The organism is Limnohabitans sp. 2KL-51 (assembly GCF_003063645.1).
Taxonomy (GTDB): Bacteria; Pseudomonadota; Gammaproteobacteria; order Burkholderiales; family Burkholderiaceae_C; genus Limnohabitans_A.
This window is the reverse complement of the sequence record NZ_NESJ01000008.1, coordinates 56427-112574: the sequence shown is the minus strand read 5'-3', so window position 1 is coordinate 112574 and position 56148 is coordinate 56427. Positions and strand designations below refer to the sequence as shown.

At 60.2% G+C, this 56148-nt stretch carries 50 protein-coding genes and 1 pseudogene (2 of these 51 running past the window's edge); 16 read left to right on the top strand and 35 right to left on the bottom strand.

Annotated elements, in window-relative coordinates:
- Positions 1-767 carry the 3' portion of an energy-dependent translational throttle protein EttA gene (ettA, locus tag B9Z49_RS10290; protein WP_108353344.1) on the top strand. Its footprint begins 895 nt before the window's first position, so 767 of the gene's 1662 nt are visible here — the last part of the coding sequence; its start codon lies off the left edge, out of view; it ends in the stop codon at positions 765-767.
- Between the two features lie 69 nt (positions 768-836).
- Here ettA and B9Z49_RS10285 read toward each other — a convergent pair whose 3' ends face one another.
- Together B9Z49_RS10285 and B9Z49_RS10280 are read right to left on the bottom strand one after the other, a co-directional pair.
- Complete coding sequence (locus B9Z49_RS10285; RefSeq protein ID WP_233254586.1) at positions 837-1202, bottom strand: Hpt domain-containing protein; 366 nt, start codon at positions 1200-1202, stop codon at positions 837-839.
- 63 nt (positions 1203-1265) lie between these two features.
- Positions 1266-2144, bottom strand: coding sequence for an NUDIX hydrolase (locus tag B9Z49_RS10280; protein ID WP_108353343.1), 879 nt, complete (start codon positions 2142-2144; stop codon positions 1266-1268).
- 135 nt (positions 2145-2279) lie between these two features.
- On the opposite strand from B9Z49_RS10280, the gene B9Z49_RS10275 reads away from it, so the two are divergent.
- Both B9Z49_RS10275 and B9Z49_RS10270 read left to right on the top strand, forming a co-directional pair.
- Positions 2280-3185 carry an SDR family NAD(P)-dependent oxidoreductase gene (locus tag B9Z49_RS10275; protein ID WP_108353342.1) on the top strand — a complete coding sequence of 302 codons (906 nt, stop codon included), beginning with the start codon at positions 2280-2282 and terminating at the stop codon, positions 3183-3185.
- Between the two features lie 60 nt (positions 3186-3245).
- Complete coding sequence (locus B9Z49_RS10270; RefSeq protein WP_108353341.1) at positions 3246-4622, top strand: hypothetical protein; 1377 nt, start codon at positions 3246-3248, stop codon at positions 4620-4622.
- A gap of 65 nt (positions 4623-4687) precedes the next feature.
- Here B9Z49_RS10270 and B9Z49_RS21800 read toward each other — a convergent pair.
- The 6 genes and pseudogenes from B9Z49_RS21800 to mltB form a co-directional block, all read right to left on the bottom strand.
- Positions 4688-4867 (bottom strand): annotated as a pseudogene (locus tag B9Z49_RS21800) (IS256 family transposase); the annotation flags it as partial.
- Between the two features lie 32 nt (positions 4868-4899).
- Positions 4900-5022, bottom strand: a complete 123-nt coding sequence (locus B9Z49_RS22380) for a hypothetical protein (RefSeq protein ID WP_255418890.1) — start codon at positions 5020-5022, stop codon at positions 4900-4902.
- 166 nt (positions 5023-5188) lie between these two features.
- Positions 5189-5758: a carbonic anhydrase gene (locus B9Z49_RS10265; protein ID WP_108353439.1), complete on the bottom strand. Its 570-nt coding sequence runs from the start codon at positions 5756-5758 to the stop codon at positions 5189-5191.
- Positions 5759-6111: 353 nt separating this feature from the next.
- Complete coding sequence (locus B9Z49_RS10260) at positions 6112-7470, bottom strand: M48 family metalloprotease (protein ID WP_108353340.1); 1359 nt, start codon at positions 7468-7470, stop codon at positions 6112-6114.
- Between the two features lie 243 nt (positions 7471-7713).
- Positions 7714-7878 (bottom strand): TIGR02450 family Trp-rich protein, encoded by a 165-nt coding sequence (locus B9Z49_RS22375; RefSeq protein WP_255418889.1) that lies wholly within the window; start codon positions 7876-7878, stop codon positions 7714-7716.
- A gap of 69 nt (positions 7879-7947) precedes the next feature.
- Complete coding sequence (gene mltB / locus B9Z49_RS10250) at positions 7948-9108, bottom strand: lytic murein transglycosylase B (RefSeq protein ID WP_369913520.1); 1161 nt, start codon at positions 9106-9108, stop codon at positions 7948-7950.
- A gap of 176 nt (positions 9109-9284) precedes the next feature.
- Here mltB and B9Z49_RS10245 point away from each other — a divergent pair, with 176 nt between their 5' ends.
- Genes B9Z49_RS10245 through B9Z49_RS10235 form a run of 3 tightly spaced genes read left to right on the top strand, consistent with a single transcriptional unit; the run spans position 9285 to position 12342 of the window.
- A complete protein-coding gene (locus B9Z49_RS10245) occupies positions 9285-10238 on the top strand; it encodes a histone deacetylase family protein (RefSeq protein WP_108353437.1) in 954 nt (317 codons plus the stop codon).
- A 26-nt stretch (positions 10239-10264) separates the two neighbouring features.
- The gene (locus tag B9Z49_RS10240) at positions 10265-11065 is read left to right on the top strand and encodes an enoyl-CoA hydratase (protein WP_108353436.1); all 801 of its coding nucleotides are present in this window, start codon (positions 10265-10267) and stop codon (positions 11063-11065) included.
- Positions 11053-12342, top strand: a complete 1290-nt coding sequence (locus B9Z49_RS10235) for a mechanosensitive ion channel family protein (protein ID WP_108353339.1) — start codon at positions 11053-11055, stop codon at positions 12340-12342. The genes B9Z49_RS10240 and B9Z49_RS10235 overlap by 13 nt, the downstream gene beginning before the upstream one ends.
- Positions 12343-12357: 15 nt before the next feature.
- Here B9Z49_RS10235 and B9Z49_RS10230 read toward each other — a convergent pair whose 3' ends face one another.
- The 5 genes from B9Z49_RS10230 to B9Z49_RS10210 are packed head-to-tail and all read right to left on the bottom strand — an operon-like array spanning position 12358 to position 16813.
- A complete protein-coding gene (locus tag B9Z49_RS10230; RefSeq protein WP_108353338.1) occupies positions 12358-13236 on the bottom strand; it encodes an NAD(P)-dependent oxidoreductase in 879 nt (292 codons plus the stop codon).
- A 30-nt stretch (positions 13237-13266) separates the two neighbouring features.
- Complete coding sequence (locus B9Z49_RS10225; RefSeq protein WP_108353337.1) at positions 13267-14562, bottom strand: TRAP transporter large permease; 1296 nt, start codon at positions 14560-14562, stop codon at positions 13267-13269.
- Positions 14559-15056, bottom strand: coding sequence for a TRAP transporter small permease (locus tag B9Z49_RS10220; RefSeq protein WP_108353336.1), 498 nt, complete (start codon positions 15054-15056; stop codon positions 14559-14561). The genes B9Z49_RS10225 and B9Z49_RS10220 overlap by 4 nt, the downstream gene beginning before the upstream one ends.
- Positions 15053-15769 (bottom strand): aldolase, encoded by a 717-nt coding sequence (locus tag B9Z49_RS10215; protein WP_108353335.1) that lies wholly within the window; start codon positions 15767-15769, stop codon positions 15053-15055. Before B9Z49_RS10215 ends, B9Z49_RS10220 begins: the two co-directional genes overlap by 4 nt.
- A 12-nt stretch (positions 15770-15781) precedes the next feature.
- The gene (locus B9Z49_RS10210) at positions 15782-16813 is read right to left on the bottom strand and encodes a TRAP transporter substrate-binding protein (RefSeq protein ID WP_108353334.1); all 1032 of its coding nucleotides are present in this window, start codon (positions 16811-16813) and stop codon (positions 15782-15784) included.
- Positions 16814-16959: 146 nt separating this feature from the next.
- On the opposite strand from B9Z49_RS10210, the gene B9Z49_RS10205 reads away from it, so the two are divergent.
- From B9Z49_RS10205 to B9Z49_RS10175, 7 genes are all read left to right on the top strand, one after another.
- The gene (locus B9Z49_RS10205) at positions 16960-17982 is read left to right on the top strand and encodes an NAD-dependent epimerase/dehydratase family protein (RefSeq protein ID WP_158273475.1); all 1023 of its coding nucleotides are present in this window, start codon (positions 16960-16962) and stop codon (positions 17980-17982) included.
- A 30-nt stretch (positions 17983-18012) separates the two neighbouring features.
- Positions 18013-19734, top strand: coding sequence for a dihydroxy-acid dehydratase (gene ilvD, locus B9Z49_RS10200; RefSeq protein WP_108353332.1), 1722 nt, complete (start codon positions 18013-18015; stop codon positions 19732-19734).
- Between the two features lie 168 nt (positions 19735-19902).
- Positions 19903-20658 carry an electron transfer flavoprotein subunit beta/FixA family protein gene (locus B9Z49_RS10195; RefSeq protein ID WP_108353435.1) on the top strand — a complete coding sequence of 252 codons (756 nt, stop codon included), beginning with the start codon at positions 19903-19905 and terminating at the stop codon, positions 20656-20658.
- A 130-nt stretch (positions 20659-20788) separates the two neighbouring features.
- Positions 20789-21721 carry an electron transfer flavoprotein subunit alpha/FixB family protein gene (locus B9Z49_RS10190; RefSeq protein WP_108353434.1) on the top strand — a complete coding sequence of 311 codons (933 nt, stop codon included), beginning with the start codon at positions 20789-20791 and terminating at the stop codon, positions 21719-21721.
- A gap of 75 nt (positions 21722-21796) precedes the next feature.
- Positions 21797-23587, top strand: a complete 1791-nt coding sequence (locus B9Z49_RS10185) for an acyl-CoA dehydrogenase (protein ID WP_108353331.1) — start codon at positions 21797-21799, stop codon at positions 23585-23587.
- A gap of 143 nt (positions 23588-23730) precedes the next feature.
- Positions 23731-24684, top strand: a complete 954-nt coding sequence (locus tag B9Z49_RS10180) for a nitronate monooxygenase family protein (RefSeq protein ID WP_108353330.1) — start codon at positions 23731-23733, stop codon at positions 24682-24684.
- 21 nt (positions 24685-24705) lie between these two features.
- Entirely contained in the window at positions 24706-25896 is a 1191-nt protein-coding gene (locus tag B9Z49_RS10175; RefSeq protein WP_158273474.1) for an acyltransferase, read from the top strand.
- A 232-nt stretch (positions 25897-26128) separates the two neighbouring features.
- Here B9Z49_RS10175 and cphA (B9Z49_RS10165) read toward each other — a convergent pair whose 3' ends face one another.
- On the bottom strand, positions 26129-28705 hold the full coding sequence (gene cphA / locus B9Z49_RS10165; RefSeq protein WP_108353327.1) for a cyanophycin synthetase: 2577 nt from the start codon (positions 28703-28705) through the stop codon (positions 26129-26131).
- 46 nt (positions 28706-28751) lie between these two features.
- Positions 28752-30938 carry a cyanophycin synthetase gene (gene cphA / locus B9Z49_RS10160; protein ID WP_108353326.1) on the bottom strand — a complete coding sequence of 729 codons (2187 nt, stop codon included), beginning with the start codon at positions 30936-30938 and terminating at the stop codon, positions 28752-28754.
- Positions 30939-31113: 175 nt separating this feature from the next.
- Between cphA (B9Z49_RS10160) and B9Z49_RS10155 the strand changes: the two genes are divergently transcribed.
- Both B9Z49_RS10155 and B9Z49_RS10150 read left to right on the top strand, forming a co-directional pair.
- Positions 31114-33435 (top strand): ABC transporter ATP-binding protein, encoded by a 2322-nt coding sequence (locus B9Z49_RS10155; RefSeq protein WP_108353325.1) that lies wholly within the window; start codon positions 31114-31116, stop codon positions 33433-33435.
- Positions 33432-33896 (top strand): DUF1854 domain-containing protein, encoded by a 465-nt coding sequence (locus B9Z49_RS10150; RefSeq protein ID WP_108353324.1) that lies wholly within the window; start codon positions 33432-33434, stop codon positions 33894-33896. Before B9Z49_RS10155 ends, B9Z49_RS10150 begins: the two co-directional genes overlap by 4 nt.
- 6 nt (positions 33897-33902) lie before the next feature.
- Here the strand turns inward: B9Z49_RS10150 and B9Z49_RS10145 are convergent, their stop codons facing one another.
- The 6 genes from B9Z49_RS10145 to B9Z49_RS10120 all read right to left on the bottom strand — a co-directional run bounded on the left by B9Z49_RS10145 (position 33903) and on the right by B9Z49_RS10120 (position 41041).
- Positions 33903-35267 carry an MBL fold metallo-hydrolase RNA specificity domain-containing protein gene (locus B9Z49_RS10145; RefSeq protein WP_108353433.1) on the bottom strand — a complete coding sequence of 455 codons (1365 nt, stop codon included), beginning with the start codon at positions 35265-35267 and terminating at the stop codon, positions 33903-33905.
- A 175-nt stretch (positions 35268-35442) separates the two neighbouring features.
- Positions 35443-36585, bottom strand: a complete 1143-nt coding sequence (dnaJ, locus tag B9Z49_RS10140) for a molecular chaperone DnaJ (RefSeq protein ID WP_108353323.1) — start codon at positions 36583-36585, stop codon at positions 35443-35445.
- A 102-nt stretch (positions 36586-36687) separates the two neighbouring features.
- Positions 36688-38616, bottom strand: a complete 1929-nt coding sequence (dnaK, locus tag B9Z49_RS10135; protein WP_108353322.1) for a molecular chaperone DnaK — start codon at positions 38614-38616, stop codon at positions 36688-36690.
- 87 nt (positions 38617-38703) lie between these two features.
- Complete coding sequence (gene grpE, locus B9Z49_RS10130) at positions 38704-39252, bottom strand: nucleotide exchange factor GrpE (RefSeq protein WP_108353321.1); 549 nt, start codon at positions 39250-39252, stop codon at positions 38704-38706.
- A 178-nt stretch (positions 39253-39430) separates the two neighbouring features.
- Positions 39431-39781: an FKBP-type peptidyl-prolyl cis-trans isomerase gene (locus tag B9Z49_RS10125; RefSeq protein WP_108353320.1), complete on the bottom strand. Its 351-nt coding sequence runs from the start codon at positions 39779-39781 to the stop codon at positions 39431-39433.
- A gap of 66 nt (positions 39782-39847) precedes the next feature.
- A complete protein-coding gene (locus B9Z49_RS10120; RefSeq protein WP_108353319.1) occupies positions 39848-41041 on the bottom strand; it encodes a fumarylacetoacetate hydrolase family protein in 1194 nt (397 codons plus the stop codon).
- Positions 41042-41479: 438 nt separating this feature from the next.
- On the opposite strand from B9Z49_RS10120, the gene B9Z49_RS10115 reads away from it, so the two are divergent.
- Positions 41480-42136 carry an OmpA family protein gene (locus tag B9Z49_RS10115; RefSeq protein ID WP_199225033.1) on the top strand — a complete coding sequence of 219 codons (657 nt, stop codon included), beginning with the start codon at positions 41480-41482 and terminating at the stop codon, positions 42134-42136.
- Here the strand turns inward: B9Z49_RS10115 and B9Z49_RS10110 are convergent.
- The 14 genes from B9Z49_RS10110 to B9Z49_RS10045 all read right to left on the bottom strand — a co-directional run.
- Entirely contained in the window at positions 42127-42627 is a 501-nt protein-coding gene (locus tag B9Z49_RS10110) for a MarR family winged helix-turn-helix transcriptional regulator (RefSeq protein ID WP_369913518.1), read from the bottom strand. The two genes, B9Z49_RS10115 and B9Z49_RS10110, sit on opposite strands and share 10 nt — an antisense overlap.
- Positions 42624-44342, bottom strand: coding sequence for an acyl-CoA dehydrogenase family protein (locus B9Z49_RS10105; protein WP_108353318.1), 1719 nt, complete (start codon positions 44340-44342; stop codon positions 42624-42626). The genes B9Z49_RS10110 and B9Z49_RS10105 overlap by 4 nt, the downstream gene beginning before the upstream one ends.
- A 41-nt stretch (positions 44343-44383) precedes the next feature.
- Positions 44384-46108 carry a tannase/feruloyl esterase family alpha/beta hydrolase gene (locus tag B9Z49_RS10100; protein ID WP_108353317.1) on the bottom strand — a complete coding sequence of 575 codons (1725 nt, stop codon included), beginning with the start codon at positions 46106-46108 and terminating at the stop codon, positions 44384-44386.
- 102 nt (positions 46109-46210) lie between these two features.
- A complete protein-coding gene (locus B9Z49_RS10095; protein ID WP_108353316.1) occupies positions 46211-47212 on the bottom strand; it encodes a tripartite tricarboxylate transporter substrate-binding protein in 1002 nt (333 codons plus the stop codon).
- Between the two features lie 64 nt (positions 47213-47276).
- A complete protein-coding gene (locus B9Z49_RS10090) occupies positions 47277-47696 on the bottom strand; it encodes a thioesterase family protein (protein WP_108353315.1) in 420 nt (139 codons plus the stop codon).
- Positions 47697-47705: 9 nt separating this feature from the next.
- The gene (locus B9Z49_RS10085) at positions 47706-48470 is read right to left on the bottom strand and encodes an SDR family NAD(P)-dependent oxidoreductase (protein ID WP_108353314.1); all 765 of its coding nucleotides are present in this window, start codon (positions 48468-48470) and stop codon (positions 47706-47708) included.
- 106 nt (positions 48471-48576) lie between these two features.
- Positions 48577-49824 carry a thiolase family protein gene (locus tag B9Z49_RS10080; RefSeq protein WP_108353313.1) on the bottom strand — a complete coding sequence of 416 codons (1248 nt, stop codon included), beginning with the start codon at positions 49822-49824 and terminating at the stop codon, positions 48577-48579.
- Positions 49825-49923: 99 nt separating this feature from the next.
- Entirely contained in the window at positions 49924-51774 is a 1851-nt protein-coding gene (locus B9Z49_RS10075; protein WP_108353312.1) for a feruloyl-CoA synthase, read from the bottom strand.
- A gap of 13 nt (positions 51775-51787) precedes the next feature.
- Complete coding sequence (locus tag B9Z49_RS10070; protein WP_369913525.1) at positions 51788-52534, bottom strand: crotonase/enoyl-CoA hydratase family protein; 747 nt, start codon at positions 52532-52534, stop codon at positions 51788-51790.
- A gap of 212 nt (positions 52535-52746) precedes the next feature.
- Positions 52747-53025: an EscU/YscU/HrcU family type III secretion system export apparatus switch protein gene (locus B9Z49_RS10065; protein ID WP_108353310.1), complete on the bottom strand. Its 279-nt coding sequence runs from the start codon at positions 53023-53025 to the stop codon at positions 52747-52749.
- A complete protein-coding gene (locus B9Z49_RS10060; protein ID WP_108353309.1) occupies positions 53022-54140 on the bottom strand; it encodes a hypothetical protein in 1119 nt (372 codons plus the stop codon). Before B9Z49_RS10060 ends, B9Z49_RS10065 begins: the two co-directional genes overlap by 4 nt.
- Before the next feature lie 19 nt (positions 54141-54159).
- Positions 54160-54720, bottom strand: coding sequence for a hypothetical protein (locus B9Z49_RS10055; protein WP_108353308.1), 561 nt, complete (start codon positions 54718-54720; stop codon positions 54160-54162).
- A 29-nt stretch (positions 54721-54749) separates the two neighbouring features.
- Positions 54750-55997 (bottom strand): hypothetical protein, encoded by a 1248-nt coding sequence (locus tag B9Z49_RS10050; RefSeq protein ID WP_108353307.1) that lies wholly within the window; start codon positions 55995-55997, stop codon positions 54750-54752.
- 25 nt (positions 55998-56022) lie between these two features.
- Positions 56023-56148, bottom strand: the final stretch of a protein-coding gene (locus B9Z49_RS10045) for an LPP20 family lipoprotein (protein ID WP_108353306.1). The gene runs 369 nt beyond the window's last position; the window shows 126 of its 495 coding nt (coding positions 370-495); the start codon falls outside the window, past its right edge — the gene reads right to left on this strand; it ends in the stop codon at positions 56023-56025.

Below are 56148 nucleotides of genomic sequence, written 5' to 3'. Positions count from 1 at the left end.
ACGACTACCAAAAACGCAACGAGACCCAGGAGATCTTTATCCCTGTGGCTGAGCGTTTGGGCAACGAGGTGTTCGAGTTCAAGAACGTCAGCAAGTCTTTTGGCGACCGTTTACTGATCGACAACCTGAGCTTCCAGGTGCCTGCGGGCGCCATCGTGGGCATCATCGGCCCCAACGGTGCCGGTAAATCGACCCTGTTCAAGCTGATCGCCGGCAAAGAGCAGCCCGACAGCGGCGAGGTGAAGATTGGCCAGACCGTGCGCATGGCCTTTGTGGACCAGAACCGTGATGACCTGGACAACAGCAAGACCGTTTGGGAAGACGTCTCGGGCGGACTGGACATCATCAACGTGGGCAAGTTCCAGATGGCCAGCCGCGCGTATTGCGGGCGCTTCAACTTCAACGGTGGCGACCAGCAAAAGAAGGTCGGCATGCTGTCGGGCGGTGAACGCGGCCGCTTGCACTTGGCCAAAACCCTGATCGAAGGCGGCAACGTGTTGCTGCTGGATGAACCCTCCAACGACTTGGACGTGGAAACCTTGCGTGCGCTGGAAGATGCGCTGCTGGAATTCGCAGGCTCGATCATGGTCATCAGCCACGACCGCTGGTTCCTGGACCGCATTGCGACGCACATTCTGGCCGCCGAAGGCGACAGCCAGTGGGTGTTCTTTGACGGCAACTACCAAGAGTACGAAGCCGACAAAAAGCGCCGTCTGGGCGAAGAGGGCGCCAAGCCCAAGCGCGTGCGCTTCAAGGCTTTGAAGTAATTGGTGAAATGAAACAAAAAAACGGGTCCTTAGGGCCCGTTTTTTATGCGCGAAGGATGCTGCTTCAGTTCAGCTTGGGCTGTGGCTGTCCAGATGCGCGATCACTTCCAGGCGCAACGCTTCGAGTTGCGGGGCCAGTTGGCCATAAGCGGTGCGCACCTCGCTGGTTTCACCGTGCTTGCTCAGGCCTTCGACCATGACCACCTGTTCGACCAGACTGTCAACGCAAAAAACGGGCGTGAAGCCCTTGAGTTGATGCAGGATGCGGTTGGCTGCGTACACATCGCCTTTGTCCAGCAACTCTTGCAGTTGGGGCAAATCATCGCTCAGGGTTTGCTGCAGCGTCTTGAGCAGGGACAATACGCCATTGGCATCACCAATGAATTCCATGGCCCGCTCAATGGACAAATAAATCGGCTGAGGTGTTTGGCTCATGAGACGAAGTTACAAGTGAATACAGAAATCACGTAAGCAAATGAAACGTGTTAACGCCACATTCTAGTCAAGCAAAGCGGTTAAGCCCGCCTCGGGCTCAAACCGTTTGTTTTTGAACATCAAACGGCTGGGGCCGGGGAAGGCAGCTTGCCGGACCGAGTGACGCGGATCCCCCGGGTAGCAAATGGTGCGGACGCCGTCTTGGTCAAACGGCTCAGGCTCGACCACCGGAGGGCGGCGGCTTTGCGCCTCGGCCAGCACGCTTTGGGCATGCGGGTGGCGGCTCAGGTGCACGAGGCTCATGATTTGGGGTGGAGCCAGCTCGATCTCGCGGTCCCAATAGCGCTGTAGCGCCTGGCGCGGTTGTATCCAGAGCACCTCTGTGGCCTCAAAGTTGTCGTGTTCAGCCAACTGGTTGTCGGGCACTTGGGTGACAAAAAACCGGGTGTCAAAGCGCTTGTTGGTGACCGAGGCCTGACGCGGTGTGATCCAGCGACACCAAGGCAAAAGATGTTCGGTGTGCAAAGTCAGCGCTTGCGAGTGGAAGGCCTCGTGCCAGTTCTGCCCGCTCAAAAGGGCTTGCACTAAGGACTGAGACAGTGGCTCGGCATGCTGGGCACAGCCCAAAAGGACGCGACATTCTTCGTAGGCCTCGCGCATGGCCGCCACAAAGAGGCCAGAGGCGCGTGCGGCAGGTATATCGGGTTCGCCTAGCCTTTCTTGTAAGGTGGCGCTGTTTTGGCTCAGGCGTTGCAACCAGGCAGGGTGCTGGTCTGCCGGGTCGAGTTTGCCGCCTGGAAACACATAGACCCCGCCCAGCACGTTCGAGGCCTGATGCCTGCGCATCAACAGCACCTGCAAGCCGCCCGGACCATCGCGCAGCATGACCACAGTGGCGGCGTCCAAGGGGGCGGTGGTGAGGATTTCGGTATTCAATTCCATAAGGTTATCAATCGGGTAACAGGCAGTGCCAGGGGGCTGGTTTAAAGTCCATGCGCAGCGGGCAGCAGGGTGATTGGAGCCAGATTAGCAGATGAATCAGGTCAGCCCCGTTTTTCAATGTCACAAGGAAAACACATGAGCATCGATTTCAAAGGCCGCGTGGCCATCGTCACGGGCGCCGGCGGCGGTTTGGGCAAGCAGCACGCGCTGGCGCTGGCCGCACGCGGGGCCAAGGTGCTCGTCAACGACCTGGGCGGCGATGTGCATGGTGTGGGCGGCTCGGTCTCTGCCGCGCAGGCGGTGGTCAATGAAATCCGCGCAGCGGGCGGCGAAGCCTTGGCCAATGGCGCATCGGTGACGGACTTTGAAGCCGTGAAGGCCATGGTTAACCAAGCGGTGGACGCCTGGGGCAGGGTGGACATTTTGGTCAACAACGCGGGTATCTTGCGCGACAAGAGCTTTGCGAAGATGGAATTGGCCGACTTCAAGCTGGTGATGGATGTGCACGTCATGGGGGCGGTGCACTGCAGCAAAGCCGTCTGGCCCCTCATGCAGGCACAAAACCATGGGCGCATCGTCATGACCACCTCGTCCAGCGGGCTCTATGGCAACTTTGGTCAAGCCAATTACGGCGCGGCCAAGATGGCGCTGGCGGGCCTGATGCAAACCCTGTCGATTGAGGGTGAAAAACACAACATCCGCGTCAACTGCCTGGCCCCCACTGCAGCCACTCGCATGACCGAAGGCCTGATGCCCGAAGCGGTGCTGCAAGCCCTGGACCCCAGCGCCGTGGTGCCCGCCATGCTGGTCATGGTCAGCGACGATGCCCCCAACCGCACCATCATTTGCGCAGGCGCAGGCAGCTTTGAGGTGGCGCACATCACGCTCACGCAAGGCGTGTACTTGGGCACCGGCCCCGACACCGCCGATCGCCTGGCCGAGGCCATGGCGCAGGTGACCGACCGCCAAGGCGAAATGGTGCCCCGTGCCGGTTCAGAGCAAGGGACGCTGGAAGTGGGCAAGGCCATGAAAGCGCATTGAATCTCAATGCCCCCCAACCCCGCGAGTCCAATATTCACCCACCCATATCCCTGCACAACAATGATCAAAACGCTCTTCGCCTGGGTACTTTATTTGGCGTCTGGCCTCTCACACGCCACCAACAACTACCAAGACTGGTGGTGGAATCCCACCCAAAGCGGCATGGGCCTGAACGTCGGCCAGCAAAACGACACCATCTTTGTGGCGTGGTTCAACTATGGTGACGACACCAAAGCCAGCTTTCTTACCATGGGGGGTGTCTTGAGTGGCAACACCCTGACGGGCACTTTGTTCCGCGGCACGGGCCCTGTGCCTGGACCCAACTACAACCCCGCGCTGGTCAAACAAACCGCTGTGGGCACGGCAACGCTCACTTTCAACTCCAACACCGATGCCACGCTCACCTACAGCTACGACAACAAAAGCGGGAGCATGGCGTTGCAACGGTTCAGCTTTGCCAGTCCCAATCTGAATCAGACCTGGAAGGCTATAGACAGCTTGGCCTTATCGGGCTGTGCCAATCCCAGTGTGAATGGTGAGCTGACGATAACCGCCATTCACAAAGGACAACAAGGAACAGGCTCCAACTTCACGATAACGACCTCACAACTGGACGGCAGCAATATGTGCGTGAGTTCTATGACGGGTCAGCCTGCTGGCTCCAGATTCAGCGCAACGGGGAAAATTGTTTGCGAGGATGGATTCAGTGCCAACGTCAATATTGATGACATGAACATCCAGTCGGATTATTTGAATTTGTCGTATACCTTCAGTGAGATGCAGGGCAACAGCAATTTGCGCTCTTGTGTACGCAAAGGCAACATGGCGGGCGTTGTCCAGAAAGTGGCCACACCAAGCTACGACTTTAAAACAGCCTTCCAAAATCGAATACTGACAGGCGGCAGCAAAACGTTCAATGCCACGGGCGATTGCAAAGGGACGTTTTCCATCTCGGACTCACCCGCGTTCAAAACCACCTGGAATGGACAGGCCGCCTACGCTGTCGGGACGACTGAAATTGTCAACATATCCAACTGCAGCTTGGGTTTTTCGGGCACTCAAACCAACATCACCTATTACGACATGAACTTTGTAGAGTTGGCAAAATCCCACTCTGATGGGTCCTACAGCGAATACGTCAAATCATCCCAGCCCACGTCACTCAAAGTGGGTGACACAGGAACCTTAGGCACATGGACGCACTGGAACAACACCAGCAAATCCGTCAAGTATGAGATTGATGTCCACAGCTATGTTGTTGAGTCCGACACAACAAATTCTGTGATTTTTAATCTGATCGACCGCACGTACGACAACAACAACCAATTGGAAATCACCAGCCAGCTTCGCTTCCGATTGAGTTCAACGGGCGTTTTGGAGTGGCACTCAGTAACCGTTGACTTCGTCAATAACCAGGGCCGCTTGGTTCTGCAGTGACCCCTCATTTTGGAGACAAGCCATGAAGCGAGGGTGTACAGAGTTTTGTGTAAACGGGGCTGCGATCAGTCCTTGGGTATCCTGCCTTTGTTCTGAATGGTCAGGGTTACTGCGGCTTTCCAAGCTCTGAGCGGCAGCATCCACTTCTTGTTGATGTTGTTCAGCGCCAAATAGAACAATTTCAGCAAGGCCTCATCGCTTTGGAATGAACACCGGCTCTTGGTCACCTTGCGCAGGCTCATGTTCTGTGCCCAGGCCTTGGAGCAATGGACCTAAATTACAAACATGTCAAGACTGTGAGCGAGCGTTTGTTGGCCAGCGCCATGGCGACCATGGACGAAGGGTCAAAAACGGCTATTTCGGTGATGCTGGTGGCCCACTCGGTGAAGACCTTCACCATGTGCTTTCTTCCCGTGCAATGATGGGCTGGTTTGATGCCCACTTGACGCCCCAAAATAGCGACATGTTTAAGAGCATTCAATCTTTGGACAGAACTGCCCACCCTCCTGTGGGAAGTGCAAATTTGAAGCATCAATGATGCTTCAAGCGGCAAATTTAAATTCTATTTAAGAAAAAGTCTCGACGGTTCCGTCGAGTGCCATTAATCCTAAATGTGTACCCATGGCGGGGAATTTTTCTTGCAACTGACGCTTGAACTCCAGTAGCGCCTCTTTATGTGTTGCTGCTTCAATAGCTGGTGTAGCCACTTTCGCATCACCATACGCAATTTTCGCAGCGCCGCAATCACGGTGATTGACGACAATCACTTTCTTAATATTGTGAAGTTGTATCGAAGCCCCCAAGTTTTCCCAGAAGGTTTTGCTCCATTCTTTGAAAGCCGGAGCGACTACACCAATCGATGCACCAGCAACAGTGAAAGCGCTGTATTTCCCGCTCAAACCATCGCTTGATTGTTTTTTATTGACAAGATCCTGAAACCTTGGATCGATACAAGACAAAACCATTGCCTCATAGTTGCCAGACGCAGCTTGTGCCCCGGTTGACATTAGACCCATCGAACTGAAGAGAACAGCACCGCCGGCTATGCGCATAAATTCGCGTCGCGAGTTCACATGAGGCATCATGTCGCTGCAGCACAGAGGTTTGTAGACGGAATAACTATTTTTTGATTTCATCATCAGCCTCAACGATTTTTAAATAGAGTTTCTGTTTCAATAAAAGTTAAGTTTAGCGTCAATTTAGTGGTGAAGCTGAGTGAAGCCATAAATCCAATGAAAAAAGTAGGGCAGCCTTGATTCGATCTTCTTATGAATTATGGAGCGGCCCAGCTCGACGTGCCGGTTCAGCACCAGCAAAATCGACCGGGCTGCACAGTGTGAGCTTGAGCACGCAGGCTGGCACCATCCTTTGGGTGGCCAACGCCTGCTGAATGTGCACCGCAGCCCGCGCGAGCGCTACATTGCGCGGCAGCTTGGTCTGGGCTTGGACCTGTGGCGAGACCAGGGCGCTGGGCGAGTGTTGGCGGCAATCATGGCTTCATTCCCCACTCTGCTAGGCGCTTCTTGGCGTATTTTGCAGCTGAATCATCAGCCTGGGATTTCAAATACTGTGCAAAGTATTTTCCCGCCGCTTGGCGTTGCCCAAGGCCTTCGTTGGCAATGCCTTTCAAAAAGGCTGTTCCAGCGTCACCAGGCAACAACCGATCAAACTGCTGAAGATCTGCCAACGCACCGGCGGGATCTTTCTGGGCCAAGCGCACGCTGGCTGTGAGCTTGACCGCCTGCGCTTCTTGCGGATAGATCTCGCGGGCCGTCTGTGCATACCGACGGGCTTGAGAAAGCTTTCCCATGGCGTGTTGGCATTGGGCCATGCGCAAATTGGCAGCGTAGTCGGTGGGTGCATGTCGCAGTGCGGCGGCGAACTGTCGCTCAGCCTCTGGTAGCTGCTTGCGAGACAGTGCGGTTTCGCCGTTCTGACAGGCCAGCACAGTAGGCTGAAGACGGCGCAAGCCGGCGGTGCTGTCCATGAAGCGCTCACGACCATGAGGCCGACTTAGGCTCGCGGCATACACGGTTTGCGCCAAGCGTGCAGCGGTGTCCCTGCGCTCTTGACTTAGCGGGTGCGAGGCGAACATGGTCTCCAAGATATTGGGCTTGCCTTTTTCAGTGGCCAGCAGCAATTCGTGGAGCTGCGTCATGCCTTGGGCGGGGTAACCAGCTGCCACCATGTAGTTCTGTCCCAGCGCATCGGCTTCGCGTTCATGACTACGGGAATATCGGGCCAGCAGAGCGCTGGCGCCGATCTGACCACCCAGGTCGATCAGGGGGCTCCATTTGGAGTCATTGAAGGCCACCGACAATCCAATCAATGCCGCAGAGGTGACCAATTCCTGGCCTTGGCTTTGTGCCGAGTGACGGGCATTGACGTGGCCCATTTCATGACCCAGCAAAGCGGCCAGCTGTGCCTCGTCCTGCATTTCAAGCATGATGCCTCGCGTCACGCCCATGGTGCCGGCGGGGAAGGTATAGGCATTCACGTAGTTGGCATTGAGAACGCGTGCCGAAAAGCTGACATCCTGTCGTTGGGCCTGCGGGCGCAGCCGCTGCAGTACATCGGCCACGTAGTTGTTCACTGCGGCGTCTTGAACAACGCCCAGATCGGCGGAAAACTGGTGCGGAGCGTGCTCTTTATCGACTGCACGTTCGTCGGCACGAGACATGCCGACAAGGATCTTTTTCCCGGTCACGGGCGAGGTGCTGCAGCCGCTGCTCAACCCGCCGAGTGTTGAGGTGGCAGCAAACAGCCACAGCGTATCGCGTCGGCTGAGTCGATTGCGCGCCAGCCGTCGGTCCAGTTGGTGCGGCGCAGCAGTGTCATCATGACTCATGGTTTTGCTCCAGCAAAATGTGTTGGCATCAGTCTCAACCAGCTTAGCAACAAATGGAAAGGGCTGTTTGTACCAAAAATGACAGACGATACAGAATGACTTTTGTTATCAGAAAAATTGGGGTCAAAAAATTGGGGTTAATTACGGATTTTTTCACAGTTGCACTTGAAGCGTGTTTGAGTCGCTTCTCAAAATGGAGTCCGCCATGGGCAGCTTGCTCTTGAGAACGCCAAAAGCCCTTTTTCAAACCCAGCCCTGCCGCCACACACTGTCATCTTGCAAGTCCCGCCAAGAAATGATTTGCGTGACTTTGGAAAACACAGCCTCAATCTCCACAAAAATCACGGAGTCGGTCGCCAGATCAGGTTGGATCGCTCGGCTGACCAAGAAATGCTTTTGTTTGACCACAGGCTAAACAGCAGTTCATTTGGTCAGTAGCAGTTTTTTAGGATTCAGGGGATTCATAGGTCAAAAACTTCAGCGTCTGTTCTGCATTTCGCGCGCCACTGCTTCGGCCAACTCAATCACCGCCATGGCGTAGTAGCTGCTCCAGTTGTAACGGGTGATGGCGTAGAAGTTTTCTGTGCCGGCCACGTAGCTGGGGGCATCGGGTCCATTGAGCAGTTCGATCAAGGCCAGTGGGCCGTTGTGTTGGAGCGCGGCCCCACTGAGTGCTGCGCCTTTGCCCACAAAGTTGGCCACGCTGAACGTTGGCAAGATGTCGGGGGCCAGCAGGCTGTCCATGTCGGTTTGACCGGGTGTCAGGCCGACCGGGTAGTGCGTGGGCATGCCGGGGCGCCAGTCAAAGGCTTTGAAGTAATTGGCCACTGAGCCAATGGCGTCCGTGGGGCTGCCAAACAGGTCGATGCGCCCGTCGCCATCAAAGTCCACGGCAAATTTGGCCCAGCTGGATGGCATGAATTGCGGCAGGCCCATGGCCCCGGCATAGCTGCCCCGGATGGCCAGAGGGTCGGCTCCGCTGCGCGAGGTGAGTAGCAAAAATTGCTCCAGCTCGCTTTGAAAAAAAGCCTGGCGTGAAACCGCCCGTGGGTGGGCACTGGGGAAGTGAAAAGTCAGCGTGGCCAGTGCGTCGAGGATGCGGAAGTTGCCGGTGTTTTGGCCGTAAAGTGTTTCCACCCCAATGATGCCGACGATCACCGATGCGGGCACGCCGTATTCACGCTCGGCCCGCTCCAAAGCGCTGCGGTGGTTTTGCCAAAAGCGTGCGCCGGCCTGGATGCGTGTGGGTTCGATGAAGCGGGCGCGGTATGCGGCCCAGTTTTTGGCGGTGGGGCTGCTGGGGGGCAAGACGAAACGTTCAACCGAAGGCAGACGTTTGGCTTGGCCCAGGGTGTTTTTGAGCCAGATGGGGTCTAGCTGCAAGCGTTGGGCCGCATCCTCAGCCCATGCTTGGGTTTGGACAGAGCTTTCGAGGGGAATGCCCGCGACGGCTGCTTTTTTGGCAGAGGGTGCGGATTTGGTTTTGGCCGTTTTGCTTGGACGGCGCTGCTGAGGCTGGGCTTTGGCGGGCGGGGGGCTGATGGCTTTTTGCCGCTTGGGGGCGTCTTGGGCAGGTTGTGCGCTGACGGGTGCAAGGGCCGTCAACGCGACGATCAGCAGGGCCAGACCCATGGGCATCCACCTGGGCCCAGGTTTGTGCGGGATCGGTTGGAGGCAGGTTTTGAACGCTTGCATTGCCGTGAGTTTAAACGCCGCTCGCGTGGGTCCGTGCTAAGCTGGAACTTGTAAAAAAACAGATCAATTCTTCAAAAACAACAGCCTTGTTGGCTGTGATGCATCGGGAAGACACATTCATGGGCGCGACAGGTTATTTCACCCACCCAGCTTGTTGGCATCATGAAATGGGTGCGGGTCACCCTGAGTGCCCGGAGCGCTTGGGGGCCATCGAAGACCGCTTGCTCATCAGTGGCGTGGACATGGCGCTGCAAAGGCGCGAGGCCACGCCTGCCTCTTTGGCCGACATTGAGCTGGCCCACGGCCGCATGCATGTGGCGGCTTTGCGTGGTTTGGGTGATGCCCTGCGCGAAGACATCGCCGCAGGCGGCCCCACGCACTCCAGCCTGGACCCCGACACGATGATCAATGTCCACACCTGGGATGCGGCTTTGGCCGCGGCGGGTGCCGCCCTGGATGCTACAGACGCCGTGCTGGCCGGAGAGCTTGAGAACGCCTTTTGTGCCGTGCGCCCACCGGGTCACCACGCTTGCCGAGACAAGGCCATGGGATTTTGCTTTTTTAACAACGTGGCCATCGCCGCCAAATATGCTCTGGAGCGCCATGGCCTCAAAAGGGTGGCGATTGTGGACTTTGACGTGCACCACGGCAACGGCACCGAGGACATCGTGGCGGGCGACGAGCGCATCTTGATGGTGAGTTTTTTTCAGCATCCGTTTTATCCGGAAGGTGGCTCGACATCTCAAGCCGCCAACTTGGTCAACTTACCTGTGCCCGCCTACACCCGGGGCATGGACATCCGCGAGTTGGTGGACATGCTGTGGATGCCGCGCCTGGAGGCGCACAAACCAGAGCTGATTTTCATCAGCGCGGGTTTTGATGCCCACCGCGAAGACGACTTGGGCCAGATGGGGTTGGTGGAGCAGGATTACGCGTGGCTCACCCAGCGCATTAAGGACGTGGCGCTGCGCCATGCCCAAGGGCGCATCGTCAGTTGCCTGGAAGGCGGTTACAACCTCAGTGCCTTGGGCCGCAGCGTGGAAGCGCATTTACGAGTGCTGGCCGACGTTTGAGCAACGGCTTTGGGCACAATGTTGGCATGACCGATTCAACTGCCTCCTCCTCGACCGACCTGCTGCTGCACGAGCGCGATGCGCGTGGTGTGCACCGGTTGACCCTCAACAGCCCCGTCAGCTTCAATGCTTTGAGTGAGGCCATGCTGGATGCCCTGCAGCAATCCCTGAATGCGATCGCGCAAGACGAGCAGGCCCGAGTGGTGGTGTTGGCTGCAGCAGGCAAGGCTTTTTGCGCGGGTCACAACCTCAAGGAAATGCGAGCCCAGCCCGAGCTGGCTTACTACCAACAACTCTTCGCCCAATGCAGCCGCATGATGATGGCGATTCAAAAGCTGCCGGTGCCCGTGGTCGCCCGCGTGCAAGGCTTGGCGACGGCGGCAGGTTGCCAGCTGGTGGCGCAATGCGATTTGGCCGTTTCGGCAGACAGCGCCACTTTTGGGGTGAACGGGATTGATGTGGGTTTGTTTTGCGCCACGCCCAGCGTGCCGCTGGTGCGCAACATGCACGCCAAGCAAGCCATGGAGATGCTGCTCACAGGGGGCTTCATCTCGGCCGCCGAGGCCCAAAGCCGGGGGCTGGTGAACCGTGTGTGTGCAGCGGCTGAGCTGGATGCGCAGGTCGATGAGCTGGTGAATGCCATCCTGTCCAAACCGCGTGAGGCGGTGCGGGTGGGCAAGGCCTTGTTCTACCAACAACGCGAGATGGGCATCGAGGCGGCTTACCAGCTGGCTGGGCAAACCATGGCCTGCAACATGGTGCACGACGTGGCGCAAGAGGGTGTGCAGGCGTTCATCGACAAAAGGGCACCTTCATGGCGGGCATGAGCAATATGGCGGTGGTCGATCCGATGGGTTTGGTCTATGCCCTGGCGCGGCCAGAGTCCTTGATGGCCTTGGGTGCTTTTGCGGTTTGTCTGGTGCTGGCCTGGCTGATGGTCTGGGGCGTGCGCCGGGTGTTCAGTGGTCAGGACATGGCCATTTTGCTGGGCCGCAAACTGATCGATGGGGTGCTGTTTCCGGTGCTGCTGCTCGGGCTGACGTTTGTGGCTCGCACGTTGCTGACTCTGCAGCAGCCTGCACCTTTGTTTGCGGTCTTGTTGCCAGTTTGCATATCGCTGGCGGTGATCCGTTTAGGCGTAAAGGTGCTGCAAGTGGCGTTTTCCAATGCGCCCTTTGTGCGGGTGCTGGAGCGCACGATTTCATGGTTTGCCTGGGGCGCGGTGGTGCTGTGGGTCACGGGCATTTTGCCGCTGGTGCTGAACGAACTGGACCAGATCGGCTGGAAAATCGGCGGCAGTGTGCTGTCGGTGCGCACCCTGATTGAAGGGGCGCTCACCGCTGGCGCGGTGTTGATCGTTGCGCTGTGGGTGTCGGCCGCCATCGAGGCGCGTTTGCTCAAGTCGGCCACGGGCAGTGATTTGTCTTTGCGCAAGGTCATCAGCAACACAGTGCGGGCCTTGCTCATGTTTGTTGGCTTGCTGCTGGCGCTGTCGTCGGTGGGCATTGACCTGACCGCCTTGTCGGTGCTTGGAGGTGCGGTGGGCGTGGGCATTGGTTTTGGCTTGCAAAAACTGGCTTCCAACTACGTCAGTGGCTTTGTGATCCTGGCCGAGCGCAGCATGCGCATCGGGGACATGGTGCTGGTGGATGGTTTTGAAGGCCGCATTGTGGACATCAAGGCGCGTTACACCGTGATTCGGGCTTTGAATGGCCGCGAATCCATCGTGCCCAATGAGTTTTTGATCATCAATCGGGTGGAGAACTTCACCCTAATGGACCCCAAGTTGTCCCAAACGACCCTCGTCTCTGTGGCTTATGACAGCGATGTGGACTTGGTTCGGCGACTCTTGATCGAGGCCTGCGAGAGCCAGGAGCGGGTGCTGAAAGACCCCGCACCCAATGCCTTTTTGAGCCAGTTTGGCGCGGATGGCCTGGAGTTCACCGTGAGTTATTGGATTGCCGACCCGGAAAACGGCCAATTGGCTTTGCGCTCGACCATCAATATGCTGATTCTGGCCGCGCTGCGCGCGCACAAGATCCAGATCCCGTACCCGCAACGGGTGATGCACATGGTGGGTAGCGCCAAGCCGGGCGAGGCTTGACAAGGCGCTCGCGGGTCAGAACGCCGAGCGTTGTTCTGGCCAGACCAGGCAGATCAAGGCCGACAGTTCTGCTTCGCCCAAGCCCGCAGCCTGGGCTGCGCGCAGTTGCTGCTGCACGGTGGCCATGACCGGCATGGGTGCGCCGCTGCTTTGCGCCACCTGCATCACGGTGTCCACATCTTTGAGCATGGTGGACAAAGCCCCAATCGAGGGTTGGCAGGGCGTGACCATGCGGGGCACAAAAACTTGCAGTGGTTTGGAATCTGCCCAACCGCCTTGCAGTGCTTTGGCCAGTTGTTTCAAATCGATGCCATTGCGGTGGGCCAGACCCACGGCTTCTGCAATCGCGGCCACCGTGCTCGCCACAATGGTTTGGTTGCAAAGTTTGGTGGCTTGGCCCGCACCGCTGTCGCCCATGTGGGTGATGTTGCTGGCATAGGCAGACATGGCCTGGCTGGCGCTCTCCAAGGGACTGGCGGGGCCGCCCACCATCACGGCCAGAGAGCCAGCCTGGACGCCTGCCACGCCGCCTGATACAGGTGCATCCAACCAGTCAGCCTGGGAAGCTGCGAGAAGACGTTGGCTCCAAGCGCGGGTCTGTTCTGGCGGGACACTGGAGTGGTCCACCAGCCATCGCAAATGGCGGGCATGGAGGATGCCCGCGGGCCCGAACACCACTTGTTCAACGGCCGATGTGTTCAACAGGCACATGAAAACGCCATCCACATCGCTGGCCGCTTGGGCTGGGGTGTCGCACCATTGGGCTCCCAACGCGATCAAGGCTTGGGCTTTGGCAGGGGTACGGTTCCAGACCTTAACCGTGTGCCCTGCTGCCAAGAGGCGTTTGACCATGGGCTCGCCCATCAAGCCCAGTCCGCAAAAAGCCAGTTTCATGGGTCAGCTTTCTTGGCAGCAGCCTGGGCGTCAGAGTTTCAGCGCTTGGGGCAGGAACAGGGCAATTTGCGGGAAGGCCACCAGCAACGCAAGCACCACGACCAAGGTATAGACAAAGGGCATGACGCCTTTGAAGATCGTGGCGGTGCTCAACTCGGGCAGCATGTTGCGCACCACGAACATGTTCATGCCTACTGGAGGGCTGATCAGGCCAATCATCACCACCAAAACGATGACGATGCCAAACCAAACAGGGTCAAAGCCCAGGCTGACCACCAAGGGGAAAAACACCGGAAGTGTCAGCAAAACCATGGACAACTCTTCCATGGCAGCCCCCAACACGATGTAGATGGCACAAATGGCGATCATCACGGCTACGGGGCTGATGTTGTGTGTGGAGACCAGGCTTTTCAGATCGGAAGGCAAGGTGGTGAAGTTCACGAAATTGGCAAAGACCAGTGCCCCTACCAGAATCATGAACAACATGCCCGTTGTGCGTGCACTCTCGATCAAGATGTCCAGGGTCACAGAAACGTTCAGCGATTTGCGCAGCAGGGCAATGATGAACGCCCCGAAAGCACCGATGCCCGCGCCTTCTGTGGTGGTGAAGACGCCGCCGTAAATGCCGCCCATCACGATCACAAACAGAACAGCGACTGCCCACACATCTTTCATGGCATCGAAGCGTTCTGCCCAGCCCGAGCGTTCGGCTGCAGGGCCAGATGATGGGTCACGCCAAGTGATGTATGAGATGGTCAGGCACATCATGAAAACAGCCAGCAAGCCGGGGACCATGCCCGCCGCAAACAGTTTGCCGATGCTGGTTTCTGTGACCAGGCCATAGATGACCAAGATGGTGGAAGGGGGAATCAAAATACCCAAGGTGCCCCCCGCCGCAATGGCACCGGCCGCCAACTGACCGGAGTAGCCATGGCCTTTCATGGAAGGGTAGGCCACCTTGGTCATGGTGGCTGCTGTTGCAATGGATGAGCCGCAAACACTGCCAAATCCAGCGCAGGCCATGACGGTGGCCATGGCAAGTCCGCCTCGGAAATGGCCGACAAGGGTGTAGGCCGCCCTGTAAAGCTCGCGGGACATGCCAGCACGAGTGACGAAGTTGCCCATCAAGATGAACAAGGGAACGACCGAGAGCGTGTACTCAAAACCTGCTTCATAGACCGTTGAGGTAACCGAGGCCAATGCCGGGTTGAGCCCCCTCATCCACCACAAACCGGCAAAGCCCACCAAGCCCATGGCAATCGCCAAAGGCACCCGGGCGAAGGCCAGGATCAACATGGCCAACAGGCCGATACTTGCTTCTGTCATGGTGTCAATTCTTTGGAGTCGAAGGCGGCCTGTTCGGCGTGCGGAATAAAAATGAGCACCAAGTGCATCAGGCCAGCAATCACGATCATGCCGCTCATGGTGTAAACCACGGGGGCCAGAGGCAGCAGCAGGACGTTGGTCGTGTCGCCATATTCAGCAACGCGCACAGCCCGCCTGAAGAGGATGTAGCCCACACCCGCCAAGGCGATAAAACAGATGACATCGGCCAATCGATTGAGAAATGTTTTGACCCCTTCGCTCATGAAGACATCAAAGGTGTCGATGACGATGTGCTCGCGACGGGCACTGACCAAGGGCAGGGCGCAGTAAATCAGCAAAGCCAGTCCAATCTCCGTGATTTCGAAGCCGCCTGCCAGCGGTTTGTTGAAAAAATACCGACCCACCACGTCGACTGCGGTGATGGTCATCATCAAGAAGAGCACGGCTGCGGCAAAGTAACCCAGGGTCCTTTGTAAAAGTTGAGCGAATCTCATCCCTTGTGTCCTTGTCTCAGGCGATTGGCGCGACGCGTCCACGCGTCGAAAGTGATGTTCATGATGCGGTCGGTGCGCAAGAAGTCTCTGGCGCGCCGAGCTTCTACGGGATCGATGGGTTGGACCCCTCCAAGCGTTGATGCGTTGATTTGGAGCTGTGCCATGCGCTCCATGAAGACGGCCAGAAAAGCGGCTTCTTGGATGCTGCGCCCGGCCGTCAGCAGGCCATGGTGGGCCAGCAGCATCGCATGGTGCGGGCCCAGTGCGGTGGCGATGATCTCCCCCTCTTTGTCGGCCGTGGGCAAGCCAGGCCATTCGGGCAAGAAGACCATGTCCTCAAACAAAGGGGTGGCGTCCATGTGGCCTACAACCAGAGGGCATTCGGCCGCAGCCAGTGCAGAGGCCGCAGGGGGGTGGGTGTGGACAATCGCGTTCACGTCTGGACGGCTTCGATACACCCATAAATGAAAGCGTGTAGCCGGGTTGGGCTCGCGGATGCCGTGAGCACCTTCCCCTTCGATCAAGCGCATTTGGTCGTCAATCAAAAGCCACGATGCAGGGGTGGCTTCGTCAAATGACAAACCCAGGGGAAGTGTCCAATAGGTGTTCGGGATGGGTCCCCGGGCGGTGATTTGCCCTGCCAACCCTGATTCATGCTTTTCGTCCGCAAGAATCAGGGCGCATTGGGTCAGAACTTGGCGGGGGTCAGTCATCCGAAGCTGAGCTTATTTGCCGTCGGCCACGCGCTTGAGTTCTTCACGGAACTCGGCCAGGACCTTGGCACCCTCCAGCCCTTTGGCATTGGCAGCCTGGATCCAGTTGTTGGCCAAGGGCTCTGTGCGGGTGCGCACTTCGGCAATGAAGGCCGGGCTGGCTTGCTGGATGTTCACACCCGCAGCGCGCAAGGCTTCCATGCCGCCTTTGTCCGCAGCATCCCAAGCTTGACCCGCCAAGCGGGCCAGGGCTTCACCCGATACGGAATTGATGGCGTCCTGGTCTTGCTTGGACAGCTTGTTCCACTTCTCTTCGTTCATGAAAAAGCCAAAGGCTGAAGAGTAAAAACCGCCAGGGAAGATGGTGGCGTGCTTGACGACTTTGTCCAAGTTAAAGGACTTGATGGATTCGGCCGGGAAAAACGTGCCGTCGGCCACGCCAGAGGCCAGAATTTCATAGGATTCAGGGGCGGGTTTGACCAGTGGGGAGGCGCCCAAGGCTTTGGCAGAAGCCTCAGAGATACCGCCGCCGCTGCGGATTTTCATGCCCGCGATGTCAGCGACCGAGTTGACTGGCTTTTTGACCAAAAACATTTGGCCAGGGCCGTGTGTGAAGACGCCCAGCAATTTCACGCCTTTGTATTCACCCGCTTTGTGCAGGTGTTTCCAATGGATGCGGCTGAAGGCCACTGAGTTGATTTCGGCGGTGCCACCCGAGCCAGGCAGCTCGGCCAGCAGAGGCAGGGGGTGGCGAGCGGGGGTGTAACTGGCGGTTACATAGGACACGTCCATCACGCCATCGCGCACGCCGTCAAAAGTACCTTGAGGCGCCACAGGGTGCTTGGCCAGCATTTGCATTTTCACGCGACCGTTGGTTGCTTTTTCAACCGCTGCAGCCCAACCACCCAACACATCACGCGTCAGGGGGTGGCTGGGCCCGACCCAGCTGGACATGGTCAGCACGGTTTGGGCGCTGGCCGTGTTGAAACCCATGGCCAGGGCCATGGCGCCTGTCAAAGCGAGGTGTTTGAATACTTTTCTCATGGGGAGTCTCCGTCAAAATGGTCAGACCTGGGATCAGGCGGTGGAAGAAAAGCAAAGTATATTGATTGAAATTTGTCAAAGCCGCCAAATCAGTCATGGTTTACCCGGGTCTGGCGATGACCAGTGACATAAATCCTATTCAAAGCATGAGCCATCCATTCGATCTGCCGCCAAACGCCCGTGTTTTGGTCACGGGCGCTGCTGGGTATGTTGGACAAGCCTTGGTCGAGGCTTTGGCATTGAACGCTCCAAGGTCGTGGCAATGGGTGTTGACCGATACCCAATCTGCTGAAGGAGCACGAACCGATGCCAACACGCGGTGGGTCGTTGGTGATTTGTCGGAGGCTTGGGTATGCGATGCGCTGTTCGAGCAACCTGTCCATGCGGTGGTGCATCTGGCCGGTTTGATGAGTGGGCGCACTGAGCAAAACGTGACGCTGGGGGAGCGCATCAACGTGCATGCCTGTCTGGATTTGCTGGCGCGGTGCCGTACCCAGTACCGTCAAGGTGGCCCTTTGGTGCGCTGGCTCATGACCAGCTCGATTGCGGTTTATGGAACGCCCCTGCCGCTTCGGATCGACGACCACACCCCCCAGCGGCCCAGTCTCAGCTACGGCACCCACAAGCGCATGCTGGAGTTGATGCTCGACGACATGAACCGCCGTGGCGACCTGGATGGCCGCGCCGTGCGCTTGTCCGGCGTGGTGCTGCGCCCCGTCTTGCCTAACGGAGCCTTGTCGGGTTTTAACAGCGACCTGATTCGTGAGCCCTTGTTGGGGCGCGACTATTTGTGTCCTGTATCTCCTGATGCCCGTCTGTGGCTCTTAAGTTTGCCTGCAGCGCTGGCGCACCTCATGCGCATGCTGGGTCTGGACCATGCCACATGGTCCCAAGTCATGGGCCCAGCCGGAACCTGTGCATTGAATGCGCCGGCCTGGCCTGTGACTGTGCATGAGGTGCTCCAGGCGATGGCCCAAATTGATCCGCAAGCACCGCAACGTGTTCAGTTTGCCCCCCAGCCAGAGATCGAGGCCCAGTTTGGCGCATGGCCGCTGGACGTGTCTTTTGCGCTGGCCCGGCAGCTGGCACTGACGGACGAACGCCAGACTTTCAAGCATGATTTGACTGCATTTGTGCGCCAGTTGGCACAACCCATCTTGAGCCCTTGAACATTCACCAGCATCACCGGAAAAATTGGCATGACCACACCCACACCCAAACGCACTTTCACGCCCCCTGAAAAACTCACCTCCGCGCGCATCGTTGAGGGGATGGACCGCACGCCCCACCGAGCCTTTTTGCGCGCCGTAGGCATGTCGGATGAAGACTTTGGCAAACCCATGGTGGGCATTGTCAGCCAGCATGGCGAGAACACACCCTGCTCGATGTCTTTGGGGCCGCAGGCCGATGCGGCACGCCTGGGCGTGGCGGCAGGGCAGGGCATTTCAGTGCCGTTCACCACCATTTCCGTCTCGGACGGTGTGTCCATGAACCACGCGGGCATGCGCATGAGCCTGGTGTCCAGGGAGATCATCGCCGACTCCATCGAAGCGGTGATCACGGCCCATGCTTACGACGGCTTGCTGGGTTTTGCCGGCTGCGACAAAACCCTGCCTGGCGTGATGATGGCCATGGCCAGGCTCAATTGCCCCAGTGTGTTTGTGTATGGCGGCGCCATGTTACCTGGGCAATGGCGCGGTAAAGATGTGACCATCCTCACCGCTTATGAAGGGGTGGGCTCGGTGCTGGCGGGTCAGATGAGCGAGCAAGACCTGCACGAACTCGAACGCGCTTGCTCGCCCACGGTGGGTTCATGTCCTGGCCAGTTCACGGCCAACACCATGGCCATGGTGGCCGAAACCCTGGGTCTGGCTTTGCCCGGTTCGGCCATGATGCCTGCGGTGTACAGCGAGCGACTGGCTCTGGCGCGTGCTGCAGGGCGGCGCATCACTGAGATCATTCGGGAAGGTGGTCCCTTGCCGCGCGACCTGATTACCCGCAAGTCCCTTGAAAACGCTTGCGCTGCGGTGGCCGCCACGGGGGGGTCCACCAATGCGGGCCTGCATTTGCCGGCAATCGCACACGAAGTCGGCATTTCTTTCACTTTGGACGATGTGGCGGCCGTCTTCGCCCGAACCCCCTTGATTGCCGATCTGCAACCTGGGGGGCGGTTTTTGGCGGTCGATTTGCACCGCGTGGGCGGGGTCCGCTCGGTCTTGAAGTCTTTGCTGGAAGGCGGACACTTGCATGGCGATGCCCTGACCTTGTCAGGACGCACTTTGACCGAGGATTTGGCCGATGTCCCTTTGCCGGACGGACAAGTGGTACGGCAGGTGGCGCAGGCCATCAGCCCCACGGGCGGTGTGGTGGTGCTCAAAGGCAATCTGGCACCCGAAGGCGCATTGATCAAAGTGGCTGGCTTGAAGTCTTTGGTGTTTGAAGGCCCGGCGCGCGTCTTTGAGAACGAGGAGGAATGCTTCGAGGCGGTTACGCAACAAACTTATGCGGCAGGAGACGTGCTGGTGATTCGCAACGAAGGCCCCAAAGGTGGCCCGGGCATGCGGGAGATGTTGGGCGTGACAGCGCTGGTCTACGGGCAGGGCATGGGCGAAAAAGTGGCCCTCTTAACCGATGGCCGATTTTCCGGTGCGACCCGAGGCATGATGGTGGGCTATATCGGGCCAGAAGCGGCGGACAATGGTCCGATTGCCTGGCTTGAAGATGGGGACCGTATCCGGCTCGATGCCAATGTGGGCACGCTTGATGTGCTGTTGAGTCCGGAGGTTTTGGCTGAGCGTGCACAGGCCGCTGCGGTTCGGCCAAGACCACGGTTGTCGGGCGTTCTTGAAAAATATGCCAAGCTGGTGTCGGCAGCCCGTTTGGGGGCGGTGACGCACAGCGGTCCGGATCCGGTGAATTGATTTTTCAAGTGTGATTTGAAATTTCGTTTTAAAATACGAACGGTCGTGCTTTTTTAGGTTGTGTGTGGTACCCGTTTAACGGTTTTGATGCACAATTGACGTTTACGTAACGTCAACGACATCCGGCGTTCAAGGTGCTTGGGTTTTGAGATCAATGGAGAAGCTTTCATGAAAATTCTGGTTCCCGTCAAACGGGTGGTGGACTACAACGTCAAGGTCCGTGTCAAGTCCGATGGTTCAGGCGTGGACATTGCCAACGTCAAGATGAGCATGAACCCCTTTGACGAAATCGCCGTCGAAGAAGCCGTGCGCCTCAAAGAAAAAGGCTTTGCGACCGAAGTCATCGCCGTGTCTTGCGGTGTGGTTCAGTGCCAGGAAACCTTGCGCACCGCGATGGCCATTGGCGCCGATCGCGGCATTCTGGTCGAGACCCCCGCTGACATGGACCTGCAGCCCTTGGCCGTGGCCAAACTGCTCAAGGCCTTGGTCGACAAAGAGCAACCCGGCCTGATTATCTTGGGCAAGCAAGCCATTGACGACGACTGCAACCAGACCGGCCAGATGCTGGCGGCGTTGGCTGATTTGCCCCAAGCGACATTTGCTTCCAAAGTGGAAATCGTGGATGGCAAAGCTCAAGTGACCCGCGAGATCGACGGTGGCCTGGAAGTGCTGAGCATCAGCCTGCCTGCTGTGATCACCACCGACCTGCGCCTGAACGAGCCGCGTTATGTGACGCTGCCCAACATCATGAAGGCCAAGAAAAAGCAGCTCGACCACTACAAGCCGGAAGACTTGGGCGTCGATGTGGCCCCCCGCATCAAGACCCTGAAAGTGACCGAGCCCGCCAAGCGCAGCGCTGGCATCAAGGTGCCCGATGTGGCGACCTTGGTGGACAAGCTCAAAAACGTGGCCAAAGTCATCTGAACAACTTCCCTGTAGGAGCCCACCCCGTGGGCGATGGTGTGTTGAGCGATACAGCTTGAATCAAGCCAAACGGCCGAACCCCCCATCGCCCACAGGGGTGAGCTCCTACAAAAAAACCAAAGGACAAATCATGACCGCACTTGTTATTGCCGAACACGACAACGCCTCGATCAAGGGCGCCACCCTGAACACCGTCACGGCCGCCGCAGCATGCGGTGGTGACGTGCATGTGCTGGTGGCTGGCCACAACGCCGCTGCCGCTGCCGCCGCTGCTGCCCAAATCGCGGGCGTGGCCAAAGTCATTCACGCTGACAGCGAAGCCTTGGCCCACAACCTGGCCGAAAACGTCGCAGCCCAGGTGCTGGCCATCGCCAGCAACTACAGCCACATCTTGTTCCCAGCCACAGCCGCGGGTAAAAACGTGGCCCCTCGCGTGGCGGCCAAGCTCGATGTCGCGCAGATCAGCGACGTGACCCAAGTCATTTCGGCAGACACCTTCGAACGCCCGATCTACGCGGGCAACGCCATCGCCACGGTGCAAAGCCAGGACGCCACCAAAGTCATCACCGTGCGCACCACCGGCTTTGACGCCGCAGCCGCCACAGGTGGCAGCGCCGCGGTGGAAAGCGCAGCGGCCCAAGCCGACAGCGGCATGAGCAGCTTCACGCGCAGCGAGATCGCTAAGAACGACCGCCCCGAGCTGACTGCCGCCAAGATCATCGTCTCCGGTGGCCGCGCTTTGGGCAGCGCCGAGAAGTTCAACGAAGTGATGACGCCCCTGGCCGACAAGTTGGGCGCCGCCATCGGTGCCAGCCGCGCTGCGGTGGACGCTGGCTATGCTGCCAATGACCTGCAAGTGGGCCAGACCGGCAAGATAGTGGCGCCCCAGCTGTATGTCGCTTGCGGCATCTCGGGCGCGATCCAACACTTGGCCGGCATGAAGGATTCCAAGGTGATCGTCGCGATCAACAAGGACCCTGAAGCGCCCATTTTCAGCGTGGCCGACTTTGGCCTGGAAGCCGATTTGTTCGCGGCTGTGCCTGAGTTGACGCAGGCCCTTTGATTCATCCGCACCTTACAAAAGGCATCGTTCGCGGTGCCTTTTTTGTACCCATTCAAATACATACCGGAGACTTTCATGAGCTACATCGCCCCCTTGAAGGACATGCTTTTCAACATCGAGCATCTGGCCCGCATCGACCAGATTGCGCAAATCCCCGGCTTTGAAGACGCTGGTTTGGAAACCGCCCAAGCGGTGCTTGAAGAATGCGCCAAGCTCAATCAGGACGTGATCTCCCCTTTGAACTGGGAAGGCGACAAGAACCCGTCCTTCCACAACGGCAGCGGTGTGACCACCACGCCCGGCTTCAAAGAGGCCTATCAGCAATACGCAGAAGGCGGTTGGCAAGGCCTGCAGCACCCGGCCGACTTTGGTGGCCAGGGCCTGCCCAAAACCATTGGCGCCGCTTGCGGTGAAATGCTCAACTCGGCCAACATGGCGTTTGCGCTGTGCCCCTTGCTCACCGATGGCGCGATCGAAGCCTTGCTGACCGCCGGTTCCGATGAACTCAAAGCCACTTACCTGGAAAAGCTCATCTCGGGTCAGTGGACCGGCACCATGAACCTGACCGAGCCGCAAGCCGGCTCAGACTTGGCTGCCGTGCGCACACGCGCCGAACCCCAGCCCGATGGCACGTTCAAAATCTTCGGCACCAAGATTTACATCACCTATGGTGAGCACGACATGGCCGAGAACATCGTGCACCTGGTGCTGGCCCGCGTGGTGGGCGCACCCGAAGGCGTCAAAGGCATCAGCCTGTTTGTGGTGCCCAAGTTTCTTGTCAAGGGCGACGGCTCTTTGGGCACGCGCAACGATGTGCATTGCGTGAGCATCGAGCACAAGTTGGGCATCAAAGCCAGCCCCACGGCAGTACTGCAGTTTGGCGATAACGGCGGCGGCGTCGGATTTCTCGTGGGTCAGGAAAACCGTGGGCTCGAGTACATGTTCATCATGATGAACGCCGCCCGCTACGCGGTAGGTGTGCAGGGCATCGCGATTGCCGAGCGTGCGTACCAAAAGGCCGTGCAATACGCCCGCGACCGCGTGCAAAGCCGCCCGGTCGATGGCAGCTTGCCCGCTGCTGGCCCGATCATTCACCACCCCGATGTGCGCCGCATGCTGATGACCATGCGCGCCTACACCGAAGGCTGCCGCGCCATGGCTGCCACGGCCGCTGCGGCCTATGACGCCTCGCACCACCACCTCGATGCCGAGGTGCGCAAACAAAATCTGGCGTTCTACGAATTCATGGTGCCGCTGGTCAAGGGCTACAGCACCGAGATGAGCCTGGAAGTCACCAGCCTGGGCGTGCAGGTGCATGGCGGCATGGGCTTCATTGAGGAAACCGGTGCAGCGCAGTACTATCGCGACGCCAAAATTTTGACGATTTACGAAGGCACGACCGCCATCCAAGCCAACGACCTGGTGGGCCGCAAGACGGCGCGCGACGGTGGCCAAACCGCCAAGGCTTTGGCTGCGCAAGTGGCCCAGACAGAAAGCGAATTGGTCGCATCGGGCAACGCCGACGCGCAGGCCGTGGCCCGTCGCCTCAAAGCCGCCCGCGAAGCCTTTGTGGACGTGGTCGAGTTTGTGGCGGGCAACACCAAAGCCCACCCCAATGACGTGTTTGCAGGCAGCGTGCCTTACCTGATGCTGGCCGGTAATCTGATGGCGGGCTGGCAAATGGGCCGCGCGCTGTTGGTTGCGTTGACGCCTGAAGCCCGTGCACAAGACGCCGCTTTCATGGCAGCCAAAGTCACCACGGCCCGCTTTTACGCCGACCACATCCTGTCCAAAGCCCCCGGCATCCGCGACAGCATCGTCGAAGGTGCAGGCAGCGTGACAGCGATGGCGCTCGACGCGTTCTGATCAGTGGGTAAGTGCCGCTCGGTTGGCGAGTGCCGTTCTTTGTTATGCCGGACTTGATCCCGCATCCATTTCCTGTCTCCGCGCCGACACCTTTTGATGCGTTTGTTATCTCACAATAGACCGATATTTTTTCAGGAGTCTTCATGTCCAAGCTGCCCCCCATTCTGGCCAACCTGCCTTTCCCCGCCATCGCATCGCCCTTGTTCATCATCAGCAACCCCAAGCTGGTGATTGAGCAATGCAAGGCCGGCATTTTGGGCTCTATGCCCGCTTTGAATGCCCGCCCCGCCGCGCAACTGGAAGAGTGGCTGATTGAAATCACCGAGACCCTGGCCGCCTACAACAAGGCCAACCCTGACAAGCCCGCAGCCCCATTCGCCATCAACCAGATCGTGCACAAGAGCAACGACCGCCTCGAACACGACATGGCCATGTGCGTCAAATACAAGGTTCCGATCATCATCACCTCGTTGGGCGCGCGCGAAGAAATCAATGAGGCCGCCCACAGTTACGGCGGCGTGGTGCTGCACGACATCATCAACAATAAGCACGCGCACAAAGCGATCGAAAAAGGCGCAGACGGCCTGATCGCCGTGGCCGCGGGTGCGGGAGGCCATGCGGGCGTGAAAAGCCCGTTTGCCTTGATTCAGGAAATCCGTCAGTGGTTCGACGGCCCGGTGGCTTTGTCCGGCTCTATTGCCACGGGCGACGCGATTTTGGCGGCGCAAGCCATGGGTGCGGATTTTGCCTACATCGGCTCGGCGTTCATCGCGACCCTTGAAGCGCGTGCCACCGATGACTACAAACAAGCCATTGTGGACTGCGACTCTGACGACATCGTCTTGAGCAATCTGTTCACGGGCGTGCATGGCAATTACCTGGCTCCGTCCATCCGCGCAGCGGGCTTGGACCCCGAGAACCTGCCCGAGTCCGACCCCAGCAAGATGAACTTTGGCGGTGACGCCAAAAAAGCCTGGAAAGACATCTGGGGCTGCGGCCAGGGCATTGGTGCGATCCAGGCGGTTCAAAGCACAGCCGGTTTGGTGGCCCAACTCAAGGCGCAATACCAAGCGGCCCGTAACCGTTTGGCCCTGTGATGGCGTCTGCCTGAGTCGCCCTTGTCCAACACATCGCAGCGCCCTTCGGGGCGTTCTTTTTTGATCGATGCCTTCAAGGCTGCGGGCTGCTTGTTGATTGTGTTGCACCACTTGGCTTTTTACGGGCCCATGTCGGATGTGGTGGCCACGGCCTGGCCCGGTACAGTGAATTGGCTTTATGACCATGGCCGACTGGCGGTGCAGTTCTTCTTGGTGTGTGCGGGTTTTCTCACGGCAGGCAGTTTGGCGCGGTGCGAGTCACTGACGCTGTCCGAGGCCCTGAAGTTGGCCTGGCAGCGCTATTTGCGCCTGGCCATTCCCTTGCTGGCTGCACTGAGCTTCACCGTGCTGGTCAGCGAATGGGTGCGGCCCGGCTTTGCGCACGACAGCTTGTCGGCACCGCCCGATTGGGGCCAGGCACTGGCGCACATTGCGCTCATGCAGCATGTGCTGGGACTGGAGGCCTTGTCGGCAGGCATTTGGTACGTGGCGATCGATTTACAGTTGTACGCGATGACTTTGTTCAGTGTGCTTGTGCTGAATTTTTGGCCTCAGACAAAGGGGTCGCTTTCGGTCCACACACTGCGCTGGGCCATGTGGTTGGGCTTGACCTGCACCTCCTGGTGGTGGTGGAACCTTGACACGGATCTGGATGACCACGGCGTGTACTTCTTTGGCTCGTATGGCTTGGGCTTGCTGGCCTGGGAAGCCAGGCAGCATGTTCTCAACCCTCAGTCACCCGTCAAGCCCCATGCAAAAGTCAAGCACTGGTTCATCTGGGTCTTTTTTTTGGCGGTGGGTGCTGTGGCTTGGGGTTTGGGGCCTCGCTTGCGAATGGCGCTGGCCTTTGCGGTGGCTGCTGTGTTGATGGCCTCGCCTGCGACGTGGTTTTCGGGTGAGCGGCTTTCAGGTGCGTCTGGCGGGGGGGCTGGCCTGGCCGTGCTTCGCCGTGCCGTGGTGTGGGTCTCCACGGTGTCTTACTCGGTGTTTTTGATTCATTTTGGCGTGAGTCTGGCCGTCAGCGCATGGGTCACGGCGCATTGGCCCGGTGTGCTGTGGGCCAATGCTTTGGGCATGCTGGCGTCCTTGACCCTGTCTCTGCTCATGGGCGCTTGGCTTTATTACGGAGTCGAGCATCGTGCACCCACATGGCGGCTGTGGTCGATGTGGACCCTTGTTTTCATCGCCAGCGCGGTTTTGGCCATGCCTTGAGCTTCCAAGCAGAGGGCTCGCCCCCTGATGGATCCGGTCTGATTGAGTTTGAATGGCCCCTGTTTTTGTCGGCCATGCGGCTACGGTTGTCTTTGCAGGAGCCCACCCCTGTGGGCGATGGGCGTGCTCCACGCCCATCGCCCACAGGGGTGGGCTCCTACAAAAAGCCATCCCCTCAATTCAAGCATCTCTAGGCGAAGCACCTGAGCGGAGCACACCTTTTTGTCAGGACTCAGCGGGTTGCGCTGGCTTTGACTTTTTCGGTGATGTAGGCCAAAGCTTCTTCGACCTGATCGATCAAGATCAGGCACAGGTCACCCGGTGACAGACGCGACAGGGCGGTGTCGATGGCATTGAACTCACCCTGGATGTCTTGCACATGGGTGGTGCGCAACGCGCCTTGCAAGCCTTCGCGCAGCAAGCCGATCACCTCGCCGTCTTCGCGCCCGCGTTGGCAAGCGTCTTGGTACAGCAGCACTTCGTCAAAAGCTTTGCCCAGAATCTGGGTCTGGTCGCGGATGTCCTGGTCGCGCCGGTCACCTGCACCGCTGATCACCACAACGCGCTTGTTGGCGGGCATGTTCTCCACCGCCTGCACCAACGCATGGATGGCGTCCGGGTTGTGTCCGTAATCGGCAATGAGCGTGGCGCCTTTGTAGTCAAACAGGTTGAAGCGACCGGGTACGCCTTGGATGTCGCTGATGAATGTGGCCAGGCCTTGCGCAATCGCATCCCAGTGCACGTCGACCGCCCAAGCCGCGCCCACTGCCGCCAACACGTTTTCGGTCTGAAAACCGATCTGGCCTTGGCGTGTGAGTGGCACTTGGCTGAGGGGGATGCGGAACACCTGCTTGCCTTTTTGGGCCACGATGGCGCCGTCTTCTAAATAGACCACGCGTTTGCCCTGGGCGCGGTGTGTGGCCAGCACGGGGTGGTTGGCGTCGAGCGCAAAAAAGGTCACATCGCCCGGACAGTGCCGGGCCATGGCCACCACGGCCGGGTCATTGGCGTTGAGCACAGCCATGCCCTTGGGGTCCACGTTGAGCACAATCACCCGCTTGAGCACCGACAGGTCCTCCAGGGTGGTGATGTAGTTCAGGCCCAGGTGGTCGCCTGCACCCATGTTGGTGACCACCGCCACTTGGCAGCGGTCAAAGGCCAGGCCTTCGCGCAACAGGCCGCCTCGGGCGGTCTCGAACACGGCGGCGTCCACATCGGGGTGCATCAACACGTTGCGGGCGCTGCGCGGGCCGCTGCAGTCGCCTGAGTCGGTTTGGCGGCCATTGACGTAGACACCGTCGGTGTTGGTCATGCCCACGCGCAGGCCTTGGGCCTTGAGCAGGTGAGCAGCCAAGCGCACGGTGGTGGTCTTGCCGTTGGTGCCGGTCACAGCAATCACCGGAATGCGTCCATCGCCACCGCCCGGGAACATGAGGTCAATGACGGCTTTTCCCACGTCCCGGCCTTTGCCAAACGAGGGACTGATGTGCATGCGCAGGCCCGGTGCGGCGTTGAGCTCGACGATGCCGCCGTTTTGTTCTTCGAGCGGGCGCGAGAGCGATTCGCAGACCACGTCCACGCCGCAGATGTCCACGCCCACCATTTGTGCTGCCGCGATCACGCGGGCTTTGACCTCGGGGTGTACTTCGTCGGTCACGTCGGTGGCGGTGCCGCCGGTGGACAGGTTGGCGTTGTTGCGCAAAATCACGCGACGGCCCTTGGCGGGCACCGACTCGGGCTCCAGGTCTTGCGCATGCAGGCGGCCGATGGCGATGTCGTCAAAACGGATTTTGGTCAACGATGTTGCGTGACCTTCACCCCGGCGTGGGTCGGCATTGACCAGGTCTACCAATTGGCGCACGGTGTGCTTGCCATCGCCCACAACCAGCGGCGGCTCGCGCCTTGCGGCGGCCACCAGCTTGTCCCCTACCACCAACAGGCGGTAATCGTGGCCAGGCAAAAACTTTTCCACCAGCACGGTGCCGTAACGAACAGCGGTGGCATAGGCTTTGTCAAAAGCCTCTCGCGCAGTGATGTTGACCGAGACCCCTTTGCCCTGGTTGCCGTCTTGGGGTTTGACCACGACCGGCAGACCGATTTCATGGGCAATGGCCCAGGCTTCGTCCAGGCTCTTGGCCGGGCGTCCCATGGGCACGGGCACGCCTGCAGCGTGCAGCAGGCTTTTGGTCAGGTCCTTGTCTTGTGCAATCGATTCGGCAATGGCGCTAGTGGTGTCGGTTTCAGCGGCTTGAATGCGCCGCTGCTTGGCGCCCCAGCCAAATTGCACCATGCTGCCATCGGTGAGGCGGCGGATCGGTATGCCGCGTGCCATGGCGGCGTCCACGATGGAGCCGGTCGAAGGCCCAAGGCGCACATCTTCGTCGTGTTCGTGCAGTTTCGCGATGGCACCTTCCAGGTCGAAGCCGACACCTGCTGCTGCGGCCTGACACAGTTGCTCGGCCAGGCTCAACGCCAAACGCCCCACCACTTCTTCGGTGTATTGCACCACCACCTGAAACACGCCGGGCTCTTCGGTGGGCATGGTGCGGCTGAAAGATACCGGGCAGCCTGCGTGCGCCTGCAGGCTCAGGGTGACTTTTTCCAATGCATGGGCCAGCGTGACGGCCTCGCCCGGGCGCTGCCCATCAAACGGCCCGACCGCGGGAAAGATGCGCCGCAGCTGCTGCTCGACCGGGTGCTGCGCCGACAGGCCGCCGTCTTCGGGGTTGCATGTGACGATGGCTTCGATGGTGGTGTGTCGACTCCACAGATTGGGGCCACGCAAAGCGCGAATACGAGAAACTTGCATGAAGGGTGTTTCCAGGGGGGGGAGAACGGTGACGAGGGGCGATGTTTCAAGCGGTGGGCAAGTTGCCATAACTTTTGATTCCGGCCTTGATCAGATCGGTGCCAATGTCCATCGCCCAGGCTGCGCAGGCGGCCACCAGCATGTCGCTGGTGTTCAGGCTGCCCGTTTTCAAAAGCCGTGCCACGGCCGGACGATGGGTCGACAACACCAGGTGCTCTTTGGTGCCCTGGGCCAGCACCAGCTGGCCTTCGCGCCAAAAACCTACGCGATGACCTGCGCTGCGGTGCGTTTGCAGGCGGGTGTTGTGCTCATCGTCTGCATAGAGCAGCACACTGCCATCGCAGTGATTCGCCAGTGCAGCCACTTCGGGATCGGTGGCATTCAGCACCGCCGTGCCCTCGGGCAGCACCACATCGATTTGGGTGCGGATGTAGGCCGGCATTTTTTCATCGCCACCAGGGTACAGGTCGTCCAGACCGGTAGCGCGGGGCATGCGGGTGACGATGCCAATCTGGCAGCGGTCATAGGGCAGGCCTTGGGCCAGCAAATGGCGGGCATCGCTTTCAAACACAGCCGCTTGCACGCCCCGATTGATCAGCAAGCGCTGCGCTTGGGCCCAATCCATGCCGTCCTGGGTGGGCAGTAGGCGCTGGTTCAAGAACAAGCCATTGGCGCATGACAGTCCGGTGTGCAGGCCCATCAGGTGCAGCAACCACGCCAGCAATTGCGCAGGTTGGGTGGTGTCACCATCGCCCATAAGACCCACGACCGGAATGCGGCCATTGTCTTCGGGCTTGAACAAGTGGTTGGCAATCGCTTGGCCCACCGGGCGGGGTTGGCCAGTGGCGGGTTTGAGGTGCATGAGCAGGCCCGGGCCGGCATTGACCTCAACCACTGCGCCGCCTTGAGGCCCCAGGGGCTTGGCAATGTCTTGCGCCACCAGATCGACCCCGGCAATGTCCAGGCCCACCACGCGCGCCGCTAGCACCGCTTGCGCGGCCACATCGGGGTGCACCAGGTCGGTCACGTCCATCGACATGTTGCCGGTGCGCATGATGAGCACGCTGCGGCCAGCCTCGGGCACGCTCTGGGCACTCAGCCCCTGGCGCTTGAGTTCCAGCACCGAGGTGGTGTGGTCTTCCAGGCGTATGGTGTCCAGGGGAAAGTCTTCTTCCTCCCCCCGGCGCGGGTCGGAGTTGATCTGCAACTCTATGAGTTGTTGCACGGTGTGCATGCCATCGCCCACCACGCTGGCGGTTTCGCCTTTGTTGACCGCCACCACTTGGTCGCCCACCACCAGCAGGCGGTGCTCTTCACCCAAGATGAAACGCTCGACGATGACCTCGCTGCCTTCGGCCAGGGCGATGCCATAGGCCGCTTCGATGTCTTCTTGGCGCGACAGTTCCAGCGACACTCCCCGGGCGTGGTTGCCATCGGTGGGCTTGACGCAGACCGGCAGCCCGATATCCTGGGCCGCTGTCCAGGCCGCTTGGGGGCTGTCCACGATCTGGCCTTCTGGCACGGGTACACCGCACATGCTCAGCAGCTGCTTGGTCAGGTCCTTGTCTTTGGAGATGCCTTCGGCAATCGCGCTGGTGCGGTCGGTCTCGGCGGTCCAGATGCGACGCTGGCGCTGGCCATAGCCCAGCTGCACCAAGTTGCCATCGTTCATGCGAATGCTCGGGATGCCCCGGTCGGCGGCTGCATCAATGATGCTGGCGGTGCTGGGGCCAATGCAAAGACTGTCCACCATTTGGGTCAGTTGGGCGATGTGGCTGGCCACATCAAAGGGCTGGTCCGAGATGGCCGCCAAAATCAAATCGCGTGCACTGTGCAGGGCCTGGCGGCTCACGGCTTCATGCCGGGTGCGGATGACGACCTTGTAAACACCCCGAGGACCGGCTTCACGTGCTTTGCCAAAACCAGTTTGCATGCCGGCGCGTGATTGCAGCTCGAGCGCGACATGCTCCAAGATATGGCCGGGCCAAGTGCCTTCTGCCAGCCGCTTCAAAAAGCCACCACGCTCACCCACACTGCATCGGTGCTCGACAAGGCCGGGTAGCCAGGCCGCAAGGCGCTCGGCGAAGCCGGGCAGGGTGTTGGAGGGGCAGTCTTCCAAGTCGCCAATGTCGATCAGCGCTTCAATGACCGGCCGGTAAGTCCAGATGTTGGGGCCGCGCAAAGGGGTCATGCGCAGGAACTGAATGTGGTGGGGTGTGGGGTGTGCGCTCATGCTTGGGGGGTGCAGCGATAGAATCGGCGCTCGATCGCGGGGATGTCCAGCGTTTGGGCGGAAAGCTCAAGGTTCAACAGGGGCATGGCTTGGGCAGGCGGTGTCAACCGGGTTCGAAGTGTGTTTTTTTCGTCGCGCCACTGGGGCTCGACGGGTTCTTTGGGGTTCAGCCTTCATGTCTTCAGTACTTTCTTCTGCATCTTGGCGTTCGGTCGTGCCGGACGAGTGGCAAGCAGAAGTGCAATCGAAGCTGCAACCCGCTGAAAACGCTACAGCCTGGGTTTTGGTTGACTTGAACGCGGCACTGAAGTTCCACAAAATCGCCTTGATTTTGACCGATCGGCGTATCCTCACGGCCAATTTGAATGAAAAAAACTGGGAAAGCTGGTCCTTGGCAGAAAGCCAGCGATTGCGCCTGACGGACCACGCCGGGGTCGGGCAACTGGAGTTGAGTGATGCGCTAGGCCGCCTGGCCGTGTGGCGGTTCACCTTGGGCCTGCAAGACGCTGTGTTTCGCTGGGTGACGCAGTTCGAGGCGCAGCAAAGCCAGCACGCCCAAAGTCCGGGCAGTGTGCCCGCCGACCTCCAAGGGCGGCCTTTGCAATTGGCCCATGTCTCAGTGTGCCCGGTGTGCCAAGCCAGCCTGACCGAGGACGAGGACGAGTGCCCTGTTTGCAGCCGTGAAGACCTGAACCCGCCGTCCACCTGGACCTTGCTCAAACTCTGGCGCTTTGCACAACCTTACAAGCGTTCTTTGCTGGTCGGGTTTTTGCTGACCTTGGCCTCGACCGCCGCCACACTGGTGCCGCCTTACCTGACCATGCCCTTGATGGACGAGGTGCTGATTCCTTACCAAAATGGGGCCGACATCGACCCAGCTCTGGTGTCCCTGTACCTGCTGGGTTTGTTTGCTTCGGGTTTGCTGGCCTGGGGCCTGGGTTGGGCCAAAACCTACATCCTGGCCTTGGTGTCCGAGCGCATTGGCTCCGATTTACGCACCACCACCTATGAGCATTTGCTCAAGCTGTCGCTGGAGTATTTCGGTGGCCGACGCACCGGCGATCTGATCGCGCGCATCGGCAGCGAAACCGACCGCATCAACGTGTTTCTGTCACTGCACCTGTTGGACTTTGCCACAGACGTGCTGATGATTTTGATGACGGCCGTCATTTTGTTTTACATCAACCCCACGTTGGCGCTGGTGACCTTGTTGCCGCTGCCCTTCATTGGCTGGCTGATCCATGTGGTGCGCGAAAGACTGCGCACCGGTTTTGAAAAAATCGACCGCGTCTGGGCCGAGGTGACCAACGTGCTGACCGATACCATTCCCGGCATCCGGGTGGTCAAAGCCTTTGCCCAAGAAGACCGCGAATCCCAGCGCTTCAAGGACGCCAATGCGCACAACCTGCAGGTCAACGACAGGATCAACCGCGTTTGGTCGCTGTTCTCGCCCACGGTGACGCTGATGACCGAAATCGGCTTGCTGGTGGTTTGGGGCTTTGGCATCTGGCTGGTATCGGACGACCAAATCACCGTCGGTGTATTGACCGCGTTTTTGGCCTACATCGGGCGCTTTTATAGCCGATTGGATGCCATGAGCCGCATCGTCTCGAACACCCAAAAAGCAGCTGCGGGGGCCAAGCGGATATTTGATATTTTGGACCATGTCTCCAGCGTGCCCGAGCCACTCAAACCTGCGTCTTTGCCGGTCCATGTCCAAGGCCACATCACGCTGCGCGATGCAGGCTTTCGCTATGGCAACCGGGCCGTGATCCGCCAGCTCAACCTCGACATTCAGCCCGGCCAGATGATCGGTCTGGTGGGCCACAGCGGATCGGGCAAGAGCACGCTGGTCAACCTGATCTGCCGCTTTTATGACCTGAGCGAAGGGGCCATCGAGCTCGACGGCACCGACATCCGCCAGCTCAAGGTGGCCGACTACCGCCGTCAAATTGGTTTGGTGCTGCAAGAGCCGTTTTTGTTCTTCGGCACCATCGCCGACAACATCGCTTACGGCAAGCCTGACGCCACCCGTGAAGAGATCGTGGCCGCAGCCCGCGCCGCGCATGCCCACGAGTTCATTTTGCGCATGCCCCAAGGCTACGACTCTCTGGTGGGCGAGCGCGGGCAAGGCCTGTCGGGAGGTGAGCGCCAGCGCATCTCGATTGCGCGGGCCTTGCTCATCAACCCGCGCATCCTCATCCTGGACGAGGCCACTTCGGCGGTGGACACCGAGACCGAAAAAGAGATTCAAAAAGCGCTGGACAACCTGGTGCGCGGGCGCACAACGATTGCCATCGCGCACCGCTTGTCCACTTTGCGCAAGGCCGACCGTTTGGTGGTCATGGACAAAGGGGTGGTGGTCGAAGAGGGCACGCACGATATGCTCATGGAGGCCCAGGGCGCTTACTGGCGCCTGTACGAAGCGCAGCAGCGCCAGGCCGAAGCGGTGGCGGTGCTGGGCGGCAGCGACGAGGACAAGAAGGTGAGCGCATGAACCCGTTTGACTTGCAACGCGATGCTTTTGGCCTTTGGGTGCTGGTCTTGGCCAATGGCACGCGCCACAGCCCGGTGACGGCGCTGCGCGCTTATCCGGTTTCGGCCCCGGACCAAGGCGCCGCCTTGATGGACGCCGACGGCCATGAATTGCTTTGGGTGCCCGATCTCTCAGCGCTGCCACCCGACTTGCAAACCACGCTGCGCGTGGCTTTGGACGAGCGCGAATTTTTGCCAGAAATCCTGCGCTTGGACACGGTGAGCAGCCTGCTCACGCCCAGCACCTGGACGGTTCAGACCGATCGGGGCACCACGCAATTCATGCTCAAAGGCGAGGAAGACATCCGCCGCCTGACCGGCACCGTGCTGCTGATCAACGACGCCAATGGTGTGCAGTACATGATTCGCGATTTGGCAGCCATGGACAAACATTCCCGCAAACTGCTGGACCGTTTTCTCTGAGTGGCTTTAAAGTGGCCAGACCGAACCTTGCTCGGGCACCAGGGCACGCCATTTGATCTCATGCTCGATGCGCTGGCGCAGCATGTCGGACGCCTCGCGCTCGCCGTGAACCACATACACCTGCCCGGGTGCGCTGGGCATTTTGTGCAGCCAACTCAGCAGCTGGTTGGCATCGGCATGGGCCGAGGCCGATTCGATTTGTGCCACCTCTGCGCTTACCGCCACATCCTGCGCATGGATGCGGATGGTGTTGCGGCCACTGGCCAAGGCCGCCCCGCGGGTTCCTGGGGCCTGATAACCCGTCAAGATGATCATGTTGCGGTGGTCGCCCGCGTATTGCGCCAGGTGGTGCAAGACGCGTCCGCCCGTGGCCATGCCGCTGGCCGCCAGAATCACCATCGGACCGTGTCGCCGCGCCAATGATTTGGATTGCTCGGGGGTCTCCAGCATGGTGGCCACATGGTCCATGTTGCGCACTTCCTGCACGCTCAGGCGGTGCTCCCCTGGGTGGCGCTCAAACAGAGCCGTGGTGTGGATCGCCATTGGACTGTCCAGAAAAATCGGCAAACCCTTGGGAATCTTCCCTTCGGCCTTGAGCTGTGCAATGGTGTGCAACACAGCCTGCGCCCGCCCCACGGCAAACACCGGCACCACGGCTACGCCCCCGCGCGCAGCCAGTTTTTTCAGGAGCGGTCCGAGTTCCTCAAACAACTTTTCCTTGGGGTGCTGGCGGTCGCCATAGGTCGATTCGATCAAGACCGTGTCGGCCTGAGGGGGTGGCTCGGGCGGGTTCATCAGTGGGTCGTCAGGGCGGCCCAGATCGCCTGAAAAAAGGATGCTTCGCCCACCTACACCCAACAGCAAACTGGCCGCACCCAGAATGTGTCCCGCAGGCTGAAAGCGGGCTTTCCAGCCACGGATGGGCTCGAACCACTGGCCCTGATGCTCCGCATGCAATTGTTTGAGGCTCTGGATGGCCTCTTGCTTGGTGTACAGCGGGAGGGCCGGGGCGTGTTTGGAAAAGCCGTGCCGGTTGGCAAAATGTGCATCTTCTTCCTGGATGTGCCCGCTGTCGGGCAGCAAGATGGTGGCCAGTTCGCAAGTGGCTGAGGTGGCGTGCACTCGGCTTCGAAAACCGTTTTTCACCAGCAAGGGCAAGTAACCGCTGTGGTCCAGGTGCGCATGGGTTAGCACCACCGCATCGATGTTCGCCGGGTTAGCGGGCAGAGGGCTCCAGTTGCGCAAGCGCAGTTGTTTGTAGCCCTGAAACAGCCCGCAATCGACCAGCAGCCGTTTTTGGTTGTGCTCGATCAGGTACTTGGAGCCTGTGACGGTGTCGGCTCCGCCGAGGAAGGTGATGGTGGCGCTCATGCGCCCATGTTCACGGCATTGGTTGGCGCGAGTTTTGACTTGGGTCAACGAAATGGCTGGCCTGCAAATTCACCCCAGAGTGCGAGAGGGGTTGCGGCGGGTGACGATTTTTGCGTACCCGCCATGAGGAACCCGCCGCAACCCCTCTTGAACTGCCTTGCGGGTCAAATCAGACTCAAGCCCCGAAGAAACCTTTGAGCTTGTCGGTCCAGGTTTCTCCGCTCGGCTGGTGTTTGCCACCACCTTTGGAGAGAGACTCTTCAAACTCCTTGAGCAGTTTCTTTTGGTGTTCGGTCAGCTTGACCGGGGTCTCCACGGTGATGTGGCAATACAGGTCGCCCGGGTAGCTGCCGCGCACACCCTTGATGCCTTTGCCGCGCAGGCGGAATTGCTTGCCGGTCTGGGTGCCTTCGGGGATGTCGATCGCCGCTTTGCCGCCCAGCGTGGGCACCTCAATTTCCCCGCCCAAGCCCGCTTTGCTGAAGCTGATGGGCACCGCGCAGTGCAGGTCGTCGCCATCCCGCTCAAAAATCGAATGTTTCTTCAGGCGGATTTCAATGAACAAGTCGCCCGGTGGCCCACCGTTGGTGCCCGGCTCGCCATTGCCTGCACTTCGGATGCGCATGCCATCGTCGATGCCGGCCGGAATTTTGACTTCTAGGGTTTTTTGTTTCTTGACCTTGCCCTGGCCTTGGCAGGTGACGCATGGTTCGGGGATGATCTTGCCGGTGCCGCGGCAGTGCGGGCAGGTTTGCTGCACACTGAAAAAGCCTTGGCGCATTTGCACTTGGCCTTGGCCTTGGCAAGTCGCGCAGGTCTTGGCGGTGGTGCCCGGTTTGGCTCCGGTGCCGTGGCAAGTGTCGCATTCGTCCCAGCTCGGAATGCGCAATTGCGAGTCCTTGCCGTTGGCCGCTTCTTCTAGGGTGATCTCCATCGCATAGCTCAAGTCGCCGCCTCGGAAGACTTGACGACCACCACCACGTCCGCCCCGCGCTTGGCCACCAAAAATATCGCCAAAGATGTCGCCAAAGGCGTCACCAAAACCGCCAAAGCCTTCGGCCCCGCCGCGCATATTCGGGTCAACCCCGGCATGCCCGTGCTGGTCGTAGGCCGCGCGTTTTTGCGCGTCCGACAACATCTCGTAGGCCTCTTTGCCCTCTTTGAACTTGGCCTCGGCCTCTTTGGCCTTGGCGTCTTCACCCTGGTTGCGGTCAGGGTGGTACTTCATCGCCAGCTTGCGATAAGCCTTTTTGATGTCTTCGTCCGTGGCGTTTTTGGCAACGCCCAGCACTTCGTAAAAATCTCGTTTTGTCGCCATGGGGCAAATCCAACCGTTAGAACAAGAACGCCGCGAAGGCGATTCAGTGGCCTGAATCAGCTTGCGCGGCGGGACTGCGGCCAGGCCGCAGAGGGTGGGGTCTTAGCCCTTTTTGACTTCCTTGACTTCCGCGTCCACCACATTGTCGTCTTGTGGCTTGGCATCAGGCGCAGCGGCAGCACCGGCGCTGGCTGCAGCTTGCTGAGCTTGCATGTCGGCGTAGACCTTCTCGCCCAGCTTCTGGCTGGCGGTCATCAGGGCTTCGGTTTTGGCTTCGATGGCGTCTTTGTCTTCGCCCTTCAAAACCTCTTCCAGGGCCTTGGCGGCGGCTTCGATGGCTTCTTTTTCGGACGCTTCGATCTTGTCGCCGTGCTCGGTCAGGCTCTTTTTCACGCTGTGCACAGCGGCTTCACCGGCGTTGCGGGCCTGCACCAACTCCAGCTTTTTCTTGTCTTCCACTGCGTTCAGCTCGGCGTCTTTCACCATCTGCTGAATTTCGGCTTCGGACAAACCGGAGTTGGCCTTGATCGTGATCTTGTTTTCCTTGCCGGTGCCTTTGTCTTTGGCACCCACGTGCAAGATGCCGTTGGCGTCAATGTCAAACGACACTTCGATCTGGGGTGTGCCACGCGATGCGGGCGGGATGCCTTCCAGGTTGAATTCGCCCAAGGCCTTGTTGCCCGAAGCGATTTCGCGTTCGCCCTGGAACACCTTGATCGTCACGGCCGGCTGGTTGTCTTCAGCGGTCGAGAAAGTCTGTGCAAACTTGGTTGGGATAGTCGTGTTCTTAGTGATCATCTTGGTCATCACGCCGCCCATGGTTTCGATGCCCAAAGACAAGGGGGTCACGTCGAGCAGCAGCACGTCGGTGCGGTCGCCCGACAAGACCTGGCCTTGGATCGCAGCGCCCACGGCCACGGCTTCGTCGGGATTCACGTCTTTGCGGGGCTCTTTGCCGAAGAACTCTTTGACCTTCTCTTGCACCTTGGGCATGCGGGACATACCGCCGACCAAGATGATGTCGTCGATGTCACCGACCGCGACGCCCGCGTCTTTGATGGCCGTGCGGCAAGGGGCGATGGTGCGCTCGATCAACTCTTCCACCAACTGCTCCAGCTTGGCGCGGGTCAGCTTGATGTTCAGGTGCTTGGGGCCGGAGGCGTCGGCCGTGATGTAAGGCAAGTTGACGTCGGTGGCCGCCGAGCTGGACAGCTCGATCTTCGCTTTTTCAGCGGCTTCTTTCAGGCGCTGCAGGGCCAGCACGTCCTTGGCCAAATCGACGCCGGACTCTTTCTTGAACTCGGTGATGATGTGGTCGATGATGCGCTGGTCAAAGTCTTCGCCGCCCAGGAAGGTGTCGCCGTTGGTGGACAAAACTTCAAATTGCTTTTCGCCATCCACGTCGGCAATTTCGATGATGGACACGTCAAACGTGCCGCCACCCAAGTCATAGACAGCGATCTTGCGGTCGCCCTTTTCTTGCTTGTCCAGGCCAAAAGCCAAGGCTGCAGCGGTGGGCTCGTTGATGATGCGCTTGACATCCAAACCGGCGATGCGACCCGCGTCTTTGGTGGCTTGGCGCTGTGCATCGTTGAAGTAAGCCGGCACCGTGATCACGGCCTCGGTCACTTCTTCTCCGAGGTAGTCTTCGGCGGTTTTCTTCATCTTGCGCAGAATTTCGGCGCTGATTTGTGGTGGGGCCAATTTGTTGCCACGCACTTCCACCCAGGCGTCGCCGTTGTCGGCTTTGGCGATGGTGTAAGGCATCAGGTCGATGTCTTTTTGGACTTCTTTTTCGGCGAACTTGCGGCCGATCAAGCGCTTGACCGCGTACAAAGTGTTGCGGGGGTTGGTCACCGCTTGGCGCTTGGCCGATGCGCCAACCAGGATTTCGCCGTCTTCCTGGTAGGCAATGATGGAAGGGGTGGTGCGAGCGCCTTCGGCGTTTTCGATCACTTTGGTCGTGTTGCCTTCCATGATGGCCACGCACGAGTTGGTGGTGCCCAAGTCAATACCGATGATTCTTCCCATTTTGATACTCCGAAATTGGTTAAAAGTGCAATGTTTTGCAGTTGAGGCAGCTGGGACGCTTTTCAAGCCCCTCGCGCCGAAAAGGTTTTATTTGGGGGCGGTGACCGTCACCAAAGCCGGACGCAGCACCCGGTCAGCAATGGAATACCCCTTTTGCAGCACGCCCACCACGCTGTTGGGCTCTTGCTCGGCCGGCACCACGCTGATGGCCTGGTGGTGGTGCGGGTCGAACTTGGTGCCTGGTGGTGGGTCGATGGCCAGCACTTTGTTGCGCTCCAGCGCGCTTTTGAGCTGGCGAAGCGTGGCCTCTGACCCTTCGCGGATCTGCTCGATCGTGACGTTGGGCAGGGCCAAACCTGCTTCCAGGCTGTCCAGCACAGGCAGCAGGCTGTCGGCGAAACCCTCCACGGCAAATTTGCGGGCCTTGGCGATTTCGTCGTCGGCGCGGCGGCGGGCGTTTTGCACATCGGCTTGGGCGCGCAGGTACTGGTCGGCAAGATCGGCGTTTTGCGCCTTCAGGTTGGCCAGTTCGGCCTGGGCATCGGCCAGCGGGTCGGTGGGGGTCATGGCTGCAGCAGCGGCCAACTCTTCGTCACTCAGGGGCTTGGGGTCTTGGTTGTGTGTGGCTTCTGACATGAACAATGTCCGCAAAAAATAGATACCCCTTGCAAATAGGGGCGTTGTTACAGGCTTCAAGGGGGGCTTTGCAGTTCAGTGGCCACGGGAATGGCGCAAAAATACAGCAAAAATAGCGCAAGAAAAACCCGCCCAAAGGCGGGTAGGTCGGAAAAGCTGCAGCCTTTTCGCCTTGGTCTCAATCGAGGGCCAGCAGTTCCACGTCGAACTTCAAGGTGGCGTTGGGTGGGATCACGCCACCAGCGCCGCGTGCGCCGTAGCCCAGCTCGGCCGGGATGATCAGGGTGCGTTGACCGCCCACCTTCATGCCGGCCACGCCTTCGTCCCAACCCTTGATGACCATGCCAGCGCCCAGGCCGAACACAAAGGGGTCACGGCGGTCACGGCTGGAGTCAAATTTCGCGCCTTGTTCGCCGTCTTTAAAGAGCCAGCCGGTGTAGTGAACGGTGACGTCTTGACCCGCCGTGGCGACTTCGCCTTCGCCGACAACGGTGTCTTCGTATTGCAGGCCTGAGGAGGTGGTGTTCATGAGGGGCATCCTGTCAGAAAGAGCCCGGTGACGCTGGTGGGCCGCCGGGGTGTGGAAAACCCAAAATTATGCCAGCCCCGCCAAGCTTAAGTTCTGACGTTGGCGTTTGGTCAGATCCTGCATCAGCGCACCCACACCATAGGTCCAGGCGGGCGCCTGGTCCGAGGTGCTGACCTGGTTGACCAAGGTGCCCAGTTGCGGGGCCGAGATACTGACCACATCGCCAACCACATGGGTAAAACCCTGGCCGGGGCCATGGCGGTCTTGGGTGGGGGCGAACATGGTGCCCAAAAACAGCAGCATGCCGTCGGGGTATTGGTGGTACTTGCCCATGGCCTGTCCCGCCAGGTCCAGGGGGTCTCGGCTGATTTGGCTCAAGGCGCTGCTGCCTTGCATCACAAAGCCTTCGGGGCCTTGCACTTTGAGGCTCAGCTCGCACTGGCGAACGTCATCGATGTCAAAGTTTTCATCAAAGAGGCGGATGAAGGGGCCGATGGCGCAACTGGCGTTGTTGTCTTTGGCTTTGCCCAGCAGCAAGGCGCTGCGGCCTTCAAAGTCCCGCAGGTTCACGTCGTTCCCCAAGCTGGCACCGACCACTTCGCCGCGGGAGTTGGCCGCCAACACGATTTCAGGTTCGGGGTTGTTCCATTGGCTGCCCGGGTGAATGCCCACCAGGGCCCCGGGGCCGACCGAGCTCATGGGCTGGGCTTTGGTGAAAATTTCAGCGTCTGGCCCGATGCCCACTTCCAGGTATTGCGACCACATGCCTTGGGCCAGCAGTACTTCTTTGAGCCGGGCCGATTCGGGGGAACCGGGTACCACGCTGCGCAAGTTGTCACCAATGACCGCCACCACCGCTTGGCGCACGGCTTCGGCCCGACTGGCGTCGCCACGGGCCTGCTCTTCAATCACCCGCTCGAGCATGCTGGCGACAAAGGTGACGCCAGCGGCCTTGACGGCTTGCAAATCGCACGGGGCCATGAACCAGGCTTGGGCTGCATCACGGCAGGTTTCGTCGCTGTTGGCCAAAGCCTCGGGGGTGCTGGCCAAGCGCGGGGCTTGGCCGCTGCGAACAAAAGCCCCTACCTGATGGGCCAGCTCGGGCAGCTCCAGCAATTGGCTGCTGGTGGGGGCGAGCTGCGACAGATCGAACACATCCTCGGGCGTGACGGCACAAACCACGGCGCCGAAGTCCGGCACCCACAAGCGGCCGATCAGCAAAGCTTGGTGAGCGTCTTGGGGCAATAGGGTGTTCAGCATGGCAGTTTCGAATCAGATGAAAAAAGCGATCGTGACAGATGCCAAGCTGTGGCGCTGTCACCTTGGTGGAGAGGGTGGGATGGCATGGGCGCCCACCCGCCAAACAACTATTGAACTGGCCCCTTGAAGTCTTGAACTGCATGCGAGGGATAGTTTTTTTGTAGGAGCTCACCCCTGTAGGCGATGGGCGTGGAACACGCCCTCAACAGCATCGCCCTGCAAGTCTTCGCCCACGGGGTGGGCTCTTACAAAGACCAAAAGATCCACAGGATCGACAAAAAAATGGGCAATTTAAACTTCAGCGGGCCGAATCAATAAAACAGGGTTTTGAAAGGCCCTTTGTACAAATACTTGCAATGACTGAAGGGTGCGGGACGGTCGGGACGGGCCTGACCGGGTAAATTCGGGGTGCATTCGTTTTGACTGAAAGGAATCAACATGATCATCTCCAACACCCCTTTGACCCGCTTGGGCTTGGCCGCTGTCGCAGCGAGCGTTTTTTTGGCAGGTTGCGCCACCAACAGCGTCACGCCCCAGCAAAAGGGCGCGGGCACAGGCGCGGTGATTGGCGCTGTTGCGGGCCAAATTCTGGGCCGCGACAGCAAGTCCACCGCCATCGGCGCGGGTCTGGGGGCTTTGGGCGGCTACATCTGGTCCAAGAACATGGAAGACAAAAAGCGCGCCATGGAGCAAGCCACGGCCGGCACCGGCACCGTGGTCACGCAAACCCCTGACAACCAGCTCAAGCTGAGCATCCCGAACGACATTTCGTTTGACACGGGGCGCGCCGCCATCAAACCGAATCTGCGGCCCATCCTGGACCAGTTTGCCCAAGGCCTGAGCCAGCAAACGAGCATGGAAGTGCGCATCGTGGGCCACACCGACAGCACTGGCAGCGACGCCATCAACAACCCGCTGTCGGTCAACCGCGCCCAAAGCGCGCGTGACTACTTGGTCTCGCGCGGCGTGAGCGCAAGTCGCATGGCGATTGATGGTCGCGGTTCACGCGAGCCGATTGCCGACAACGCCACAGAATCGGGCCGGGCCCGCAACCGCCGCATCGACATCTTTTTGGCCGAGCGTGGTCAGAGGTAAATTTTTTGCAGCAACGTCAGCAGCGTTTTGCGCTGCGCTGGCGTGAGCTTGGCGGTTTTTTCCAGTTCCAGCTCGGTGGCCGTTTGTTCGGCCTGCACCATCAAGGCCTGTCCCTTGGGGGTGGCGTGCAGGCCCACGGCGCGGCCGTCGTGCGGGTGCGGTTTGCGCTCGATCAGGCCGCGAGCCTCCAGCGACTGGATCAGGCCCACCAGATTGGGGGGCAAGAGGTTGAGCGTGGCGCACAACTGGCGCGAGGTCACTCCTGGGTTATGGCAGATCGTGGACATGACCGAAAAATCCACCGGCTTCAAACCATAAGGGGCCAGGCGCTCCAAAAACAGTTCGATGATGCTCAGCGCGGCCCGGCGGGCGTTGTAGCCCATCAGGGTTTGCAGGTAAGTGGTGTCCAATTGGTCAATGGCCGAACCCATCGCGGGGTCGACCTTAGGGGCACGCGCTTTCTTGGGCGACGGCATGGGGGCTTGCTTCATGCCGCCAGTGTGCACTGCTGCACGATGATGAAAGAGCGCACCTGAAATTCGGGCAGCACCCAGCTGCGCAGAGCCTTTGCGGGGATTGTCCAGCGGGCCTGGGCGTTTGGCGTGCTGTCGTCCACACTCGCTTCGATGCGCAGCCAGGCCCAGTCCATCAGCACCAGCGCCACGGCGCGCAAATAGTCATCGGCCACGCGGTAGGCCAATGCCGCATCTTGCGCGCTGGCTTTGACGATTTGCTGCGTGACGGCGCGCAGGGTCTGGATTCGGGCTTGCGCCGCGGTGCTGGCTTTGGCCGCTTTGGGCAGATCCAAGGCGATGGTGTCCAGCAGCGCATTCATGCCCGTGCCGCCATCGGCCAGCACCTTGCGCACCAAGAGGTCAATCGCCTGAATCTCGTTGGTGCCTTCGTAGATCATGGCCACGCGGGCGTCGCGCACGATTTGCTCAATGCCCCATTCGCGCACATAGCCGTGACCGCCCAACACCTGCAGGCAGTCACTCCCGCCATGAAACGCTTGGTGCGTGAACACCGATTTCATCACCGGCGTGACGAGCGCGCACCAGCGCTGGGCTGAGGCTTGTGTGTCGGCGTTGGGGCTGTGCTTGATCAGGTCGAGTTCGAGTGCCGTGCGGTAGGCCAGCACGCGACCTGCATCGACCCAGGCGCGTTGCGTGTCCAGAATGCGGCGCATGGCGGGGTGCTCTGAAATGAAATCGGCTTCTGCGGCCGACTTTCCTTTGCCCGGTGCCCGCATCTGGCGGCGCTCTTGGGCATAGGCATCGGCTATTTGCCAGGTGGCGTCCAAGAGGCCAATGCCTTGCAGGGCCACATGCAGGCGGGCGGCGTTCATCATCACGAACATCGCGTTCAGGCCCTTGCCCGGTTCGCCCACGATGGTGCACACCGCTTCGTCAAAACGCATCACGCAAGTGGGGCTGCCGTGCAGACCCATCTTTTCTTCGATGCGGTCGCAGTGCACGCGGCTGCGCGAGCCGTCGGGGTAGAACTTGGGGACCAGGAACAGCGACAGGCCTTTGGGTCCGGGCGGCGCATCGGGCAGGCGGGCCAGCACCAGGTGCACGATGTTGTCGCTCAGGTCGTGCTCGCCGCCCGAGATAAAAATTTTGGTGCCGCTGACGGCGTACTGGCCATCGGGCAAAGGGACCGCCTTGGTGCGGGCCAGGCCCAAGTCAGAGCCCGCATGCGGCTCGGTCAGGCACATGGTGGCCAGCCATTCGCCGGTGGCCACTTTCTCTAAATACTGCGCTTTGAGATCGTCGCTGGCGTGGTGCTTGATGCATTCGTACGCGCCGTGCAGCAAGCCTGGTGCCATGGTCCAGCCCATGTTGGCTGCACTCAGCATTTCATAGAGCATGGCTTCCAGCACGGTGGGCAGGCCTTGACCGCCGTCTTCGGTGCTGGACGCCAGCGCAGGCCAGCCCGATTGCCAAAAGGACTGGTAAGCATCCTTGAAGCCCGGTGGCATGGTGACTGCGCCGTCTTTCCACTTTGCGCCGATTTCGTCGCCATCGCGGTTGAGCGGGGCGATGACTTCGCCCACAAACTTGCCTGCCTCTTCCAGCACTTGCTGCATCAGGTCAGCGTCCGCCTCTGCAAAGGCGGGCAGGGCTTGCAGTTGAGCAGGTGCGTTCAAAACGCGTGACAACAGAAACTGCATGTCGTCGGTGCGGGGCTGATAGGCGTTCATGGTCAATTAGAAAAGTTCGCTTCAAGGGCCGAGTTAACGGTTCATTGGCAAGAAAAATTGGCGGCATTTTCCAAAGAGCCGGAGCCCGTGTACTTGGCGACCTTGGGGTAGGCGCACAAGGGGCGTGTGCGTTGTGCGCTCCAGCTTGCTGGCAACTCGGTATTCACACCGCCTGCATTGCCCGCCCCGCGCACTTGTGCGGTGATGCTGCCAGGGGCAATGCCTTGCTCAACCCAAGCCACCAAGGGCGTGAGTGCGTCAAACTGGTCTGCAGCGGGGCCTGCGCTGCAATGGTTCATGCCGGGAATGGGAAAGTGGCGTACAAAGTTGGCGCTGTTGGGGACCTGTTTGGCGACACGATCGACCCAGGCACGTGTGTCGGTTTCAGAGAAAACCGGGTCACTCACCCCGTGGTAAAGCATGATTTTTGCGCCGCGTTGTTGCACATTCTTCATGTTGAGGGGCTGCGCATGGTTCATCGGTGTGATGGTCTCGTCGGCGCTTTCGCTGTAGCCCGGTGGCTTGGCAAAAATACCGTTAAACAAGTTGTCGTAATCGGTATCGAATGCCTTGACGTCCCGCTTGGGGCTGGTGAACACATGGCTCAAGGCGCCAGGGTCCAAGGCCTGCGAGAAAACAAATTTCCAAGTGGCCCAATTGTTGCCCGACACGCCCGTGTCGTAAGGAAATGAGCTGTAGTAAGGCTCTCCCTTGTTGGTTTGGCCACCTTTGAAGACTTGCGCAATGACATTTTTTTGCACGGTACTCAAGCACTTGCCATCGCGCCCTGCGGTGCAACTGGCGACATCTTTTTGCACGTCAAAAGCTTTTTGACAAGCCGAAACATCTTGAACCATGCCGTCGGCCGCACCATCGAGTGCGTCGCATTTGGCCAAAACGGCACGGGCCAATATGTGCCGGTCATCGGCGGTGAAGCCCGCACCGATGTCCGGGAATTTCAAATTCGGATTGAAAGGGTGGTTCACCGTCGGGCCAGCGGGTGCCAAGCTGTTCCACTTCGAAGATCCCCACAGCTGTGCCAACGCGGCGTTGGGTAAACGGTAGCCTGGCGCACCAGCCAAGTAGCCGTCAAACTGTTCTGCATAGCGCGATGCGGCCACCAAGGCATGTCGGCCACCATTGGAGCACCCTGCTATGTAAGAGCGATCCGGCAATTTGCCATAAGCCGTTAGGATCAAAGCTTTGGCCATGGGAGTGATTTTGCCAACGGCGGCGTAACCGTAATCTTGGCGTGCCTGCGGTTCTGAACCAAAGTAAGGGTTTTGCCCAGAGGTGTGCCCGGCATCCGAACTGATGACCGCAAAGCCTTGCGCGAGTGCGCCTGTCAATGGGCCTCCACCCAAAGCCCCCAGTGCGGGTTGCACCACCCCATCCAAGCCGCCGTTGGCTTGGTAGAAAAACCGACCGTTCCAGTCTTTGGGTAAGCGCATTTCAAAGCCAATGGCGTAAGGCTGTCCGTCAGCGCCTTGTCGCTCATGCATCTTGCCTTTGACCAGGCAGTGCTCGCTGACCGAGTAGGCCGTGACTGCGGTGGGTTGCGGACCGTTGCGCACGGCACCGGCTGAAACCCGGGCGGTGGATTCAATGCGTGTCGCCGAGAATTTGAATTGTTCGCGCAGTTCTTCGCATTGAGCCAAAGTGCCGCTTCGCGCAGGGGCCAAATTGGGAGGTGCGCTGGTCTGCAATCCAACGGCACAGCCCGCCAACAACATTGAACTACCCAAAGCCATCCATCGGTTCGTCATGTTCGTTCTTCCTACGTTTTCAGGTTGCAGCGCCCCGATGACCGTGTTGTCGTATCCAGCGACATGGCCATCGAGGAACCATTTTTAAAACGACCTGCTGAATCAGGAGTCGACGCTGAAGCCGATGCGCTTGATCAGCGGGCCCCAACGCTCTAATTCCACTTGCGAGCTCTTGAGTTGGTCTGCGACCGTGCCACCAAAAGGAATCAGGCCCACCACGGTCAAAGCGTCCAGCACGCCTTTGTCTTTGAGGGCGGCATTGATTGCCGCGTTGGCCGCCTGCACCACGTTGGCCGGGGTTTTGGCGGGGGCGTAAAAGCCAAACCACTCTTCCACCGTCAACTCGGGGAAGCCTTGTTCTGCAAAGGTGGCCACATCGGGCACAAAAGGTGAACGGGCTTTACCCGAGGTGGCCAAGATGCGCATCTTGCCGGCTTTGTGGTTGGCAATGAAGTCGCCGTGCGGTGTGAACATGCAAGCGATCTGGCCGCCGACCACGTCGGTCACGCCGGGCACCGAGCCACGGTAGGGCACATGCTTGAACTCGAAGCCCTGGTTTAGGCCCAACAAAGCGCCAATGAAGTGGGGGGTGGAGCCTGCAGCGGGCGAGCCGTAGCTGGCTTGCGCGGGGTTGGCTTTGGCCCAGACGATGAAGTCTTTCACGTTCTTGACGCTGGCAGGCACCATGGGGCCGACGGCAAAACCGTGGTGAATCATGGAGGCGGTGCCCACGGGCGTGAAGTCTTCAAACGGCTTGTACTGGAGGTTTTTGAAGATGTGGGGGTAGAGCGATATGGGCGAGAAAGGGGTCATGGCCAACACCGAGCCGTCGGCGGGTGCGCTTTTGAGCAGGTTCAAGGCAATTTGACCGCCAGCGCCAGGGCGGCTGTCGATGATGCCAGCGTTCTTGCTGTAGGGGGTGCCGCCAAATTTCTCGGCTACGCGGCGGGCGCAGATGTCGCCCGAGCCGCCGGGTGGGAAGCCGTAGAGCACTTTGACCTGCTCGATCGGCAGGCCGCTTTGTGCCCAAGCCTGCTGGAAAGCGGTGCTGCCCAAAAAGGCTGCGCCGATGGTGGATTGAATGAATTCGCGACGGTTGCTCATGCTTGTCTCCTCGAAAGGGTGGGTTGAAAAACTCAGGTTGGGGGAAAACGGAAAATGAAAATCATCAACTGCACAAAGCCTTGATGTCTTCGGGCACAGCGATCGCTTTGATGCGGTCGGGGTCTTCGGGGTGCTTGATGCAAAAGGCGCGCACTTCGGTGCCTTCGCACAGCACGGTGTCGCCGCGCATCACCACATGCTTGTGCACAAACACTTTGTCGCGCCATTCCTGCACGCTGGTGTGCACTTGAATGGTTTCGCCATAGGTGGCGGGGCGGATGAACTTGGTGTGGATCTCCAACAACGGCGTGCCGATGATGCCGCGTGTCTTGACCAGCTCGCGCCAAGGCAAGATGCCGCACTTCATGAAGAAGTTCAGCGACGAAGCGTCCATCCACTTGGAGAAGTTGGGAAAGAACACGATGCCTGCAGGGTCGCAGTCGCCGAACACCACTTGCACGTCGTAAACAACGGTTTTGCTCATGTTCGGCTTTCAGCGTGGCGCCATGCGCAGTGCACCGTCCAGGCGAATCACTTCGCCGTTCAGGTGGTCATTGCTGACGATGTGGCAAGCCAGTTCGGCAAATTCGCTGGGCTTGCCCAGGCGTGCCGGGAAGGGAATGCTGGCGGCCAGAGATTGCTGGATCGGCTCGGGCAAGCTCGCCAATAAAGGCGTCTTGAACAGGCCGGGTGCGATGGTGCACACGCGGATGCCGTGCTGCGCCAGGTCACGGGCCATGGGCAGCGTCATGCCCACCACACCGGCCTTGGAGGCGCTGTAAGCCTGCTGGCCCACTTGGCCATCAAACGCAGCAACCGAGGCGGTGAAGACCATCACACCTCGCGCACCGTCTTCCATGGGGTCCAGCTTGGTGCAGGCCTCGGCAAACAAGCGGGCCGCGTTGTAGGTGCCGATCAGGTTGACGTTGATGACCTTGGCGAACTCCTCCAGCGGTGCGGCCTTACCGTCCTTGCCGACCACGCGTTTGGCGGTCCCGATGCCGGCGATTTGCATCAGGATGCGGGCGGGGCCGTGTGCAGCGGCAGCAGTCTCGATGGCCTGAGCCATGCTGTCGGGGTCAGACACGTTGCAGTGCACCGCAACGCCGCCAATCTCGGCTGCCACGCGCTCGGCATTGGCCATGTTCAGGTCGAGTATGGCGACCTTGGCGCCCAGACGGGCCAGTTCGCGGGCCGTGGCCTCACCCAAACCAGAGCCACCGCCGGTGACCAATGCTGCTTGTCCTTGGATATTCATGTCTGTTCCTTTAAATGTCGGTTTTTGTAGGAGCCCACCCCGTGGGCGATGGGCGCGGCACGCGCCCTGAAAACCATCGCCCACAGGGTGGGCTCCTACATGGGGGTCATGCTTCGGGGTTTTCGATCAACAGCGCAATGCCTTGGCCGCCGCCCACACAAGCGCTGGAGATGCCGTAGCGCAAACCGCTGCGTTGCAACTCACGCGCCAGCGTGATCGTCAGGCGCACGCCCGTGGCGGCCAGCGGGTGGCCTAGCGCGATGGCACCGCCGTTGACGTTGAGCTTGGTCACATCCAGGCCCAGATCTTTGGCCACGGCCAGGGTTTGCGCGCCTTGCGCTTCGTTGATTTCGAATCGGCCAATGTCCGACAGCTTCAGGCCCGTGCGCTCCAGCAGCAAACGAATGGCGGGCGCTGGGCCAATGCCCATGATCTCTGGCGGCACGCCCACGGCCGCAGCGGCCACCACACGTGCAATCGGTTTTTTGCCTTGGGCTTTCGCATAGGTGCCCGACGTGACCACGCACGCAGCCGCCGCATCGACCAAGGCTGAGCTGTTGCCACCGGTCTGCACGCCGCCTTCGTAAACCGCCCGGAGCTTGCCCAGCACCTCGGCTGGCGAGATGCGCGGGTGCGTGTCGGCGCTGACCTCGGTCACTTTGCCTTGCAGCTTGATGCCCCGGGAAACGTAGCCTTCGAGCTCAAACTTTTCGGTGACCACCGGCACCATCTCGCCCGCATGAAAACCAGCGGCCTGCGCGGCCACGGCCTTGGCAAACGAGTCCGACGCGAACTGGTCAACCTCTTCGCGGGTGATCTTGTATTTCTTGGCCAGGTTCTCGGCGGTCTGGATCATGTTGATGCCCGCGGCCGGGTCTTTCAGGGCTTCCCACATGAAGTCTTTGAAGCCCACGGGCGCGCCCAACTTGAAGCCGGTGCGGTGGTCAAAGGCGGCAATCGGGTTGCGCGTCATGCTCTCGGTGCCGACCACCAGCGCGGCCTCGCACACACCCGCTTCAATCTGCTCGCCCGCCTGGCGAAACAACTCAAACCCGGTGCCGCAAATGCGCTGCACCATGATGGCGGGCACCTCTTGTGGCACACCGGCGTACAGCCCGATATGGCGCGGCAGCACAAACTGGTCAAAGTCGCCCGGGGCCATGTTGCCGGTGATGACCGAGCCGATGTCGTTGGGGACGATGCCTGCGCGCTTTAGTGCTTCACGAGCGGCCTTGATGCCCAGGTCTGTGGGCGAGATGTGGCCCAAAGCGCCGCAGTAATCGACCATGGGCGTGCGCACGCCCTCGTGCATCCACACATCGGCAAACGCATTGAAAAATCCTTTGGAAGCCATGTCTGTTCTTTCTGTGTTGTGTAGGAGCCCACCCCGTGGGCGATGGCTTGAGCAACGTGAGCCGACCCATCGCCCACGGGGTGGGCTCCTACAAGGGAATCATTGAGGTTGGATGATGTTCGGCAAGCTACCCGCGTGCAAAGCAGCCACCATGTCGGCCCGGTGCGCGAGCACCGAGCGTTGGTTGATCGAGCCTTTGTCGGTGATCTCGCCCTTGTCGATGGTGGGCGGCTCACTGAGCAGGCACAGCCGGGCGATGCGGTTGGCGCTGCCGGTGGCAGTTTGGGCCAGTGTGTTGACGACGTCCTGGAATTTGGCCAGCACCGGGGCCGTCGCAAGCACGGCAGACATCGGCGCATCGGCGGCCAGGCCGCTGAGCCCTCGTACAGCAGGCGTTGTGAAGATCATGGCGCCGACCTCCTTCAGGTCCAGGCCCGTCAGCACCGCGTCCTGAACGTAAGGCGCGCCCGCCGCAATGATCTTGGCGCGCAGCGGGCCCACGCTGACAAATGTGCCAGTGGCCAACTTGAAGTCTTCGGCAATGCGGCCGTCAAACTTCAGGCCCAAATGTACATTGGTGTCGTCAATCCATTGGACCGCGTCACCCGACTTGAAGAAGCCTTCTTCGTCAAACGCACCGGTGGTTTCATCGGGGTTGCGCCAGTAACCGGGTGTGATGTTGGGGCCTCGGTAGCGCACCTCGGTTTTGCCTTGCGTGCCCACGAGCTTGAGTTCCAGGCCCGGGGCGGGCACGCCCAGGTCACCCGCTTGCACCAAGGGGTTGGTCACAAAAATACCAAAGGGGCCAGACTCTGTCATGCCCAGGCCGGTGCCCATGACGATGCGCTCACCGATTTCGCGCTCTTGCGATTCTGAGAGGCTGTCCCAAATCGGTTGGGCCAAGGTGGCGCCGGCGAAAAAGAACATCTGCACTCGCGACAGCAGGGTTTTGCGCAAGGTGTCGTCGGTCTTCATGGCGAGGGCAATCGCCTCAAAGCCGGTGGGCACGTTGAAGTACACGGTGGGCGCAATCTCGCGCAGGTTGCGTAAGGTCTCGTGCATCAGCGCGGGCGTGGGCTTGCCGTCGTCGATGTAGAGCGTGCCGCCGTGGAACACCGTCATGCCAAAGTTGTGGTTGCCGCCGAAGGTGTGGTTCCAGGGCAGCCAGTCGACCAGCACCAGTTCGTGCTCGGCCAGCACGGGCATGGATTGCGCCATTTGCTGCTGGTTGGCGCACCACAGGCGCTGCGTGTTGATGACCGCCTTGGGCAGCTTGGTCGAGCCGCTGGTGAACAAAAACTTGGCGATGGTGTCGGGGCCGGTGGCGGCCATGGCGGCATCTACCGCGGCTGTGGCGTGGGTGGCGCAGAGGCTGTCAAAAGCCGTGACCGTGCGGCCGGGCACTTGGCCCTCGACCATCACCACTTCCATGTCGTCGGCCACTGTGGCGGCGATCGCCTTGGCATAGCGGGCGTCGGAGGCAAACACCAGGCCGGGCGTGACGGTGCGCAGCACATGCTTGAGCTTGTCGAAGTCCACGCTGACCAAGGAGTAGGGCGGTGAGGTGGGCACAAAGGGCACGCCAGCCACCAGGCAACCCAAGGACAGTAAAGCGTGCTCAAGGCTGTTTTCGCTCAGGATGACAACGGGTCGCTCGGCGTTCAGGCCCCGGTCGAGCAGGCTTTGCGCGATGCTGCGCGCTGTTTGCCAGGCTTGGACATAAGTGATGTGCCGCCAGTCGCCCAGCGTGCCATCGGCTTGCGGGATGCGCCGCGCCATGAAAGTCTGCTCGGGTTTGACCTGTGCCCAGTGCTGCAGGCGATCGGTCAGGCGCTCAGGAAAAGCCTGCAGCGCCTGATCGGCTTGCAGGTAACGCGTGCCGGGTGCGCCATCGCGCACGCTGACGCGGGTCACGCCGAACTTCAGGGGACGGAATTTGGGGGCGTTCATGCGCTTCTCCGGGTCAGCTTTTTTGCACCTTGGCCGCCTTGCCTTCCAGGAAGGCGCGGACACGGGCTTTGGCTTCGGGGGCGGCTTGGGCGATCGAGGCCATCAGGGCTTCGGTGAACAGGCCATGGTCTGCCGGTTGTTCGGCAATGCGGGGCATGGCGTGCGTGAGCGCAAAGTTGGTCAGCGGCGCGTTGGTGGCGATGCGGGTGGCCAGCTCGATGGCCTTGGCCAAAGCCGTGCCGGTGGGCACAAGGTATTGGGCAAAGCCCACGCGCTCGCCCTCTTGCGCGTCGTACACACGGCCCGTGAGCATCATGTCGATCATGCGCGCCGTGCCGATCAATTTGGGCACCCGCACCGAACCGCCGCCGCCCACAAAGATGCCGCGTGTGCCTTCGGGCAGCGCGTAAAAAGTGCTCTCGTCGGCCACGCGGATGTGGCTGGCGCTGGCCAGCTCCAACCCGCCACCCACCACCGCGCCGTGCAGCGCACTGACCACGGGCACGCGGCCTTGTTCCACCGCGTTCAGCGCCACATGCCAGCCGCGCGAGTGGTGAATGCCTTCGCCGGCGTCGCGCTCCTTGAGCTCCGACAAATCCAGCCCGGCGCAAAAGTGGTCGCCCTCACCGTGAATCACCGCGGCGCGGGCTTCGGGGGGCAAGTTCTGAAACACATCACGCAGCGCTTCAATCAGGGCGTCGTTGAGCGCATTGCGCTTGGCCGGGCGGCACAGGCGCACCACGGCCACAGCGCCTTGCATGTCCAGACTAACGCCATGGGCGGCGGCTCGTTCCAGGATGGGGTGGGGAGAGATGTTCATCGCAAAGGGTCCTAGGCGGGTCTGGAGCAGAAAGTGCAATAAGGTTATTGCTGATAACCATATTGTGCGTACCAGAAGGCTTGGGATTGCCTGGTGTTTACCCTAGGTTTGCGACTGAATGTGCCCAGCTGTGGTTAGCCAGGCGGGGCGAATTACGGGGTTTTTTCGTCGCCCGGGCGCATGCCCTTGAGCCAGTAGACCCAAGACAAAATCACGGCCACGGCGGTGTAAAGCTCGGGAGGAATTTCCTTGTCCAGGTCGATGCGGCTGAGCAAGGCCAGCAGCTGGGGGTCCTCGGCCACGTACACGCCGTGGCGCTGAGCTTCGTCGATGATGCGTTGGGCCAACTCGTCTTCACCCCTGGCGCTGATGATGGGGGTTTTGCGCTTGCCATACTCCAGCGCAATCGCTTCCTTCAGTGGGGCTTTCATGTCTGCACATCCAGCAAGCTGCCGGTTTCGGGCGGGTTCCAGGGCATGGGCTCGGAAGGACCTGGGCCGTGGATGATTTGCAGCCGGGTCATGTTCAGGCCTGCGCTGTCCAGCTCTTCGGCCAAATTGGGCGTCAGGTCGCGTGCCCGTTTCACCACATCCTCGCGCAAGGCCCACATGACCATGTCGACTTCGGTCTGGTCGCTGATGCGTGTTTGCAGCCACACTTCGCCCAGTTCGCGGTTGCGGGTGTGCAAGTGAATGACCAGCGGTGCCTTTTCTTCGCCACGCCTGCTGCGGCCCCGCACAAATCGCAGCGCCACGGGTTCGGCGTCCGAAAAAGGCAGCATCATCGAAAACACCCATTCGCGCCCCGTCAGGGTTTCGGCCGCAGTGAATTGGTGCGACTCGATGTCGTCGATGGCATCCTGCACACGGCTCGTCGCCTCGTGGCTCGTGCTTTGCAGCAGACGCAACAACTGCCGCAGGCCCGACTTCAAGTCAACCAGACCACTGCCGTGGCCCTGTGACAGCAAAGCTTCGGTCATCAGGCCGCTGCGCTGCATGAGTTGCTGCAGTTTTTCTGGGGTCAGTTGGGCCATGCTTGGGCGCAAGCGTTGCCACTGCTGCAGTGCTGCCAGCTCGGGAGACGCTGGGTTCAGGCTTTGCAACAGGCTGTCCAGACCGCCCGGGCGCAGCAGCAGGGCCAGGGCACCCATGTCGGGGGGTCTGAATCCCAGCTGCTGCATGCGGTTGGGCATTTGCGCCAAAGGTGCAGCGGCTGCTGGGGGCGTTGCACCGGTGGCTTGCAGCGGGCGCAGCCAAATTGAGCCGTCGTTTTGCAACTGCACCCGAAACAAAGCGGTGTCGCCAGAGGCCAGGCGCAACCCCGCGGGCAGGTCTTTGGGCAAGTCGATGAAACGGCCGGCTTGTGCGGGGTCTTGCAGGATCAGACGGATCCGGTCTTGACGGTTCTCGACGGTGGATTGAATCACCTGGCCGTCGCGCAAGCCCAGTTCGGCGGCGCTGCGTTCGACCACCAAGGGCAATTTCCCTTCCAGGTAAATGGTGGGAATTTTGGGGTTGAGGTGGGCGGTTTCAGCCCCGGTGATCATGCTTCGGCCTGCGCTGCGATCAGGGGTAACGCACCCAGCGGCGCTGGTCGTTCGGGTCGGGCGCGGCCTTTTGTGGTGCCTGCTCTTCAGCCCCTTGGAACAAAGCTGCTGCCCCCGGGTGCTGGCTCAACACCATCTGGCGCAAGGCCGGCATGCTGGGCACCTTCAATTGGGCCCCAGACCGCATCTGATGGGGAGATCCCGATGGAAAAACCTGCGGGTTCAGGCTCACAAAGGCCTTGCGCAAAACGTCAGGATGCAAAGGGACATCGGGCAACGCCCTGCGGATGACGCGGTCCAGCGTCTCGCCGCGTTGCACGGTGACCATGCTGCCAGCCATGGCTGAGGCTGCGGAGGTTAAGGCTGGAGGGCTGGCTTGCGCAGGACCGCCGGCCGAGTGGGCCGGTGTTGGCGGCAAGCCGCCCATTTGCTGGAACGCGGCTTGCGGGCCCAGCAGGGCTTTCAGCGCAAGGGCCCCGGCCGATTCAGTCGACCAAGCTGCCGAGCTCCAGCTGACCAGCGCGCAGCTGCCCAGCAACCAAGTGGCCAAGTGACGGTGAGAGCAGACGGCAGAAGTCATGAGGGTATTGTGGTTCGGGTTGAACAGGTTCACAAGGGCAGGGCCATCCAGGCGCCATGCGAGGCCAGAGCCGGGCCTGCCAATTGTTGCAGCTCGGTGCGGTGTGAGCCGACCTTGACCACTTGGGCCAGAGCCAGGTGCTGGGCCACCCCAGGTTCCAGCATGCGGGCCGGCACATGGGCAGGGTCCATCAAAAGCACGCGGTCACCGGGGCGCAATCCGCTGTCAAAGCCCGCTTGCAGCTCGAGGGACTGCGTGCCTTGGCGGCGCACATGGAACTGCACCGGTTCGCACTCGGTTTGCTTGTCCAGCTGGGCCACCCATTGGCGCATGCGCTCTTGCAGCAGGCCCTGCATTTGCTGCGCCCACGCCGTGGGGCTATGCGACAGGGCCAGGGGAGCGACCGAGATGATTTGTTCGATTTGCCACTGGGGCACCAGGCGCGAGGCCGGGCTGAGCTTTTGGCCCAGGCGCAAGCTCAGTGTCCAGCGCAACGGCGGGGCGCTTTGGTTCAAGCTCAGGCGATCCGTCCAAGACCGTGCCTCCGCCGGTGCGTGCGGCTGCAGCGAAATCTCGGCCATCCAGCCGCTGCGCTCCTCGGTCTGGCCGGTGAGGGCGCGCATGTAAGCGTTGTCCAACTGTGGGGCCACTTGCGTCACATTGTGCGTGCGCCAGCGCTGAGAGACCTGCATGTTCTGGCTCCACGCCTGTTGCGCCAAACCCACCAGGGTCTGGCTGGCAAACAGCTGCGGGCCACTGAAACCCTCGGGCATCACGACCTGCACGCCCAAAGGCAAACGCCAGGGACGGGGCGGAGCCTTGCAGCTTTGGTCTGCGCCTACCGGCTTCCAGCCCCAGGGCAAGACCTCGGCGCTGACCTGGGTCACGGGTTCGTCGCCTTGTACATAAGACAAGACCCGCACGCCGCGCACCTGCGCCTCGGAGTGGAAATGGGCGCTCTCGTGCAAAGCCCCCTTGTCGTCCACCCAGGCCGTGCTGACCACCCGTGTGGGCCGATCCAGGGTCGCTTCCAAAATCGCCTGACGGATGGCGGCCAGCTGGGCGTCGTATTCTTTTTGAGGGTTATTCTGGGCGGCCTTGGCCGACTGGGCTTGGGCATTCAACAACGCCTGCACCGGGGCCGAAGCCAGCGCTTTGGCCGCCAACTCGGCAGGGCTGGGGCTTTGGGCAGCGGCTCCACTGGCCAGCGCACAGGCCAGCACGGCAGCGCTGATGCGCAGCCAGGCAGGGCGGGGCGAGTTCAAAAGGGCCAGCATGGGGTCATTCCAATCCGAGGGGCGATCAGCGGCGGCGCGAAGCCATCTGACCCAAGTACAAGGCACGTAAATCGCGCACCACGTACTGGTCCAGCGACATGGTGGTCTCGTAAGTGTCTTCACCCACCGGGGTGATGCTGACCATGGTGGC

Excerpts from the sequence above, each read along its gene's own strand:
- B9Z49_RS10285 (WP_233254586.1), bottom strand. The coding sequence starts at position 1,202 with ATGAGCCAAACACCTCAGCCGATTTATTTGTCCATTGAGCGGGCCATG.
- B9Z49_RS10280 (WP_108353343.1), bottom strand. The coding sequence starts at position 2,144 with ATGGAATTGAATACCGAAATCCTCACCACCGCCCCCTTGGACGCCGCC.
- B9Z49_RS10275 (WP_108353342.1), top strand. The coding sequence starts at position 2,280 with ATGAGCATCGATTTCAAAGGCCGCGTGGCCATCGTCACGGGCGCCGGC.
- B9Z49_RS10270 (WP_108353341.1), top strand. The coding sequence starts at position 3,246 with ATGATCAAAACGCTCTTCGCCTGGGTACTTTATTTGGCGTCTGGCCTC.
- B9Z49_RS22380 (WP_255418890.1), bottom strand. The coding sequence starts at position 5,022 with ATGGTGAAGGTCTTCACCGAGTGGGCCACCAGCATCACCGAAATAGCC.
- B9Z49_RS10265 (WP_108353439.1), bottom strand. The coding sequence starts at position 5,758 with ATGAAATCAAAAAATAGTTATTCCGTCTACAAACCTCTGTGCTGCAGC.
- B9Z49_RS10260 (WP_108353340.1), bottom strand. The coding sequence starts at position 7,470 with ATGAGTCATGATGACACTGCTGCGCCGCACCAACTGGACCGACGGCTG.
- mltB (WP_369913520.1), bottom strand. The coding sequence starts at position 9,108 with ATGCCCATGGGTCTGGCCCTGCTGATCGTCGCGTTGACGGCCCTTGCA.
- B9Z49_RS10245 (WP_108353437.1), top strand. The coding sequence starts at position 9,285 with ATGGGCGCGACAGGTTATTTCACCCACCCAGCTTGTTGGCATCATGAA.
- B9Z49_RS10240 (WP_108353436.1), top strand. The coding sequence starts at position 10,265 with ATGACCGATTCAACTGCCTCCTCCTCGACCGACCTGCTGCTGCACGAG.
- B9Z49_RS10235 (WP_108353339.1), top strand. The coding sequence starts at position 11,053 with ATGGCGGGCATGAGCAATATGGCGGTGGTCGATCCGATGGGTTTGGTC.
- B9Z49_RS10230 (WP_108353338.1), bottom strand. The coding sequence starts at position 13,236 with ATGAAACTGGCTTTTTGCGGACTGGGCTTGATGGGCGAGCCCATGGTC.
- B9Z49_RS10225 (WP_108353337.1), bottom strand. The coding sequence starts at position 14,562 with ATGACAGAAGCAAGTATCGGCCTGTTGGCCATGTTGATCCTGGCCTTC.
- B9Z49_RS10220 (WP_108353336.1), bottom strand. The coding sequence starts at position 15,056 with ATGAGATTCGCTCAACTTTTACAAAGGACCCTGGGTTACTTTGCCGCA.
- B9Z49_RS10215 (WP_108353335.1), bottom strand. The coding sequence starts at position 15,769 with ATGACTGACCCCCGCCAAGTTCTGACCCAATGCGCCCTGATTCTTGCG.
- B9Z49_RS10210 (WP_108353334.1), bottom strand. The coding sequence starts at position 16,813 with ATGAGAAAAGTATTCAAACACCTCGCTTTGACAGGCGCCATGGCCCTG.
- B9Z49_RS10205 (WP_158273475.1), top strand. The coding sequence starts at position 16,960 with ATGAGCCATCCATTCGATCTGCCGCCAAACGCCCGTGTTTTGGTCACG.
- ilvD (WP_108353332.1), top strand. The coding sequence starts at position 18,013 with ATGACCACACCCACACCCAAACGCACTTTCACGCCCCCTGAAAAACTC.
- B9Z49_RS10195 (WP_108353435.1), top strand. The coding sequence starts at position 19,903 with ATGAAAATTCTGGTTCCCGTCAAACGGGTGGTGGACTACAACGTCAAG.
- B9Z49_RS10190 (WP_108353434.1), top strand. The coding sequence starts at position 20,789 with ATGACCGCACTTGTTATTGCCGAACACGACAACGCCTCGATCAAGGGC.
- B9Z49_RS10185 (WP_108353331.1), top strand. The coding sequence starts at position 21,797 with ATGAGCTACATCGCCCCCTTGAAGGACATGCTTTTCAACATCGAGCAT.
- B9Z49_RS10180 (WP_108353330.1), top strand. The coding sequence starts at position 23,731 with ATGTCCAAGCTGCCCCCCATTCTGGCCAACCTGCCTTTCCCCGCCATC.
- cphA (WP_108353327.1), bottom strand. The coding sequence starts at position 28,705 with ATGCAAGTTTCTCGTATTCGCGCTTTGCGTGGCCCCAATCTGTGGAGT.
- cphA (WP_108353326.1), bottom strand. The coding sequence starts at position 30,938 with ATGAGCGCACACCCCACACCCCACCACATTCAGTTCCTGCGCATGACC.
- B9Z49_RS10155 (WP_108353325.1), top strand. The coding sequence starts at position 31,114 with ATGTCTTCAGTACTTTCTTCTGCATCTTGGCGTTCGGTCGTGCCGGAC.
- B9Z49_RS10150 (WP_108353324.1), top strand. The coding sequence starts at position 33,432 with ATGAACCCGTTTGACTTGCAACGCGATGCTTTTGGCCTTTGGGTGCTG.
- B9Z49_RS10145 (WP_108353433.1), bottom strand. The coding sequence starts at position 35,267 with ATGAGCGCCACCATCACCTTCCTCGGCGGAGCCGACACCGTCACAGGC.
- dnaJ (WP_108353323.1), bottom strand. The coding sequence starts at position 36,585 with ATGGCGACAAAACGAGATTTTTACGAAGTGCTGGGCGTTGCCAAAAAC.
- dnaK (WP_108353322.1), bottom strand. The coding sequence starts at position 38,616 with ATGGGAAGAATCATCGGTATTGACTTGGGCACCACCAACTCGTGCGTG.
- grpE (WP_108353321.1), bottom strand. The coding sequence starts at position 39,252 with ATGTCAGAAGCCACACACAACCAAGACCCCAAGCCCCTGAGTGACGAA.
- B9Z49_RS10125 (WP_108353320.1), bottom strand. The coding sequence starts at position 39,781 with ATGAACACCACCTCCTCAGGCCTGCAATACGAAGACACCGTTGTCGGC.
- B9Z49_RS10120 (WP_108353319.1), bottom strand. The coding sequence starts at position 41,041 with ATGCTGAACACCCTATTGCCCCAAGACGCTCACCAAGCTTTGCTGATC.
- B9Z49_RS10115 (WP_199225033.1), top strand. The coding sequence starts at position 41,480 with ATGATCATCTCCAACACCCCTTTGACCCGCTTGGGCTTGGCCGCTGTC.
- B9Z49_RS10110 (WP_369913518.1), bottom strand. The coding sequence starts at position 42,627 with ATGAAGCAAGCCCCCATGCCGTCGCCCAAGAAAGCGCGTGCCCCTAAG.
- B9Z49_RS10105 (WP_108353318.1), bottom strand. The coding sequence starts at position 44,342 with ATGAACGCCTATCAGCCCCGCACCGACGACATGCAGTTTCTGTTGTCA.
- B9Z49_RS10100 (WP_108353317.1), bottom strand. The coding sequence starts at position 46,108 with ATGACGAACCGATGGATGGCTTTGGGTAGTTCAATGTTGTTGGCGGGC.
- B9Z49_RS10095 (WP_108353316.1), bottom strand. The coding sequence starts at position 47,212 with ATGAGCAACCGTCGCGAATTCATTCAATCCACCATCGGCGCAGCCTTT.
- B9Z49_RS10090 (WP_108353315.1), bottom strand. The coding sequence starts at position 47,696 with ATGAGCAAAACCGTTGTTTACGACGTGCAAGTGGTGTTCGGCGACTGC.
- B9Z49_RS10085 (WP_108353314.1), bottom strand. The coding sequence starts at position 48,470 with ATGAATATCCAAGGACAAGCAGCATTGGTCACCGGCGGTGGCTCTGGT.
- B9Z49_RS10080 (WP_108353313.1), bottom strand. The coding sequence starts at position 49,824 with ATGGCTTCCAAAGGATTTTTCAATGCGTTTGCCGATGTGTGGATGCAC.
- B9Z49_RS10075 (WP_108353312.1), bottom strand. The coding sequence starts at position 51,774 with ATGAACGCCCCCAAATTCCGTCCCCTGAAGTTCGGCGTGACCCGCGTC.
- B9Z49_RS10070 (WP_369913525.1), bottom strand. The coding sequence starts at position 52,534 with ATGCAAGGCGCTGTGGCCGTGGTGCGCCTGTGCCGCCCGGCCAAGCGC.
- B9Z49_RS10065 (WP_108353310.1), bottom strand. The coding sequence starts at position 53,025 with ATGAAAGCCCCACTGAAGGAAGCGATTGCGCTGGAGTATGGCAAGCGC.
- B9Z49_RS10060 (WP_108353309.1), bottom strand. The coding sequence starts at position 54,140 with ATGATCACCGGGGCTGAAACCGCCCACCTCAACCCCAAAATTCCCACC.
- B9Z49_RS10055 (WP_108353308.1), bottom strand. The coding sequence starts at position 54,720 with ATGACTTCTGCCGTCTGCTCTCACCGTCACTTGGCCACTTGGTTGCTG.
- B9Z49_RS10050 (WP_108353307.1), bottom strand. The coding sequence starts at position 55,997 with ATGCTGGCCCTTTTGAACTCGCCCCGCCCTGCCTGGCTGCGCATCAGC.